Raw genomic sequence first — 56,450 nt, 5'->3', positions numbered from 1 at the left:
TGTTCCCGCCGGCGACCAACATCCTGGACTGGACCACGGTGGGCATCGGCCTGATCGCCACGGCCATGCTCGTGCTGAGCCAGCTCCGGGGCCGGGCCAACCGGGCGAAGCTCCACCTCGAGGACGAGCCGCGCGCCTGGTTCCTCACGCGGCTGGTCTTCGGCGTCGTCGTCATCCTCGCGCTCACCTTCCTGCTGGCCAGCTCGCGCGGCGGGACGCCGATCGTGCTCGTGGTCCTCGGCGTGCTGGTGGTCGCCTACAGCGCCGTCATGAACCGGACGGTGTTCGGCCGCCACGTGTACGCCCGCGGCGGCAACCTCCAGGCGGCCCAGCTGTCCGGTGTGAACACCAAGCGCGTCGACTTCCTGCTCTTCGTCAACATGGGCGTGCTGGCCGCGCTGGCCGGGCTGGTGTTCACCGGCCGGCTCAACTCCGCCGGGCCGGGCGCCGGAAACCTGTTCGAGCTGGACGCGATCGCCGCGGCCTTCATCGGCGGCGCCGCCGTGACCGGTGGCGTGGGCACCATCATCGGCGCCATCACCGGCGGTCTGATCATGGGCGTGCTCAACAACGGCATGTCCCTCATGGGCGTGGGCATCGACTACCAGCAGTTCATCAAGGGCCTGGTGCTCCTGCTGGCGGTCGGGTTCGACGTGTTCAACAAGCGCCGCGCCTCGAACGCGCTCAAATGACCGCGCCCGCCCCGCGGTCCTTCGGGACGCTGCCCGACGGTCGGGAGGTCACCGCGCACACCCTCGCTACCCCGGGCGGGCTGAGCCTGCGCGTGCTCGACCTCGGCGCCGCGGTCCAGGCCCTGCACCTGCCCGGCCCGGCCGGGGGCCCCGGCACCAACGTGGTGCTGGGGCACCCGGACGCCGCCGGCTGCGCGGCGCCCCCGGAGGCCTTCCTGGGGGCGGTGGTCGGCCGCTGCGCCAACCGGATCGCCGGGGCCCGCTTCGACCTCGACGGGACCACCGTGGAACTGGCGGCCAACGAGGGCGGCAACACCCTGCACGGCGGTCCCGACGGCTTCCACCGCCGCACCTGGCGGACGGTCTCCGCGAGCCGCGACGTCCTGGTGCTGGAGCTGGTCAGCCCGGACGGGGACCAGGGCTTTCCCGGCGAGGTGGTCCTCCGGGCCCGGTACGCCGTCACGGACGACGTCCTCGCCCTGGACCTGGAGGCCCGCACCGACGCCCCGACCGTGGTCGGGCCCGCGAGCCACGTCTACCTCAACCTCGCCGGGGAGGGGTCGGGGACGGTCGACGACCACACGCTCACCGTCGAGGCCGACCGGTACCTGCCGGTCGGCCGGGACGGGGTGCCGCTGGACGGCCTCGCCGCCGTGCGCGGGACGCCGCTGGACCTCACCGCCCCCGCCCGGCTCGGGGACCGGGTGCGGGCGGAGCACCCGCAGATCGCGGCCGTGGGCGGGATCGACCACTCCTTCCACCTGCGCGGCACCGGGCTGCGCGCCGCCGCCCGGCTGGAGCACCCGGCGAGCGGGCGGTCCGTGGAGCTGTGGACCGACCAGCCGGCCCTGCAGGTGTACACGGGCAACGCCCTGGACGGCACCATCACCGGCACCGGCGGGCGCGCCTATCCGCGGGGAGCGGGGATCGCCCTGGAGCCCCAGTACCACCCGGACTCGCCGAACCGGCCGGAGCTCTCCGACCCGGTGCTGCGCCCGGGGCAGACCTACCGCTCCCGCACCGAGTGGCGCTTCCGGTACTAGCGGCCGCCGGCCTTGTTCTCGCGCCGCTTCGCCATGATGCGGCCGAAGACCGCGGTGCCGACCATGAACAGGATCCTTCGCATGCTGGTGCTCCTTCTTCTCGATGGGGTGCTGCTCGAATGACGTGCCCGGCCCACGCTACGGGGTCTCCCCGCAAAAGGTAAGTGAGCTGAAGAGTTTTTGGCCGAGAGCGAGCGCGCCGGGGATCCCGCGTCAGCGGGTGCGGGGGCGGTACCCGGCGTCGTCGTTGACGTACGCGTAGTAGAAGCCGATCAGGACCCCGCCGCCCAGGAAGTTGCCCAGGAGGGCGATCCCCACGTTGGCGCCCGCGGCCCCCACGTCGAGTCCGTCCACCCGGTGGCGCCGCTGGTGACGAACTCGAGCTTGTGCGCCACGGCGGCCTCCATCTCCGCGTGCGCGGGCCCGTCCGTGATGGTGCTGAAGCGCAGCACCACGGCCACGAGCAGCCTGCCCAGGAAGTTGCCCAAATAGCACAGCCCGAGCAGCCGCACCGCCTTGAACCACGAGGTGCGGCGGTAGTAGGCGCCGATGGAGACGATCATCATGTTGGACGTCAGGAGCTCGGACTTCGAGTAGTAGATGAAGACCAGAGCCCAGCCGAAGGTCACGGCGCCCAGCAGGCGCCCCAGGGGGCGCAGCGTCGCGTCCCCGGCGGGCACGGCGTCGAACGCGGCGAAGTTCGCGGCGAACAGGACACCGATGATCATTCCGGCCATCCCGGCGCGCTGCAGGTAGCGCCGCGCCAGCTCGCCGGACATGGTCGTCTTGGTCTCCAGCGCCGCGAGGACGGTGCTGATGAACTGCTCGCCCGGGAACAGCTGCTGCGGGTCGGAGGTCATGCTCGGCGCCCGTCTCCAGAGGTGGCCGTGGACCCCGGCGGCGTCCAGGAGCCGCCCGGTGGGACCATCCTGGGCACGGGCCCGTACCTCCTGTTCGGCGGGACCAGCACCCTCGGTGCTCTCCGACAACGCCCGGGTGCTGTGCATGGGGCGGCGGGTCAGCGGTCTCGAGCATGCCGGGGCCGGCCCGGCACCGTGGACGCCGGTGTCCCGGGCCGGTGTACTCCCGGGGGAGGAGGCCGGAAGTCCATCCCGGGGTGGACTCGGTGGACGGGACCGACTGCCACGCTGGATGCATGCCGGGTGCTCGACGGGACGGTCGGACCGCCTCGGGGCGAAGCGGCAGAGGCCACATCCTCAGAAGGAGGGAACCGTCATGTCCCACAGCACGATGCGATTCCGGAACGCTCGGCACGTCACCGCCGTCTCCCTGATCGCTGCAATCATGGCCGCCCTGGCCATCGTTTTCGTCGGCACCACGGTGAGTGCGGCACCGGCCCAGGCCCTGTGCGTCGGCCCTGACACCATCTCGGGCACCTGGCGCAACACCGACCCGAACACCAGGTCCGTCACCCGGGTGGACGTGAACTGGGGCTGCGCGGACCAGGTGCTGTGCCCCGTCGGCGGCAGCTGCGTCACTCCCGGCGGCTCCGTCAGGGTGTACGGCAAGTGCCACCCGACCGACTGCGACTGGGGGACGCGGACGATCTACGTGGAGAAGGACGGCTGGCGGAAGGCCACCTACCACCACAGCTGGGCGACCAAGCACGTGTGGCTCAGGCCCTACACGTTCTCCGGGCGCGAGTACCTGAGGGTATGGGTGTACACCGACTTCACCCAAGCCGACGGGAGGACGGACTACGCGAGCGACCAGTGGATGCAGAAGTAGGTCCCCGGCGCGGTGACCGGGAGGCGCGGCCGTGGCCGCGCCTCCCGATCACCGCGTCACGGCCGCGACTACGTCCGCGCAGCACGCAGGTGCGCCAGGACGTCCGCCGCCACCTCCTCCGGCCGCTCCTCGGCGAGGAAGTGGCCCGCGTCCAGGGCCCGGCCCGTGGCCCGCGGGAACTGCCGCCGCCACAGCGCGAGCGGGTCCTCCCGCGCCCCGACCCGCCCCCGCGCACCCCACAGGACGAGGGCGGGCAGGTCCCGCTGCTCGTGCTCGTCCGCCTCGTCGATCTCCCGGTCCGGGCCGGCGGCCGCGCGGTAGTCGCGGCACCAGGCGTCGACCACGGCGGGATCCCGCGCCGCGTCCTCGTAGGCGGCGAGCGCCGCCGGGTCGAACGGGACCTGCGTGCCGCTGAGCCCCTGGAGCGTCCGGCGCACGAAGTACACGGGGTCGTGGCCGATCAGGGTCTGCGGCAGGCCCTCGCCCTGGGCGAGGAAGGCCCAGTGGTAGTACTGCAGGGCCATCCACGCGTCCATCGACCGCCACACCTCCAGGGTGGGCAGGATGTCCAGCAGGGCCGCGGACGCCACCGCGCCGGGGGCGTCGAGCGCCATCCGGTGGGCGGTCCGGGCGCCGCGGTCGTGCCCGACGACGGAGAACCGCTCGTGGCCCAGCGCCCGCATGAGCTGCACCTGGTCGGCGGCCATCGCCCGGAAGGTGTGGTCCTCGCTGCTCGTGCGCGAGCCGCCGTAGCCGCGCAGGTCGGCGGCGACCACGGTGAACTCCTCGGCCAGCACGGGGGCGAGGTGGTGCCACATGGCGTGGGTCTGCGGGAAGCCGTGCAGCAGGAGCACGGGCGGGCCGTCGCCGCGCGTGCGGGCGTGGATCGTGCCGTCGGCCACGGGGACGTCGTGGGCGGTGAAGTCGGGGAACACGGTTCCTCCTGCAGGTCGGGGACGGGCCGCGCGGCGCGGGGCCGGGACTGTAATGCGGGCCCGGCGGCGTTGTACGTGATGGGCTGGACCGCACACGCTCCAGACAACACCAGCGAGGAACCGGGAGAAACCCCATGAACCACGCCCCGACGCAGTTCGTCGACCCCGCGGCCGGCACCGCTCACGGCACGAGCACGCGGGAACTCGTGGAGACCGCCGAGCGGTACACCGCGCGCACGTACTCCCCGCTGGACGTGGTGGCGGCCCGGGCCCAGGGCACCACCGTCACGGACGTGGAGGGCCGGGAGTACCTCGACTTCCTCGCCGGCTACTCGGCGCTGAACTTCGGCCACGGCCACCCGGCGGTCCTCGAGGCGGCCCGGACCCAGCTGGAGCGCGTGACGCTGACCAGCCGGGCCGTCCACAACGACCAGCTCGGCCCCTTCGCCCGGGAGCTGTGCGAGCTGCTCGGCCAGGACATGATGCTGCCGATGAACACCGGCGCCGAGGCCGTGGAGTCGGCGATCAAGGTCGCCCGCAAGTGGGGCTACGAGCGCAAGGGGGTGGCCCCGGGCCGGGCGCAGATCGTGGTGGCGGCGGGGAACTTCCACGGCCGCACCACCACGGTCATCAGCTTCTCCGACGACGACGAGGCGCACCGCAACTACGGCCCCTACACGCCGGGCTTCGTGACCGTCCCGTTCGGGGACCTCGCCGCCCTCGAGGCGGCCGTCACCGAGGACACCGTCGCTGTGCTGCTGGAGCCCATCCAGGGCGAGGCCGGGGTGATCGTGCCGCCGCCGGGGTACCTGCAGGGCGTGCGGCGGTGCACGGCCGAGCGCGGCGTCCTGCTCGTCGCGGACGAGATCCAGTCCGGGCTGGGCCGCACCGGCCGGACGCTGGCGTGCGAGCACGAGGACGTGGAGGCGGACCTCTACCTGCTGGGCAAGGCCCTGGGCGGGGGAGTCCTGCCGGTGTCCGCGGTGGTGGGCCGGGCGGACGTGCTCTCGGTGCTGCGGCCCGGCCAGCACGGCAGCACGTTCGGCGGGAACCCGCTGGCCGGCGCCGTCGGCCGCGCCGTCGTCGCCCTCCTCGCCACCGGGGAGCCCCAGGAGCGGGCGCGGGTCATGGGGGAGAAGCTGCACGCCGGCCTGGCGGAGCTGGCGCCGCTGGGCCTGACCGAGGTGCGCGGGCGCGGGCTGTGGGCCGGGATCGACATCGATCCGCGGCTCGGCACCGGCCGGGAGTGCTGCGAGCGGCTGGTGGCCCACGGGATCCTCGCCAAGGACACCCACGGCTCCACCATCCGGCTGAGCCCGCCGCTGGTGATCACCGACCGGGAGCTGGAGCGGGGCCTGACCGCGCTCGCGGATGTGCTGCGGGAGATGGCCGGCCGCTGACCCGCCTCAACTCGTTCCGGCGGACTCTGTCCCGGCGGGCGCCTCCCCGTGGGCCAGCGCCGACTCGATGCTGCCGGCGAGCTGCGCCGGCGACGTCTTCGGGGCGAAGCGGCGGATCACCCGCCCGTCCCGGCCCACGAGGAACTTGGTGAAGTTCCACTTGATGGCGTCGCCCATGATCCCGCCCCGCTCCTCGCGCAGCCACGACCACAGGGGGTGGGCGCCGGGGCCGTTGACGTCGACCTTCTCGAACATCGGGAACGTCACGCCGTAGTTGCGGCTGCAGAAGTCGGCGATCTCCTCCTCGCTGCCCGGCTCCTGGTGCCCGAACTGGTTGCAGGGGAAGCCCAGGACCACGAGCCCGTCCTGCCGGAAGTCCCGCCACAGCTGCTCGAGGCCCTCGTACTGCGGTGTGAACCCGCACTCGCTCGCGGTGTTGACCACGAGCACCACCTTCCCGGCGTACTCGGACAGCGGCTGCTCGCGCCCGTCCAGGGTGGTGGCGGTGAAGTCGTGCAGCGTGGTCATGGGAGCCTCCGGAGCGGTCGGGGACGGCGGTCTGCTCCCATTCTGCCGCCGACGCGCCGCCCGCGCCCGCGAGAGCGCCCGCGACCTCGCGGGTCAGTGCTGCGGCCCCTTCATCCGGGCCAGGAAGCGGAACCTGTCCCCGCGGAACACCGAGCGGGTCCACTCCACGGGGGAGTCGTCAGCCGTGAACCCGAGCCGGTGGATCAGCAGCAGGGGAGCCCCCATCTCGATGCCCAGGAGCCGGACGTCGTCCGGGCCGGCGAGCCGGGTCTCCACGGTGTCCTCGGCCGCCACGATGTCGATGCCGTAGTCCTGGCGCAGCGCGGTGTACAGGGAGCCGGTCCGGTCCAGGTGCGCCGCCAGGCCGGGCAGCGCTCCGGCGAGCAGGGCGACCTCGTGGGCCAGCGGCTCGCCGTTGATGAGGCGGATCCGCTCCACCCGCGCGAGCTCGGCGCCGACGGGCACGCGCAGCCGGGCCGCTGCGTCGTCGTCGGCGGCCGTGCGGCTCACGTCGAGGACCGTGGAGGAGCTCACGAGGCCCTGGGCGTCGGCGTCGTCGCTGAACGAGGTGAGCTGGCGGACGTAGGTGAACCGCGGCGGGGCCACGAAGGTCCCCCGGCCCTGGGCCCGGCCCAGCACCCCTTCCGCCACGAGCTCGCCGATGGCCTGGCGGACCGTGGTCCGGGAGGTGGCGTACTGCTCGGCGAGCGCCCGCTCCGTGGGGATGAGCGCGCCGGGGGTCGCGTCCCGCACGAGCGCCCGGAGCTGCTCCTTGAGCAGGTAGTACTTCGGGACGGCCCGCGGCTCCGCGCTCATGGGGCCAGCATATCGACCGCGCCGCCCGGTCCTGCGGGCACCGTTTCCCGAGGTGTGAGCATTGACACACAAATTGGTCTAGTCCAAGCTGGGGGAACGACAGCTGTGACGATCGCGAACACTGCGGCCGAGAGAAGGGGAACTGCTCATGAGTGCACGAACGAGGCGCCGGTCCCGGGCCGTGGTGCTGGGGACCGGCCTGTCGATGGCCGTGGTGCTGGCCGCCTGCGGCGGCGGTGGGGAGAGCGCGAGCGGCAGCGGGGAGGGCGACGGCGTGATCGAGGTCTGGGCCCACAGCGGCCAGGCGGCCGAGGCCGAGGCGCTCGAGGCCCTCGTCGCCGAGTACAACGACTCGCAGGAGGACGTCAGCGTCGAGCTGACCCTCATCCCCGAGCCGGACTACACCAGCACCGTCCAGGCGACCGCCGCGGAGGACCTGCCCGACGTGATGGAGATGGACGCCCCGACGATGGCGTCCTTCGTCTACGACCGCAAGCTCGTGCCCCTCGACGACGTGGTGTCGCAGGAGACCCTCGAGAACCGGATCGAGGGCGTGCGGGAGAGCGGCACGTACCAGGACCAGACCTACGCTGTCGGCATGTTCGACGTCGGGCTCGGGCTGTGGGGCAACCAGCAGCTCCTCGACGCCGCGGGCGTGGAGGCCCCGGCCACCGCCGACGAGGCGTGGACGGCGGAGGAGTTCGAGCAGAACCTGCAGAAGCTGGCGGAGGTCAGCCCGTCGGGCAACGCGATCGACCTGGGCGAGGCCAACGGCTTCGCCGCCGAGTGGGGAACCTTCACCACCTCCCCGGTCCTGTGGTCCAACGGTGGCACGCTGATCCGGGACGGCGCGGCGGACGGTGTGCTCAACAGCGCCGAGAACGTGGAGGCCCTCGAGGAGTGGGCCTCGTGGAAGGAGCACACGGACCCGAACACCAGCGGCACCGCCTTCCCCGACGGGGACGTCGCCCTGACCTGGACGGGCAACTGGATGTACCCCACCTTCAGCGAAACCCTCGGCGAGGACCTGGTCCTGATGCCCCTGCCCGACCTCGGCAACGGCACCAAGGCGGGCCACGGCTCCTGGCAGTGGGGCGTGACGCCGGCGGCCGGCGGCGACCAGGCCGCGGCCGGTGCCTTCCTCGACTTCCTGCACTCCGACGAGAGCATCGCCACGATGGTCGAGGCCAACGCGGCGGTGCCCGGCACTACGAGCGCCCTCGAGGGCAGCGAGCTCTACGGCGAGGGCGGGCCGCTGGGGCTGTTCGCGTCCAACCTGGCCTCGGCCTGCAGCTCGGAGGAGGTCACCCCGGAGTGCATCGCGGTGGCGCGGCCCATCACCCCGGGCTACCCCACGGTCACGAGCTCCTACGGCAGCGCCCTCGCGGCGATCTGGGGCGGGGCGGACCCGCAGGAGGAGCTCGACAGCGCGGCGCGGGCCATCGACGCCGACTTCGAGGACAACAACGGCTACCAGGACGAGTGACCGCCGCGGCGGGGCCGCCCAGCGGCCCCGCCGCGCACCTGCGAGGAGTGCACCATGACCACCACACCGGGCCTCGCGGCCCCCGCGTCCGCCCCGGCGGACGTGCTAGAGGCTCCACCGCCCCGCAGGGGGCTCCGGCGGGACGGGCTCGCCGGGGTCCTCATGGCGGGTCCCGCCGTGCTGCTGCTCGTCCTGTTCGTCGCGGTCCCGTTCGTCGCGGCCATCGGCTTCTCCTTCCACAACGTCCGGCTCGGCGACCCGCGCGATCCCGCCTTCATGGGGCTGACCCAGTACGCCCGGATCTTCACCGACCCCGACGTGTCCAGCCGGTTCCTCAGCGCGCTGCTCCACAACCTGGTCTTCGCGGCCGTGGTGGTCCCGGTGCAGACCGCCCTCGCGCTCGCGCTGGCCCTGCTCGTGCAGAAGACCGTCCGGGGGGTCGGGATCTTCCGGTCCGTCTTCTTCCTCCCCGTCGTCTTCCCCATCGCCCTGGTGGCCCTCACCTGGCGGCTGATCCTCGCCCGCGGGGACGACGGCCTCCTCAACTCCCTGCTCGGGTTCTTCTCGGGCGGTGCCTTCGGGGCCCAGGACTGGCTGGGCTCCGAGCTCACGGCGCTGGCCTCGGTCATCGTCCTGTCGATCTGGCAGGGCGTCGGCTTCCAGATGGTGATCCTGCTGGCGGCCCTGCAGCAGGTGCCCGCCGACCTCTACGAGGCGGCCCGCCTGGACCGGGCCGGTGCGTGGCAGCGCTTCGTGCACGTCACCCTGCCCGGGATCAACACCACCCTCGTCTTCGTGGCGCTCTACACGATGATCCTGTCGCTGCGCGTGTTCGACCAGATCTACGTGCTGGCCCGCTCCGGCGGGGGGCTCAACGAGGACGCCACCCGCACCGTGATGTACGAGGCGGTGACGTCGGCGTTCGACGAGAACAACATCGGGCGCGCGAGCGCCATCTCCGTGGTGTTCTTCGTGATCGTGGTGGTCCTGTCCCTCGTCCAGCGCCGCGCCACCCGCGAACGGGAGGACTGACATGACGCAGACCGCCGCCCCCGCCGCCCGCCGCCGCAGGACGGACGTGCCCCGCTACCCGGTGCTCGTCGTCACGAGCCTCCTGTTCTTCGCCCCGGTCGCCTACATGGTGGCGGCCTCGCTGGCCCCCGCCTCCCGCACGCTCGCCGGCTTCGAGGTCTTCGACCCGCGCGAGTGGGGCCTGCACAACTACACCGGCGTGGCCTCGAGCCTGTCCTCGGACAGCACCGGCCACCTGTGGCGGTTCTTCTTCGTGTCCGTCACCGTCACGGTCTGCGTGGTGGGGCTCGGGCTGGTCGTGAACTCGATGGCGGCCTTCGCCCTGTCGCGGCTGACCTGGCGGGGCAGGAACCTGGTGCTCCTGGGCGTCCTGCTGCTGCTCATCGTCCCGTTCGAGGCCGTGGCCGTGCCCATGTTCTACCTCTACAACGACGCCCGGAACACCCTGTGGATCCAGATCGTCCCCTTCATCGGCAACGCCCTGTCGATCTTCCTCTTCTACTCGTTCTTCTCCGGCATCCCCCGCAGCATCGACGAGGCCGCGCGGATGGACGGCGCCGGGCCGCTGCGGGTGTTCTGGCAGATCATCGCGCCCATGAGCAAACCCGCGTACGCGTCGGTGGCGGTGCTGACCTTCCTGACCCAGTGGGGGGCGTTCCTGTGGCCGGTGCTGATGATCTCCGAGCCGAACCTGCGCCCCCTGCCCCTCCAGATCAGCGTCTTCGCGGGCCAGCTCCCCCCGGCGTGGGGCGAGGTCATGGCCTTCGGGGTGCTCCTGGTGGTGCCCGTGATCGTCGTGTTCCTCGTCTTCCAGCGCTGGTTCATCGAAGGCGTGGCGAGCTCCGCCGTCAAGGGCTGAGCCGGACCGCCCCGGCACCGCCCACCTCCACCCGTCGTCCGGAAGGACCCCCATGCAAGTGCTCGTCCTGCCCACGGCCGGCGACGTCGACGCGCGCGCGGCGGACCTCGTCGCCGAGCAGGTCTCGCGCCGGCCGGACACCGTGCTGGGCGTGGCCACGGGCTCGTCCCCCCTGGGGGCCTACCGGGAGCTCGCCCGCCGCCAGGCCCACGGTCTGCTGGACCTCACGCGGCTCCGCTGCTTCGCCCTCGACGAGTACGTCGGGCTGCCCTCCGGGCACCCGGCCGGCTACGCCGCCGTCCTGGAGCGCGAGCTCGCCCGGCCCTTCGGTCTGCCCCCTTCGCGGGTGCAGGTCCCGGACGGCTCCCGGGGCGACCTCGGAGCGGCCTGCCGCGACTACGAGGAGGCCGTCGCCCGCGCCGGCGGTATCGACCTCCAGATCCTGGGCATCGGCGCCAACGGCCACATCGGCTTCAACGAACCGGGGTCCTCGCTGTCCTCCCGCACCCGGGTCAAGGCGCTGTCCGCGCGGACCCGTGCCGACAACGCCCGGTTCTTCGAGGCCCCCGACCACGTCCCCACCCACTGCGTGACCCAGGGGCTGGGCACGATCCTCGACGCCCGCCGGGTGCTGCTCGTCGCCCAGGGCGAGCGCAAGGCCGCCGCGGTGGCCGCAGCCGTGGAGGGGCCCGTGTCCGCGATGTGCCCGGCGTCCGTCCTGCAGTTCCACCGGGCGGTCACGGTCGTGGTGGACGAGGCGGCGGCGAGCCGGCTCGTCCTGACCGACTACTACCGGTTCGTGGCCGAGGCCGAGCACCGGCTGCCCCGGGAGGAGGGATGACGTTCCGCCTCGCGGACCACTGGGTCTGGGACAGCTGGCTGGCCGACGACGGACAGGACTACCACCTGTTCTTCCTGCGGGCCAGCCGCGCCCTGCGGGACCCCGACCGGCGTCACCGCCGGGCCTCGATCGGGCACGCCGTCTCGTCCGACCTGGAGAACTGGACCCTCCTGCCGGACGCCCTCGTGGCCGGCGACGAACCGTCGTGGGACGACATGGCGACCTGGACGGGCAGCACCGTCCAGGGCCACGACGGCCGCTGGCACCTCTTCTACACCGGTGTCAGCCGCGCCGAGGACGGGCTGCGGCAGCGCATCGGATCGGCCGTCTCGGACGACCTGATCAGCTGGGAGCGCACCGGTGCGGGCCCGCTCGAGGCGGACCCCCGCTGGTACGAGAAGCTCGGGGAGGGCACGTGGCCGGACGAGGCGTGGCGGGACCCCTTCGTCTTCTACGACGACGACAGCCGGCAGTGGCAGATGCTCGTGACGGCACGGGCCGCCACGGGGGACCCGGACGCCCGCGGCGTGGTCGGCCACGCCGTGAGCGACGACCTGGAGCACTGGACGGTCCGCCCCCCGCTGACCGCGCCCGCCGGCTTCGGGGAGATGGAGGTCGTCCAGTCCCAGGTCGTGGACGGGACCGCAGTGCTCATCTTCTCCTGCCTCCCGCGGCTGGCGCCCGGTATCCCGTTCGCGGAGACGAGCACCGGGACCTGGATCGCCCCCGGCGCCGGCCGGCTCGGGCCGTGGGAGCTCGAACGGAGCTCCAGCTTCTTCGTGCCCGGCGTCTACGCCGCCCAGCTGGTCCGCAGACGCGACGGCCAGTGGGTCGTCTTCGGCTTCCAGAACGGGGTGGACGGCAGCTTCGTCGGCGAGATCGCGAGCCCGGTGCCCCTGGCGGACCTGCTGACGGAGGGCCGGCTCTTCCCCGACGACGACCGGGCACCCCGCCCCGTTCCCCGCACGAGCAGCAGGAGGTGAGCCCCGTGACCACCGAGGACTCCCCGCGCAGGACGGTCCTCTCGGGCCGCGTGCACACGGGGCGCACCGAGCACCCGGACGGTCTCGTGGTCGTCGAGGGGGATCGCGTCGTCCACGCCGGGCCGCGGTCCGGCCACCCCGGTGGCGACCCGGGGGAGCACCACGTCCTGGGCCCCGGGCAGACGGTGCTGCCGGGCCTCGTGGACGTGCACTGCCACGGTGGTTTCGGCGCGGACTTCTCCTCCTCGGCGGAGGAGGAGATCCGCGCCACCCTCGAGCACGTCCACCGCCAGGGCACCACGACGCTCGTGGCCAGCCTGGTCACGGCCTCACGGGAGGACCTGCTGGGCGCCGTGCCGCTGCTGGCGGCGCTCACCGGGGAGGGGCTGATCGCCGGGATCCACCTCGAGGGCCCGTTCCTGTCCACGGCCCGGTGCGGGGCGCAGGACCCCGCGTGGATGCTGGAACCGGACCTCGGGCTGGCCGCCGACCTCGTCGCCGCCGCGGCGGGGACGCTCCGGACGATGACCTTCGCCCCGGAGCTGCCCGGTTCCCGGGACCTGGCCGAGCTGCTCGTCGCCCACGGCGTGGTCCCCTCCCTCGGGCACACCGACGCGGACACCGCGACCGTCGACGACGCGCTGCGCCACCTGCAGGGCCTGCTCCGCGATGCCCCCGGGGACGGCCCGCCCCGCTCGCCCACGGTGACGCACCTGTTCAACGCCATGCCCGCCATCCACCACCGGTCGCCCGGGCCGGTGCCGGCCTGTCTGCGCGCCGCGGCGCAGGGCCGGGCCGTCGTCGAGCTCATCGCGGACGGCACCCACCTGGACCCCGGCATCGTGCGGTGGGCGTTCGAGCTGGCCGGCGCGGACAGCATCGCGCTGGTCACCGACGGGATGGCCGCGACCGGGCTGACGGACGGCACCTACACGCTCGGTGCGGCGGAGGTGCGGGTGCAGGACGGGGTGGCCTCCCTGGTCTCCAACGGCTCGATCGCCGGAGGCACGGCCACGATGCTGGAGGTCCTGCGCCGGACGGTCGCGGCGGGTGTCCCCCTCGGGGACGCGCTGCGCTCGGCCACCGTGGTCCCGGCCCGCGTCCTGGGCCTGGCCGGGGAGGCCGGGAGCCTGACGGCGGGCGCGCTCGCGGACCTCCTGGTCGTGGGGGAGGACCTCCGGCTGGAGGCCGTCATGCGCCGGGGCGAGTGGATCTCCGGGGACCCACCCCGCTGAGTCGGCCCCGGCGGCGCCGAGGTCGCAGCCGACGGCCACGCAGCCGGGCGCGGTGGCCGTCGGCTGCGACCTCGCGGGGCAGAGGCGGGGCGCGGGCGCAGGTGGGTAACGATCCCCCGGGCGGCTCCTGTGGGCCCCGGGGGCGCGGCGTACCCTGGCCGTGTCGGAAGGAGCCCGTCATGACACAGCGCAACGAAGCGTGGCCCGCCGGAACCCCCTGCTGGGCCGATCTGACCGCGTCCGATCCGGGCCGCACGCAGGACTTCTACCGTGCGGTGCTCGGCTGGGAGTACGACGAGCCGCGGCCGGAGCACGGCGGGTACCGCAACGCCCTGGTCGGCGGGAGACCCGTGGCCGGGCTCTCCCCGGCGGCCCCGGACCTGACGGGCGTCCCGCACGTGTGGCAGGTCTACCTCGCCTCGGACCGGATCGACCTCTGCGCCGAGCGGGTCCTCGCCGCGGGCGGCACCCAGCTGATGGAGCCGGTGGAGGTGGGCGGGGCCGGCCGGATGGGCGTCTGGCAGGATCCCACCGGGGCGTCCTTCGGGATGTGGCAGGCCGGGGAGCACATCGGCTTCGCCGTGCTCGACGTGCCCGGCAGCGTCGCCTGGTGCGACCTCATGACCCCCGACCACCACACCGCCCGCGACTTCTACGCGCACGTCTTCGGCTACCACTACGAGGACATCGGCGAGGACGGCGTCGCCTACGCCACGTTCACGGTGCCGCACGGGGACCGCCCGGCCGGCGGCATCGGCGGGACCGACCCCGCGGCGGAGAACGCTCCCGCGGTCTGGTCGGTCTGCTTCCAGGTCGACGACGTCGACGCGGCCGTCCAGCGGGTGCGCGACGCCGGCGGAGCGGTCATGGAGGACCCCTTCGACTTCGCCTACGGGCGGCTGGCGGTCGTGGCCGGCCCGGACCGGGAGTCCTTCGCGATCATGACCCCGGGGGAGCCGATGTAGGTCGTCGGCGCGCCCCGCTCCGCCCCCTGCGGGACCGTGGCGGAGCGTGCGCGGGCGGTCCGTGATCCCGGTCACCCGGCGGTAGCATGGTGATCCAGCGGACATCCACCCACCTCCCCAGAGATCGGAGCGACATGAACTCCATCGTCCTCGCCGTGGTCGGTGTGGCCATGATGATCCTCGGGTACATCCTGTACTCGAAGTTCGTGGCCCGCCGGATCTACCAGCTCCAGGACTCCTTCGTCACCCCCGCCCACGAGCTCAGCGACGGCGTGGACTACGTCCCCACCAACAAGTACGTGCTGTGGGGCCACCACTTCACCTCCGTGGCCGGTGCGGCCCCCATCGTGGGCCCCGCCATCGCCGTGATCTGGGGGTGGGTGCCCGCCTTCCTCTGGGTGACCCTCGGCACCGTCTTCTTCGCCGGCGTGCACGACCTCGGCGCCCTGTGGGCGTCCAACCGGCACCGTGGCAAGTCCATCGGCTCGCTGTCCGGGCAGTACATCGGCCACCGCGGCCGCAACCTGTTCCTGGTCGTGATCTTCCTCGTGCTGCTCATGGTCAACGCCGCGTTCGCCGTGGTGATCTCCAACCTGCTGGTCGGCACCCCCACCTCGGTCATCCCCACGTGGGGCGCCATCGTGGTCGCGCTGCTCATCGGCCAGGCGGTCTACCGCTACAAGTGGAACCTCGCCGTCGTGTCCGTGGTCGGCGTCGTGGCGCTCTACGCCCTCATCCTGCTCGGCGACCGCTTCCCGGTGGTCCTGCCGGAGACGGTCCTGGGCCTGCCGGCCAACGCGTTCTGGATCGTGGTGCTCTTCGTCTACGCGGGCATCGCGTCCGTGCTGCCCGTGTGGATGCTGCTGCAGCCGCGCGACTACATCAACGGCCTCCAGCTGTTCATCGCCCTGGGCATCCTCTACGGCGCCGTCCTGATCTCCGCCCCGACCGTGGTGGCGCCCGCGTTCAACACCTCCGTGCCCGAGGGCACGCCGAGCATCGTGCCGCTGCTGTTCGTGACCATCGCCTGCGGCGCGATCTCCGGGTTCCACGGGATCGTGGCCTCGGGCACGTCCTCCAAGCAGCTGGACAAGGAGACGGACGCCCGCTTCGTCGGCTACTTCGGCGCCGTGGGCGAGGGCCTGCTGGCACTCGGCGCGATCATCGCGACCACCGCCGGGTTCCGCACCCTCGCCGACTGGGAGGCCGTGTACAGCGCGTTCGGCCAGGGCGGCGTGGCCGCGTTCGTCCAGGGCGGCGCCTCGGTCGTCAACTCCGGGCTGGGCATCCCGCCGTCGCTGAGCGCGACCATCCTCGCCACGATGGCCGTGCTCTTCGCGGCCACCACGATGGACACCGGCATCCGCCTGCAGCGCTTCGTGGTGCAGGAGGCCGGGCACATCATGGGCGTCAGCATCGGCAAGGTGGTCTCCACCCTCATCGTCCTCGCGGTGGCCATGGGGCTGACCTTCAGCGCCGGCGCGGACGGCTCCGGCGGCATGCTGATCTGGCCGCTGTTCGGCACCTCCAACCAGCTGCTGGCCGGTCTGACGCTGTCGATGATCGCGGTGATCCTGCTGCGCAAGGGCCGCCCGGTCCTGCCCGTGCTGGTGCCGCTGGTGTTCCTGCTGGTGATGTCCGTCTACGCGCTGATCGTGCAGCTGGGGCAGTTCTGGGCCGCCGAGAACTGGTTCCTGCTCGTGCTCGACGTGATCATCCTGATCGCGGCCCTGTGGGTCATCGTGGAGTCCGTGGCCGCCATGAACGCGGCCCGGAAGAGCCCGCCCGAGCTGGACGAGGAGACCGTCAGCACCTCGGCCGGGGAGAACCGCTCCCTGTGAGCCGGTGAGGGCCCTCGACCGGCTGCGCTCCGTGCAGGCCCGCCTCGGTGCGGGCCTGCACGAGTTCTACGTGGCGCCGTACCGGCGCACCTTCGCCCGCGCCCAGCGCGACGAGGAGGACCTGTTCATGATGCTGGTCCTCTCCGAGGCCCTGGGCGTGCCCAACCCCGCCAGCTACTACACCGTGGAGCTGCTGCCCGTGGTCCACGACCGGTTCCACGACTGGCACCGGCGGATGGGCATGGAGCGCTCGCCCCTGGAGCACATCTCATGCTGCTAGAGCTCGCCGCCGCCCGCCGGGTCCTGTTCGTGGGCGGCAAGGGCGGTGTCGGCAAGACCGCCGTCGCCTCCGCCACCGCCCTCGCCCAGGCCCGCGCCGGCCGCCGGGTGCTCGTCGTCTCGACCGACCCGGCCCACAACCTCGGGCACCTGTGGGAGCGCCCGGTGGGTGACCGGATCACCCCGCTGGCCCGCGATCTCGGCGGCGGCGCCCTCGACGGCATCGAGGTGGACCCGGTCGCCACGACCGACGCCCACCTCGCCGCCGTGGGCGCCACCATCCGCCGGCTGATGCCCGAGCACCTCGCCGCCGAGGTCGACAAGCACATGGAGCTCGCCCGGGACTCGCCCGGCACCCACGAGTCGGCGGTGCTCGAGCGGATCGCGGAGCTCGTGGACACGGGCCTGGACGACTACGACCTCATCGTCTTCGACACCGCACCCTCCGGGCACACCGCCCGGCTCATGGCCCTGCCCGAGATCATGTCCGCCTGGACCGAGGGGCTGCTGCGGCGCCGCGGGAGGGCGGAGAAGTTCGGGGCTGCCCTGCGCGGCCTCGAGGACCGGGACGCCGCGAGCGAGAGCATCTTGGGCACCGGCCGGCCCCGGGACCCCCGCGAGGAGCGGGACCTCGAGATCCGGCGGATCCTGCTGCGCCGCCGCGAGCGCTTCGAGGCCCTGCGCGAGGTGCTGGTGGACGCCGAGCGCTGCAGCTTCGTCATCGTCCTCGCGGCCGAACGGCTGCCCGTCCTCGAGACCGCGGAGCTGCACGAGCAGCTGGTCCGCGCCGGCGTGCACGTGGGGGCCCTCGTGGTCAACAAGCGCTCCCCGGCGGACGCCGGGGACTTCCTCGCCGAGCGCCGCGCGCTGGAGGAGGTGCACGTCGCCACCCTGCGCGGCGCCCTCCCGGGCGTCCCGCTGCTGCAGGTCCCCCTGCTGCCGGGGGACGTCGTGGGCCAGGAGGCGCTCGAGCGGTTCGGGGACGCGCTCGCCCAGGCTGATCTCAGGGCCACGTGACACGCTGACGCGCATGACCTCCACCGCGGACCGTCCGGACACCGGGCGACGACGACGGGCCCCCGCCGACCTCGGCCCCTGGATCCTCGCGGGCGTCGCCGCGACCGCGCTCGCCGTGGGCCTGGCCGAGCTGCTCGCCTGGGTGACCGGGCCGGTCGGCGCGCCCCTCACGGCGGTGGGCGGGGTGATCGTGGACGCGGTCCCGGCGCCGGTCAAGGACGCGGCGATCGCCCTGTTCGGCACCGCGGACAAGCTCGTGCTGCTGCTCGTCATGGCCGCCGGACTCGTGGCGGTCGGCACGGGCATCGGGGCGGCCCAGCGCGCCAACCCGCCGATGGGCACGGTGCTGCTCGGCGTGCTGGGGCTCCTCGGGCTGCTGGCGGTGCTGACGCGGGCGGGGCCGACCGTGGCGGACACGGTCCCCGTCGTCGTCGGCACGGGGGCAGGGGCACTCTTCCTGACGGTGCTCACCCGCCGCACCGCTCCGTCCGCACAGCCCGGCGCCGCCCTCGACCGCCGCGGCTTCGTCCGGGTCTCCGCGTCCGCCGCCGTGCTGGGCGCCGCCGCCGGTGTCGCAGGACGCTGGGCGGCCGCGGCCGCGGCCCGGGCGCCCGCCGCCCGGGACCTGCTGCGGATCCCCGCCCCCGCCGTGCGGGACCCGGTCCCCGCCGGGGCCGACCTCGGCGTGGCGGACGTGGAGCCCTGGCTCACGCCCGCCGACGACTTCTACCGCATCGACACGGCCCTGTCCGTGCCGCGCATCGACGTGGACGCGTGGGAGCTGCGCCTCCACGGCATGGTGGAGCGCGAGCTGACGCTGCGCTTCGACGACCTCACGGCCCGGCCGCTCCTCGAGCGGATCGTGACGCTGGCGTGCGTGTCCAACCCCGTGGGCGGCGACCTCGTGGGCAACGCGGTGTGGACCGGCGTGCCGATCCGGGACCTGCTCGCCGAGGCCGGGCCCTCCGCCGAGGCGGACATGGTGCTCTCGACCTCCGAGGACGGGTTCACGGCGAGCACCCCGCTCGAGGCCCTGACCGACCCCGGCCGGGACTCCCTGCTCGCGGTGACCATGAACGGGGAGCCGCTGCCGTTCGAGCACGGGTACCCCGTGCGGATGGTCGTGCCGGGGCTCTACGGCTACGTCTCGGCGACCAAGTGGGTCGTGGACCTCGAGGTCACCCGCTTCGACCGGGCGGAGGCGTACTGGACCTCGCGCGGCTGGACGGCCCGGGGACCGATCAAGATGTCCTCCCGCATCGAGGTGCCGGCCGAGGGCGGGCGCACGGAGGCCGGGCCCGCGGTCCTCGCCGGCACGGCCTGGGCCCAGCACACCGGGATCGCCGCCGTGCAGGTCAGCGTGGACGGGGGGCCGTGGCAGGACGCCGAGCTGGGCTCCGTGGGCACGGACGACACCTGGCGGCAGTGGGTCCTGCGCGCCGACCTCCCGGGCGGCCGGCACACCGCGCGGGTGCGGGCCGTGGACCGGGACGGGACCGTCCAGACCGCCGAGCAGGCCCCGCCCGCCCCGGACGGCGCCTCCGGGTGGCACGAGCGGACCTTCACGGTGGCCTGACCGGCCCGTCCTGCGCTCCCTCCGCGCCGACCGCCGGGTCAGGGGCGGTCGGAGGCCGGGGCCGGGCCGGTGGAGGAGCGGGCGACGAAGTGGGCCGGGAAGAGCTCGTTCGACGGTTCGCGGCTCCCTCCGGCGAGGTGCTCGAGGAGCCGCTCCACAGCGCGGGTGCCCTGCTGCCGGGCGTGCTGGTCCAGGGTCGTCAGGCCGAAGGCCTCCCCGATCGGGTGGGCGTCGACGCCGATGACGGACAGGTCCCCGGGCACGGTGAGTCCGAGGTCCCGCGCCGCCAGGATCGTCCCGGCCGCCATCTCGTCGGACGAGGCGAAGATGGCGGTCGGGCGGTCGGCGGGGTCCGCCAGGAGGTTCTTGGCCTGCTGGTACGCGTCGGTGAACGTGTAGTCCGCGACGAGCGACCACGCGGGTTCCACGGCCAGCCCGGCGTCCGCCATCGCCTGCTCCCAGCCGTCCCGGCGGTCGCTGGACATGGGGAAGTAGCGCCTGCCCTCCTCGGCCCCGCCGAGGTGCGCGATCCGCCGGTGGCCCAGCCCGATGAGGTGCTGCGTCGCGCGGCGCCCGACGTCGAGGTCGTCGATGCTGATGGTCGGCGCCCCCACCAGGGGCCCCCCGACCCCGACGAGGGGGATGCCGGCGGCGAACAGCTGCTCGGTCTCCGCCGGGTCCAGGTGCAGGGACACCGCCACGGCCGCGTCCAGGCGCTTGCGCAGCAGGAAGTCGGTGAGGACGGTCTCCCGGTAGCGGTCCCCCTCGAAGTTGTAGAGGGTCAGGTCGTACCTGGCCTCCATGAGCGCGCCGGCCACTCCTTCGAGGACGGTGGAGAAGTACCACCGGTCGACGTGGGGGAGGACCACCCCGATGTTGCGGCTCCGGCCGCTCGCCAGGCTCGAGGCGTGGTAGGAAACGACGAAGCCCAGCTCCTGCGCCGCCTCGCGGACCCGGGCCCGGGCGCGGGGCGAGACGTGCCCCTTGCCGCTGAGCGCGCGGGAGACGGTCGCGGTGGACACGCCCGCCCGCGCGGCGACGTCCTGGAGCCGGGGTGGGTTCATCGTCCGGTCGTGCCGGGGTCCTCCGTCTGCAGCCATGCGCACTCCTCCGGGTCCAGGATATGCGGCGCGGAGGCCGGGGACCCGCTGCGGAGCAGGACCGGCAGGTCCGGCAGCTCGACCGGGGCGGAGCCCGTGTTCAGCAGCACCAGGACGCCGTTGTTGACGAGCCCGAGACAGTCCGGGCCCGTGAGGTCCTCCGCCCACGCGAGCGAGCCCGAGCCGAGCCCGTGCTCGCGCCGCAGCGCCAGCGCGGAGCGGTAGAGGGACAGCGTGGACGCCGGGTCGTGGCGCTGCGCCTCGCGCGAGAGCTCCGCCCAGCCCGGGGGCTGCGGGAGCCAGGCCTCGCCCGTGGCGCTGTAGCCCAGGGACGCCCCGGTGCTGGTCCAGGGCAGCGGCACCCGGCAGCCGTCACGGCCGAGCCGGCTCCCGCCGGTCCGATGGTAGGTCGGGTCCTGGCGGACGTCGTGGGGGAGGGTCGTGTGGTCCGGCAGGCCCAGCTCCTCCCCCTGGTACAGGTACACGCCGCCCGGCAGGCCGAGCATGAGCAGGGACGCGGCACGTGCCCGCCGCGTGCCCAGCACGTGGTCCGGCTGCTCGTCCTCGGGCCCGCGGCCGTCGCCCGGCCGCGGGGAGTCCGCGGTCAGCGCCAGGCGGGTCGGGTGCCGCACGACGTCGTGGTTGGACAGCACCCAGGTGGTGGGGGCCCCGACCGCGTCGAACGCCTCGAGGGAGGAGGTGATGATCCGGCGCAGCTCCGCGGCGTCCCACGGCGCCGCCAGGTAGGAGAAGTTGAACGTCTGGTGCATCTGGTCGGGGCGCACCCAGTCGGCCAGGCGGTCCAGCGGGTCCACGCTCGCCTCGGCGCAGAGGATCCGCTCGCCGTCGTACTCCGCGAGCACCTCGCGCCAGCGCCGGTAGATGTCGTGGATCTGCGGCTGCCCGAACATCGGGGCGTCGGTGAACGGGTAGCCCGGGATGCTCCCCCCGTCGGCCCGCCCGTCCCAGTCCGGGAGGCCCTCCGCCTTGATGAGCGCGTGCGCCACGTCCACCCGGAAGCCGGCGACGCCGCGGTCGAGCCAGAAGCGCAGCACCCGCTCGAACTCCTGGCGGACCAGCTCGTTGTCCCAGTTGAAGTCGGGCTGCGACGAGTCGAACAGGTGGAGGTACCACTGGCCGGGCTGCCCGTCGGACTCGGTCACCCGGGTCCAGGCCGGGCCCCCGAAGTGGGACTGCCAGTTGTTGGGGGGCAGCTGCCCGGACGCGCCGCGGCCGTCCCGGAAGACGAACAGGTCGCGCTCCGGGGCGCCGGGACCCGCCGCGAGGGCCTGCCGGAACAGGACGTGCTCCTGCGAGCAGTGGTTGGGCACGAGGTCGATGATCACCCGGATCGACAGGGCGTCCGCGGCCGAGACCAGCGCGTCGAAGTCCGCGAGGGTGCCGAAGGAGGGGTCGACGTCGCAGTAGTCGCTCACGTCGTAGCCGCCGTCCAGCTGCGGGGAGGGGTAGAAGGGGGAGAGCCAGATCGCGTCGATGTCCAGCTCCGCCAGCTGTCCCAGCTCGGCGGTGATGCCGGCGAGGTCGCCGACGCCGTCCCCGTCGAGGTCCCGGAACGAGCGGGGATACACCTGGTAGATCACCGAGGAACGCCACCACTTCGGCTCCTGGTCGCGGTCGTGGACGGGTGTGAGGCGCAGGGACTGCAGCGCACCGTAGGTCGTGGACATGCGGTCCATCGTAGAGCGGATCCCCACGGACTGGAAGCGCTATCACATCGAGTGCCTTGGCAAGGCGGGTGCTGTATCGGATGTGGACAGCCGTGGTGGTAGCGCTTACAGTAGTGAGCCAGCTCACCTCCCGGGTGAAGCCCCCGGCGGCAGCAGCCCCCCGACCCGCACCACCCCCGCAGACCGACGGCCGTCGCGACCGCGCGACCACGGAAGACATCGAGGAACCCCACCATGAAACACCTCCACCGGGCGGCCTGCGCCGTCGGTGCCGTGCTCCTGCTCGCGGGGTGCTCGTCGGCGCCCACGGCCGGGGTCGCCGGCCTGGCCGGCGGGCCGGGCAGCATCAAGATCCAGGCGGGGTCCGACGAGATCCCCGCCCTCCAGCAGATCGCCGAGGAATTCACCGCCGACACCGGGGTGGAGGTGGAGTTCGTCCAGCGGGAGATCAACGCGCAGGCGATCTCCAACTTCATCTCCCAGTCGCCCACGGGGCAGGCCCCCGACATCATCGTCTCGCCGCACGACAACCTCGGGCAGCTGGCGTCCAACGGCGTCGTCGTCCCCGTGGAGATGGGGGACCGGGCGGAGGACTTCACCGAGAACGCCCGGGAGGCCGTCGTCTACAACGGGGTGAGCTACGGGGTGCCGTACGCGATCGAGAACGTGGCGATGCTGCGCAACAACGAGCTCGCCGCCCAGGACCCCGCCACGTTCGACGAGCTGCGGGCGATCGGTCACCGGCTCATGGAGGAGCGGGGCATCGAGTACCCCTTCACGGTGAGCCAGTCGCCCGAGGCCGGCGACCCGTACCATCTCTACGCCCTGCAGACCTCGTTCGGGGCCGAGGTGTTCGAGCGCACCGCGGAGGGGGAGTACACCGGCAACCTCACCATGGGGGGCGAGGACGGCAACGAGTTCGCCCGCTACCTGCAGGAGCTCGGAGCCTCCGGGGACCTGCGCACCTCCATGACCCCGGACATCGCCAAGGAGTCCTTCCTCAACGGCGAGTCCGCCTTCCACCTGGGCGGCCCGTGGGAGCTGACCGACGTCGAGGCCGCCGGGATGGACGTGAGCGTCCTGCCCGTGCCCCCGGCCGGGGACGAGGAGGCCCGCCCGTTCGTGGGCGTCCAGGCGTTCTTCGTCAACGCCAACGCGCAGAACCCGATGGCGGCCCAGGACTTCGCCGCCAACTACCTCACGCGCCCCGAGGCGCAGACGGCCATGTACGAGAGCACGGGCCGGCCCCCCGCCAGCCAGGTGGCCGTCGACCGCATGCAGGGCGACCCGCTGCGCTCCGCCTACGCGGAGATCGCCGAGACGGGTCTGCCCATGCCGGCCATCCCCGAGATGGGCGCGGTGTGGAGCTTCTGGGGCACGACGGAGAACGCCGTCGTGGACGGCCGCGGGGACCCCGTGGAGCTGTGGAACCGCATGATCGACAACATCGAAGGACAGATCTGATGAGCACGCGCACCCCCATCCGGGGCGGGACCGCCGCCCCCGGAGCGACCGGCGGGGGCGCCGGCCTCGGCGCCCCCCTCGAGCTCCAGCACGCCCATTCCCGCGGATTCGGCGTGGGCTTCGTGGTCAAACTGGTCCTGATGGCGCTGATCAATGCGTTCGGCCTCTTCGGCATCCTGGCGGCCTGGGCCGCCGGCAGCTGGGGCATCCTGGCCTTCCTCGTCGTCGCCCTGATCGCAGCCGATCTCGTGTACTTCCTGCCGACCAGGAAGCTGCTGCCCGCGAAGTACCTGTTCCCCGGGCTGATCTTCCTGCTGGTGTTCCAGATCTTCGTGCTGATCTACACCGCCGCCACGGCGTTCACGAACTACGGCGACGGCCACAACGCCACGAAGGACGCGGCGATCACGCAGCTCACCACCACGTACGAGCAGCGGATCGAGGGCTCCGGGGCCTACCCGGTCACGGTGCTCGAGGGCGCCGACGGCCTGGCCCTGGCCACGGTGCGCGACGGCCAAGTGCTCGTGGGCACCACCGGCGAGCCGCTCGCGCCGCTCGAGGGGGCGACCGCCGCCGACGGGCGCGTCGCCGAGGCGCCCGGCTACGAGATCCTCGACTACGGGGGCGTCGTGGCGGCCGCCGGCGAGCTGGCGGACCTGCGGGTGCCCGTGGGCGAGCAGGAGGCCGAGGGCGTGCTGCGCACCGACGACGGCCGGACGGCCTACGCCTACGAGCCCACGCTCGTGCACGACGAGGCGGCCGACGCCATGGTCGCCGACGACGGCACCGTGTACGCGAACAACGGCGAGGGCGCGTTCGTCAGCGCCGACGGCGAGGCCCTGCGACCGGGCTGGCGGGTCTTCGTGGGCCTGGACAACTTCGGGGCGATCTTCGACCCGGAGGTCCTGGGCGGCCCGTTCGTCTCCGTGACCCTGTGGACCTTCGCCTTCGCGATCCTCTCGGTGGCGCTGACCTTCTTCCTGGGGCTGCTCCTGGCGATCCTGTTCAACGACGAGAAGCTGAGGTTCCGCAACGTCTACCGGGCCGTCATCTTCCTGCCGTACGCCTTCCCCGCCTTCCTGTCCATCCTGATCTGGGCCGGTCTGCTCAACGCGGACTTCGGCTTCGTCAACCAGGTCCTGCTGGGCGGCGCCGGGGTGCCCTGGCTCGAGAACCCCTGGCTGGCCAAGCTCTCGCTGCTGCTGGTCAACCTCTGGCTGGGCTTCCCGTACATGTTCCTCGTGACCACCGGCGCCCTGCAGGCCATCCCGGGAGAGCTCTACGAGTCGGCCGAGATGGACGGTGCGGGGCCGGTGCGCCAGTTCGGGGCGATCACCCTGCCCATGCTCATGGTGGCCGTGGGCCCGCTGCTCATCGCGTCCTTCGCCATGAACTTCAACAACTTCAACGTGATCTACCTGCTCACCGGCGGCGGTCCCCAGGACCTGGAGTCCACCACCGGGGTGGGCGCCACGGACATCCTCATCTCGTTCGTCTACAAGATCGCGTTCGCCGGCGGCACCAACGACTACGGTCTGGCCTCCGCCCTGTCCATCCTCATCTTCATCATGGTGGCCGTCATCTCCGCGCTGACGTTCCGCCGCAGCAAGGCTCTCGAGGAGATCAGCTGACATGTCCACTCCCACCGCACCCACCCCGGGCGACCGCCCCGGCCCCGACGGCACGGACCGCGCCCCCTGGGCCGCCGCCGCGGCCGCGCCGTCCGCCGGAACCCCGACCACCCTCCAGCCGACGGACACGCTGCGGCCTCCCGGCGCCGCACCCGGGGCTCCCCGGCCCCGCCGGCGCCGCCGCTCCGCCCGCGGCGGGTGGAAGCACCTCGCCGCGATCGCCGCGTGCGTCTTCGCCCTCTTCCCGCTGGTCTACGCCTTCTCGGCCTCGCTGTCCGCCTCGGGCTCCCTGCTCGGGTCCAACCAGCTGTTCTCGGACGTCACCGGCGCCAACTACACCAACCTGCTCAACGACCCGCAGAACCCCTACCTGACCTGGTTCGGGAACTCGCTGTTCGTCTCGGTCACCACGGCCGTGGGCACCGTGCTCATGGGTGCGGCCGCCGCCTACGCGTTCTCCCGGTTCCGCTTCCGCTCCCGCAAGGGCGGGCTGCTGGCACTGCTGGTCATCCAGATGTTCCCGCAGCTGCTGGCGTTCGTGGCGATCTTCCTGCTGCTGTTCGCGATCTCCGGGGTCTACCCGTTCATGGGCCTGAACTCCCGGCTGGGACTGGTGGCCGTCTATCTGGGCGGGGCGCTGGGCGCCAACACGTTCCTGATGTACGGCTTCTTCAACACCATCCCCAAGGACCTCGACGAGGCCGCGGAGATCGACGGCGCCTCGCACGCCCAGATCTACTGGACGATGATCCTGCCGCTGGTGACCCCCATCCTCGTGGTGGTCGGGATGCTGTCCTTCATCGCGTCCTTCTCGGACTTCCTGCTGGCCCAGATCGTGCTCCAGGACCCGGACAAGTACACGCTGGCCGTGGGGCTGTACCAGTTCGTCTCCGTGCAGTTCGGGGAGAACTGGGGCGTCTTCACCGCCGGGGCGATCCTGGCGGCGATCCCGGTGGTCGCGCTGTTCCTGTTCCTCCAGCGCTACATCGTCTCCGGGCTCACCGGCGGCGCCGTGAAGGGCTGACCACCCGCCCGCCACCTGCGCCGCACCCACCGGTCCGGCCCGGGGGACGGGCCCTGTCATGATGGGGCGGGACGGGCGACGGACAGAACGGGAGGTGGCACGCGGTGACGCTGGTGGACAACGTGGTGTACGTGGAGGGCCGGCGCACGTCGACCCCGGAGGACCTCGACGAGACCTACGCGGCGCTGCGCGGGCGCGGCGGGATGGCCTGGATCGGTCTCTACCGCCCGGAGCCGGCCGAGGTGCAGTCCGTGGCCGCGGAGTTCCGGCTGCACGACCTCGCGGTGGAGGACGCCCTGAAGGGCCACCAGCGCGCCAAGCTGGAGCGCTTCGGGGACACCCTCTTCGTGGTGCTGCGCCCGGCCCGCTACCTGGACGACGTGGAGAAGGTCGAGTTCGGGGAGCTGCACGTGTTCGTGGGCCGCGACTTCGTGGTCACGGTCCGCCACGCCGAGTCGCCCGACCTGGCCGCGGTCCGGCGCCGGCTGGAGGCCGCGCCGGAGCTGCTGGGCACGGGCCCGCAGGCGGTGCTGTACGGGATCCTGGACGAAGTGGTCGACGGCTACGCCCCCGTGGTCGCGGGACTCGAGAACGACATCGACGAGATCGAGGACGAGATCTTCGGCGCGGACCGGGACGTCTCCCGCCGCGTCTACGAGCTCTCCCGGGAGGTCATCGAGTTCCAGCGCGCCGTCCACCCGCTGGTGGCCATGCTGGAGGCCCTGCAGCACGGGGCGGAGAAGTACGGGCTCGACCTCGAGCTGCAGCAGCGGCTGCGGGACGTGCAGGACCACGCCATCCGGGTGGCCGAGCGCGCGGACGCGTTCCGGGTGCTCCTGCAGAACGCCCTCACGGTGCACGCGACCCTGGTGGGCCAGCGGCAGAACGACGAGATGCAGCGGCTCACCGAGTCGGCCCTGGCGCAGAGCGAGGAGGTCAAGCGGATCTCCTCCTGGGCCGCGATCCTCTTCGCCCCGACCCTCGTGGGCACGGTGTACGGGATGAACTTCGAGCACATGCCCGAGCTCGCGTGGACGCTGGGCTACCCGCTCGCGCTGCTGGCCATGCTGGGCATGGGGGTGGCCCTCTACGGGGTGTTCAAGTGGAAGCGGTGGCTCTGAGCGTCACCGGGCGACCTCCGCGGCGACCCTCCCGGCGACCTTCCCGGCGACCTTCCCGGTGGGCCCCTCAGATGCTGTTGCGCATCGCCCGGATCCCCACGGTCAGGCCCAGGGCGGCCAGTACGACCGCGGCGAGGGCTCCGGCGGCCACGGCCGGATCGCCGAACTGGCCGTTGAACAGGGCCCGCTCGGCGTCGACCATGTAGGTGAGCGGGTTGAACCGCGAGAGCACCTGCATCCACCCCGGACCGGCCTCGAGCGGCAGGAGCATCCCGGAGAGCAGCATGAGCGGGAACAGCAGACCCTGCTGCACGGTCCAGAACATCCAGTCCCGGTTCCGGGAGACGATGGCGAGGGCGTAGCTCAGCGCCCCGAGCCCCACCCCGAAGACCGCGAGGATCGCCAGGCCCACCACCATGCCGGGCAGGGACGGGCGGAAGCCGAAGAACGCGGCCACCCCGGAGAGCACCAAGGCCTGCAGGACCAGCGGCACCATCTCCTTGCACGCGCGCCCCACCATGAGCGCGGAGCGGGTCACCGGCGCCACGAGCATCCGCTCGTGCGCCCCGGACTGGATCTCGAACAGCAGGTTCGAGCCGGTCATCGCGGTGCCGAACAGCGCGATCATCACCACGATGCCCGGCACGAACCACTGGAACGCCTGGTCGAGGGGCCGCCCGGTCATCCCGCCCAGGAGCGGGCCGAAGAAGGCCAGGAACATCAGCGGCTGCATGAGCGAGAACACCAGGCTGAAGGGATCCCGGACCACGGGCCGGAGCTCGCGGACGAAGACGCTGACGGAGTCGTGGACGATCCCTGCCGGGCGGGCCCGGTCGGTGCCGCCGGGGGACTCGCGGGTGGTCGGAACGGCGGTCATCGGGGTGCTCCCACGCTCGTGGCCTCGGCGGCCGGGTCGGTCTCGGACGCGTCGGCCCGCTCCTCGCGCAGGCTCCGGCCGGTGAGCCGGAGGAAGACGTCGTCGAGGGTCGGGCGGGTCAGCTCGGCGGTCCGCACGGCGTGGCCGGCCCGGTCGAGCTCGCGCAGCAGGGCGGGCAGCACGCGCTCGCCGTGCTCGACCGCGACGACCACGCGGGTGCCCTCCCCGGCGGGGACCGCCTCCGGCTCGGCGCCGCCGGCCCCCGCCGCGGCGGCCGCGCGCCGGACGGCCGCCGCGGCGGCGGGCGGGTCGGCGTCCAGGGTGAGGGCGATTCGGTCGCCGGCCAGGTCCGTCTTGAGCCGGGACGCGGTGTCGTCGGCGATGATCCGTCCCCGGTCCACGACCATGACCCGCTCGGCGAACTGGTCGGCCTCGTCGAGGTAGTGGGTGGTGAGGAACAGCGTGGTCCCGTAGCGGCGGCGCAGCTCGAGGATGTGCTCCCACAGGTGCGCGCGGGACTGGGGGTCCAGCCCGGTCGTGGGCTCGTCGAGGAAGAGCAGCTGGGGGCCGGGGATCAGTCCCAGGGCGATGTCCACGCGGCGGCGCTGGCCGCCGGAGAGCTTCATCGTGGGCCGGCGGACGAGGTCGCCGAGGCCGAGGGCCTCCACGAGCTCGTCCACGCGGCGCCGCGTCTCCGCCCGGCTCAGCCCGTACAGGGCGCCCTGGCTGAGCAGCTCGTCGCGGACCCGCTGGTACTGCCCGGCCCCGTTCTTCTGCCCGATGTAGCCGATGCGGGCGCGCACCTCGGCCGGCTGCCGGGCGACGTCGAACCCGCACACGGTGGCGGTGCCGCCGGTGGGCCGCAGCAGCGTGGTGAGCATGCGCAGCGAGGTCGACTTGCCCGCGCCGTTGGGCCCGAGGAACGCGGTCAGCGTGCCGGGCGCCACGTCCATGGTCAGGTCGGCCACCGCTTCGACGGTCCGGCCGCCGGGCCCGCGGAAGCTCTTGCTCAGCCCGCGGGCGCTGATGATGGGTGGGGTGCTCATGGGTCCACGGTAGAGCGCATTCAGGCCACCAGCTGTCCGCAGGGGGGCATAGATTGCGGGTCATGTCCGATCCGACGTCGCGGGTGCTCCGGCTGCTGTCCCTGCTGCAGACCCACCGCTACTGGTCCGGGCCCGAGCTCGCCGAGCGGCTGACGGTCTCCGAGCGGACGCTGCGCCGGGACATCGACCGGCTGCGCGAGCTCGGCTACGAGGTCACGGCCCGCCCCGGCACGGCGGGCGGGTACCAGCTCGCCGGCGGCACCAGCATCCCGCCCCTGCTGCTCGACGACGACGAGGCCGTGGCCATCGCCGTGGGGCTGCGCACCGCCGCGGTGCACGGCGTCGGCGACGGCGAGCAGACGTCGCTGAGCGCCCTGGCCAAGGTCCAGCAGGTGCTGCCGCGGCACCTGCGCCGCCGGGTCGCCGCGCTGCAGGCGCACACCGTCCCGGTGGCCCGCACGGACGCGCACGTGGCCACCGAGGTCCTCGCCCAGCTCGCCCTGGCCTGCCGCGAGCACGAGCGGGTGCGCTTCCGCTACGTCGATCGGCAGGGCCGGGAGAGCGCCCGGCTGGTCGAGCCGCACTCCCTGGTCCCGCGGGACCGGTGGTGGTACCTCGTGGCCTGGGACGCCGACCGCGCCGACTGGCGCACGTTCCGCATCGACCGGCTGCGGAGGCTGGCGGGCACCGCCGTGCGCGTCGCGCCGCGGGAGCTGCCCGCCGCGGACGCCGCCGAGTTCGTCCTGGCCGCCCACGACGCGGCCGCCGCGCGGCACGAGCTGACGGTGCGGATGACCGTGGGCCTGGACCGGGTCCGGGAGTACTTCGGGCCGTGGGCGGCCACGGCGGTGCAGGGTCCCGGGGACACCGTCGACTGGACCGTCACCGGCGGCTCCGTCCCGGAGCTGCTGATGGCGCTGCCCTGGATCCCGGCGGACGTGCCGTGGCGGCTGCTGTGCTCGGACGAGGTGGCCGAGGCCGTGCGGGGGTTCCGGGACCGCCTCGGCGACGCCCTGGACGGCCCGTCGCCCCCTGACTCCAGCGGGCCGGGGGCGGAGGCGGGGGAACCCAGCCCTTAGAGTCGTGGACGTGACCGTCCAGACCACCGCCCTCGACCCCGCGCGGGTCCGGCGCGCCCGGATCGCGGTGTCCGCGTTCTTCCTCACCAACGGCGCCCTCTACGCCAACCTGCTGCCGCGTCTGCCGGAGGTCAAGGACGCGTTCGGGCTCTCCAACACCCTCTACGGCCTGCTGGTCGTGGCGTTCCCGCTCGGGGCGATCCTCGTGGGCGCCCTCCCCGCTCGGGCGATCCGCCGCTTCGGCTCCGGCCGGGTGGCGGCCCTGGGCACCGTCCTGCTCTCCGTGTGCCTCGCGGCCGCCGGGGCCGGGGCGGGCCTGGGCGCCGGCACGGGGCTGGGCGCGGGGGTGTTCCTCGCGGCGATGTTCCTGGGCGGCGCCCTGGACGCCCACGTGGACACCGCCCAGAACGCCCAGGGGATGGAGGTCCAGCGCGCCCGCGGCCGCTCGATCATCAACTCCCTGCACGCCCTGTGGAGCCTGGGCGCCGTGGTCGGCGGGCTCATGGGCACCGCGGCGCTCGCCCTCGGCGTGCCCCTGGGGTGGCACCTGCCGGCGAGCGGGCTCGTGTGGAGCGCGGTCGCCCTCGTGGCGCTGCGCGCCGCGCTGAGCCCGGCCGAGGGGCAGGAGCTGCGCACGGTCAGCTCGGACGACCCGCCGCCGGAGGATCCGCTTCCGGACGGCACGACGACGACGGGCCTGGGCACCACCGGCTCCCGGCCGGACCCCGGCTCCGGGCCCGCCGGGACGGGGCGGCGGTCGGCGGGGCGCATCGTCGTCGTCAGCCTCCTGCCCGTGGCCGTGATCGCGATGGCCGGGGTGATGGTCGAGGACGCCGGGCAGAACTGGTCGGCCGTGTACCTGAACGCCGAGCTGGGCGCCCCGCTGGCCACTGCGGGGCTCGGGCTCGTGGCGCTCATGGCGGCGCAGTTCGTGGGCCGGATGCTCGGCGACCCCATGACCGACCGCTGGGGCCGGGCCGCGGTGGTCCGCGCCGGGGCCGCGCTGAGCGCGGCCGGGATGCTGCTCGTGGTCCTCGCCCCGGCGCCGGGCCCGGCCGTCGCGGGCTTCGCGCTGGCCGGCTTCGGCTGCGCCACGCTCGTGCCCGCGGCCTTCCACGCCGCCGACGACATCCCCGGGCTGCGCACCGGGACGGGCCTGGCCCTGGTCAGCTGGCTGATGCGGATCAGCTTCCTCGGCCTGTCCCCGGCCGTCGGGGTGCTCTCCGACGCCGTGGGGCTGCGGGCGGCGCTGCTCGTGGTCCCGGTCTTCGCGCTCGTCGCGGCCCTGATGGCCGGCGTCCTCCGGGAGCGCCGGACCCCCTGACCTGGGGCCCGCTGCTCTCCCGGCCGCCCCGCCCGCCGAGTCCCCACCTCGCAGCCACCCACTCTGCCGAGCCCCCACGTTGTGCGCCGGGTCCCCAACAAAGTCCTGGGGATCCGGCGAGCGACGGGGGACTCGGCGCTCGGGGTGAGCGGAGGGTGGGGACTCAGCGGAGCGGACCGGGGCTCTCCCGAGCCGGCGGTCCCCGGCTATCCTGGAGCGACCATGTTCCACCACTTCTTCCTCTGACGGGTTCCGGATCCCGCCGCGCGTCCGCCGCGGCGTTCCGTCGTCCTGCCCACCCGTCCCCTCGTCAGGAGCCCCGGCCGTCCGGCCGCGCGCGGCTCCGCACCCCGGAGGAAGCATGTCCGCCGTTCCCGTCCACCGTCCCGCCGTGCCCGCGGGCGAGCACGCCCAGCTGACCGCCACCGGGATCCGCGTGGTCCGCGGGTCCCGCACCGTCCTGGACGGGCTCGACCTCACGATCACCCCCGCCACCCGCCTCGGCGTGGTGGGGGAGAACGGCCGCGGCAAGACCTCGCTGCTGGAGGTGCTCTCGGGCGCCCTCCTCCCGGACGCCGGCACCGTCCGCCGCACCGGCACGCTCGCCGTGGTCGACCAGGAGCTGCCCGTGCCGCCCGAGGGCACCGTGGGGGACCTCCTGGACCTCGAGCTCACCGCCGAGCACACCGCGGTGGCGCAGGTCGAGGCCGCAGCCCGCGCCCTCGCCGCGGACCGGCCGGGCGCCCCGGAGCAGTACGCACAGGCGCTGGCGGTCGCCCAGGCCCTCGACGCCTGGGACGCCGACCGGCGGGTGGACCTCGCCCTGCAGGCCCTGCACGCCGTGACCGACCGCTCCCGGGTGCTCGGCACCCTCTCGGTGGGCCAGCGCTACCGGGTGCGCCTGGCCTGCCTGCTCGGCACCGTCCACGACCTCCTGCTGCTGGACGAGCCCACCAACCACCTCGACGCCGCGGGGCTGGCCCACCTGGGGGCGGCGCTGCGCGAGTTCCGCGGCGGCGTGGTCCTGGTCAGCCACGACCGGCGGCTGCTGGGCCAGGTCGTGGACACCGTCCTGGACCTGGACCCCAGCCGGGACGGCCGCCCGCGGTGGTACGGGGGCGGGGTGGCGGGCTGGCGCGCCGGCCGGACCGCCGAGCGCTCGCGGTGGATCCACGACCACCGGGAGCAGCAGGCCGAGCACGCCCGGCTGGCCGGGAACCTCCAGCGCGCCCGCTCCCGCCTGGTCGACGGATGGCGCCCGGACAAGGGCACCGGCAAGCACACCCGCGCCACCCGCGCCCCGGGGCTCGTCCGCTCGGTGCACCGCCGGCAGGAGGACCTCGAGCGGCACCGCGTGGACGTCCCCGAGCCCCCGCTGGAGCTGTCGGTGCCGGAGCTGCCGGCGCTGCCCGGTGTCGAGCTGGTGCGCGCCGAGGGCGTCGCGGTCACGGGCCGGCTGCTCCGGCCCGTCGACGTGCTGCTGGAGTCCGGGGACCGGCTGGTCGTCGCAGGCCCCAACGGGGCGGGCAAGTCCACCCTGCTGCAGGTGCTCGCCGGTGCGCTGGCTCCCGACGCGGGGCGGCGCACCGCAGCCCCCGGGGCGCGGATCGGCCACCTGCTGCAGGACGGGGTCCGGCACGGGGCGCGCTCGGCCCAGGAGGTCTACGAGCAGGAGCTCGTCCGGCTCGTGCTCGCGGACCGGCTGGCCGAGCACGAGGTGGCCCCCCTGGAGTCCCTGGGACTGCTGGCGGCGCGGGACCGCGGACGCCCCGTGGCGGAGCTGTCGGCCGGGCAGCGGCGGCGCCTCGAGCTGGCCGTGGTGCTGGCGTCCCGGCCGCACGTGCTGCTGCTGGACGAACCGACCAACCACCTCTCGATCGCCCTCGTGGACGAGCTCACCGAGGCCCTCGCCGCCACGGCCGCGGCCGTGGTGCTGACCACCCACGACCGGCAGCTCCTGCGGGACACGAAGGGCTGGCCGCGGCTGACGCTCTGACGGCCCCGCCGTGGGCGGGGGCAGGACGGGCCGGCCCCGGACCGCGGAGCAGAGGGTCGGTCGGACGTCGTCACAGAGAGGCGCGGAGGCGTCACACCTCTTGCTCCCGCATACCCCCTGGGGTATGTTGTGATCGGCGTCACCGCAGACGTCGAGGAGCGACCCCGCCGGGCCGCTCCTCCCAGGATGGAGAACGGATCATGCACCAGAGACTGATCGTCCCGGCCGCCGCGGTGCTCCTCGTGACGGCCGTCAGCGCCTGCGGTCCGCAGGCTTCCCCGCCGACCGGGGACGGCACCGTCCCGACGTCGAGCCCGTCGAGCCCGTCGAGCTCGGCGACGACGAGCCCCGCGTCGCCGGGCCCGACCACGACGGGCCTGACGACGCAGCCCGGAACGGCGCCCGCCCCGGGCGCTGCCGGGGCGGTCCCCTCGGTGTCGATTCCTCCGGCCGCGGCCGACCCCATGGCCGCGGCCGCGTGGGAGGCCCTGATGTCCCCCGAGGGCGAGTACGCCGCCTCGGCGCAGTACCGGGCGGTCGTGGACGAGTTCGGACCCGTCGAGCCGTACGCGAGCATCCAGGCCGCCGAGGAGCAGCACGTCGACGCCCTGACCCGCCAGCTGGAGCGGCTCGGTGTCACGGTCCCGCCGAACCCCTACACCGGGCGGATTTCCGCGCCCACCGACCTCGAGGCCGCCGCCACCGCCTGGGCGGCCTGGGAGACCGACAACATCGCGCTCTACGACCGGCTGCTGGAGGAGGTCCGCGGGGACGAACCCCTGACCCGCGTCTTCACCAACCTGCGCAGCGCCTCCCAGGAGATCCACCTGCCGACGTTCGAGGCCGCGGCGGCCAACGGGGGCCGGCTCACCCCGGAGCAGATGCGGGACCTGGGCCACGGCTGACCCGTCGCTCCTCCTGCGGGAGGAGTGCGCCGCGGCCGCCCGCGGGCCGTCCGCCGCCTCCCGCGCGGATCGGCTCCGGGCGGACTCGTCATGTCCGGTCGGGACTGACCTCCCCCGGAGACCGTGCCCGCCCCTAGACTGCCGAGCAGGGGGCGCGTGAGCCGCGTCACCGCACCGGGAGTGCCGAGGAGGACACCATGAGGATCCGCGCCGCCGTCGTCGAGGGGATCGGGGCCCCGTTCGAGCTGGAGGACGTCGAGCTCGCCGAGCCCGGCCGCGGGGAGGTGCTGGTCCGGATCGTCGCGACCGGGGTCTGCCACACCGACGCCATCACCCGTGCGGGTGACATGCCGCTGCCGCTGCCGGGGATCCTGGGCCACGAGGGCGCGGGGATCGTGGAACGGGTCGGCGAGGGCGTCGGCGCCGTCGTGCCCGGCGACCGGGTCGTCATCGGGTGGCCCTCGTGCGGAGCGTGCCGCAACTGCCTGGACGGGCAGCCCCGCTACTGCGCCCGGACCGGGGAGGCTCTCGTCTCGGGCCGCCGCTTCCGGGGCGAGGACGCAGGGACCTCGGCCTACACGCGGGCGGACGGCTCGGAGGTCTCCGGGCACTTCTTCGGCCAGTCGTCCTTCGCCACCCACTCGATCGTCCTCGCCGACGCCCTCGTGAAGGCGCCCGACGACGTGCCGCTCGAGCTGCTCGGACCCCTGGCCTGCGGGCTGGGCACGGGCGCCGGCGCGGTGCTCAACGAGGCCCGCCCGGAGCCGGGCTCGTCCCTGGTGGTCTTCGGCGTCGGGGCCGTGGGGCTGGCCGCGATCATGGCCGCCCGCTGCACCGCCGCCACCACGGTCGTCGCCGTGGACCTGCACGACTCCCGGCTCGAGCTGGCCACCCGCTACGGGGCCACCCACGTCATCAACTCCCGGGACACGGACGTGGTCGCGGAGGTCGCCCGGATCACGGGCGGCTCCGCCGACTACGCGTTCGAGTGCACCGGGGTGGTCCCCGTCGTGGAGCAGGCCGCGGACTGCGTGGGCATGCTGGGCACGCTCGTGCTCATCGGCGGCGCGCCCGCCCAGGCGCGCTTCAGCCTCGACCACATGCACGCGCTGTGGGGCAAGCGGATCGTCGGGGTCCTGGGCGGCGGCAGCCGCAGCGGAAAGTTCATCCCCGCCCTGATCGACCTCCACCGGCAGGGGCGGTTCCCCTTCGACGAGCTGGTGCGCTTCTACGAGCTCGACGAGATCGAACAGGCCCTCGCCGACAGCGGGTCCGGCGACGTGGTCAAGCCCGTCATCCGCATGCCCCGGTGAGACGGCGCCCCCACCGCCGCGGCGGCTCCGGCGGGCACGGGCACCCGGTTCAGTCGATCCGCAGCTCGTGGACGCCGCGCTCGAGGCCGCGCTCCACCGCGGCGATGACGTCGTCCACGTTGTGCCCCGGCGGCAGCCGGGGCGGCAGGCCGGTGAGCGCCCGGTCCACGAGCCCGGTGTCCATGTGCGGCAGCCGGGCGTCCATCACCGCGATCCGACGACGGCGCAGCTCCCGCCGCAGCGCCCCCAGCCACGAGGCCATGGCCGCCTTGCTGGCGGCGTAGCCGGCCATCCCGGCCAGCGGCAGCTCCGCGACCACCCCGGTGAGGACCGCGACCGCGCCGCCGTCCGCGACGTGGGGCAGGGCCGCCCGGATGACGGCCATGGGGCCGAGGGCGTTGACCTCGAACAGCTCCTCCACGACGGCCTCGTCCTCGTCGGCCGCCGGGCCGAACGCGGCGACCCCGGTGGCGATCACCACGGCGTCGAGCCCGCCGAGCTCCTCGGCCGCACGGCGCACCACCTCCGCCGCCTCGTCGTGGTCCACGAGGTCGAGGGCGTGGGCCGCGCGCAGGCCGAGACCGCGCCGCAGCTCCTCCGCCGCAGAGGCGGAGCGGCCCGTCACCACGATGTCGGTGGTGCGCTCGCTCAGCCGTTCGCACAGCCGCCGCCCGAGGACGCCGGTCGCCCCCACCACCAGGATCCTCGCGCCGTTCAGGTCCATGGCCCCACTCCTGTCCCCGGTGCGACCCCGGAGCGGGCCGTGCCCCGAGCGTACCCACGCTCTCCGACAGCGCCCAGGAATTTGCGATCCCACAACGATCGCCGGGCGCCCGCCGCCCGCCGTTGCCGACCGCGAACCGGGCGGCGTAGCCTGCAGTCCTCGGAGCCGGGCCGGGCGCACGCCCGGGGCGCTGGTGCTCCGCGATCGGGGGGCCGTCCACATGTCACCGACCACGTCACGATCGACCCGGGCGCTGGGCGCGGCCGCCGCGGCTCTGCTCCTCCTGGCCTCCTGCGGCACCCCGTCCGGAGGGGACCCCTCCGCCGAGGGCACGAGCCCGGCCGCGTCGCCGGCCGCCACGGCGGCGGAGTCCCCGACGGCCACGGAACCAGCCACAGAACCAGCCACGGAGAGCCCGTCGCCGACCGCCGAGAACCCGACGGCCGGTCCGACGGAGGCCCCGACCAGCACGCCCACCGCGAGCCCGACGGCGAGTCCGACTGGGGCTCCCGCGGAGCTCGTGACCTACTCCGGCACGGCCGCGGACGCCGCCTTCGCCTTCGAGCTGCCCGCGACGTGGAGCGTGGACGGGGACTTCTCGGACGTCGGCGGCACGGTGACGGTGCTCGGGCCGGACGGTGCTCCCGTCGGCCACCTGTCGGTCCTCATCGCCTGGGGCGCCGAGTGCGGCCCCGACTGCTCGATGCCGCCGGTGGCCCACCTCGGGGACGTCCCGGGGAGCGTGCCGCTGTCCAGCAGCGGGGAGTTCGTGGTGCGCTCCGTGGCCATGGACCTGACGTCCTCGCCGGAGCTGCGCAACGCGTACGGCTGGCCGGACGCCGTGCGGCTCGTGACCTCGCTGACCGATGCGGACGCCCCTCCGCCCACCACGATGCTGCCGCACGTCCTGTACGGCCTGGGGCTGGTCGAGACCGGGGTGGTCGCGCCCAACGGCATCACCTACCGGACGGTGATCTTCAGCTCGGTCCACGACTTCCCCACGCTCGAGGCCGCCCGGGAGTACGCCGGATCGGAGCAGCACCGGCAGGTCGAGGCGATGATCGCCTCCTTCCGCGCCTGAGTGCTCGAGAGGCCGTCCCGGGCGCCGTGGACCACGTCGTGCCAGGGGCGAGGCGGCGCGGATGCTGCTACGCGGAGTCGTCGAGGGGGGCGTACCCCATGCGCCGGCTGACCCGCAGGCCGGCCTCCTTGAGGTCCTCGACCAGGTCGGCCATGTGCTGCTCCGTGAACCGGAACGCCGGTCCCGAGACGCTGATCGAGGCGATGACCGTGCCGAGATGGTCCCGCACGGGCACGGCGACGGAGTTCAGCCCGATCTCGAACTCCTCGCACACGGTGGCGTAGCCCCGGGCGACCACGTCGATCAGCTGTCGCTCCAGCTGCTCCCTCGACGTGATCGTGCGCGCGGTGAGGGCCGGCATGCCCTGGTCGCGGAGGACGTGGGCCCTCTCGTCGGACGGCAGCCCCGACAGCAGCACCTTCCCGCTGGCGGTGGCGTGCAGGGGGGTCAGGCTCCCGATCCAGTCGTGGGTCGCGACCGAGGAGGGGCCCATCTCCTGGTCCACGTTGACGGCGTGGCCCTCCCGCAGGACCGCCAGGTTGACCGTCTCGGAGTGGGTCCGGGCCAGGCCGCGGACCTCGTCGCGCGCCTCGGCCACCACGCTCAGCCGGCCGGGGATCGCGTGCGCCAGCCGAAGGATGCCGAACCCGAGCTGATACGGGCTGCCGTCGCTCGGGTGGTGCACCAGGCCCCGGGACTCCAGGGCGCCGAGCAGCCTCGACGCGGTGGACTTGTGCACGCCCAGCTCCGCGGCCACCTCGGTCACCGTGGAACCGCCGGTCCGGGCGAGGACCTCGAGCACGGTGATGGCCCGGTCCACCGACTGCACACCCCCCGGGGTGACCCCGTCCGTGCCGGGCTGCTCCTTGGCGGCGTCGGGGGCGGTCGGGGGTCTGGGGCCGGGGGAGGACATGACTCCATGGTAGTCAATCGTCATTGTCGCGCTCCGTCCGGTCCGTCCGCTCCACCCCGGCTCGCCGGGGTGGAGCGGGCGGGGCGCGCGGTAACGTGCCGTGCGGGCCGGGCGCGTCCCGGACCGTCCCGCGGTGTCATGGGCGGGCCGCCTTCTTCTTCCGGACCTGGCCGTTCTCCTGGCCCTTCACCCGGGCGTAGATCGGCTGACCGGCGGCCGTGGCGTCCACGGCCTGGATCTGGCCCGTGGGCGGATCCGTGCTCTCCTGGGTGACCAGGGTGAACTTCTGGTGCCCGTACTCGTCCACGGCGGTGCGGATGGCGCGGCGCACCACGGAGTCGGACAGCCGCTGGCGCAGCCACATCGGGTCTGCGCGCAGGTCGCGGGTCAGGGCGATGCACAGGACGCACATCACGAGGACGAACGGCAGCGCGGCGACGATGGTGAGCCGCTGCAGACCCCCCAGCGCCTCCGCGGGGGTGTCCCCGCCGGCCAGGAGCATGACGGCCGCGACCGCCCCCATCAGCACGCCCCAGAAGATCACGACGGGCTTCGACGGCTCGAGACTGCCCCGGGAGCTGAGGGAGCCCATCACGATGGACGCCGAGTCGGCACCGGTGACGAAGAAGATGGCGGTGAGCACCATGGCCAGCACCGCCAGGCCGATGGTCAGCGCCTGCGGCGTGCCGAGGCTGTTGAACATGTCGTAGATCGCGCCGTCGAAGGAGATGGTGGGGACGCCGTCGACGACCGTGGCGATCCCGTCGCCGGGGTCGGGGGTCGCGTTCGCCGTCCGCTGGATGTGGATGGCGCTGCCGCCGAAGACGGCGAACCACAGCAGGGACACCAGGGAGGGCACCAGCAGCACGCCGGTGACGAACTGGCGGATGGTGCGACCGCGGCTGATGCGAGCGATGAACATGCCCACGAACGGCGTCCAGGAGATCCACCAGGCCCAGTAGAAGATCGTCCAGCTGGACAGCCACGCGCGCATGTCCTCGCCGCCGGAGGCCTCGGTGCGGGCGGCCATCTCCGGCAGCTGCTGGAGGTAGGAGCCGATCGCGTTGGGGATGAGGTTGAGGATGAACAGGGTGGGCCCCACGACGAAGACGATGAGGGCCATGACCACCGCGAGCACCATGTTGGTGTTGGCCAGGAACTGGATGCCGCGCTCGATGCCCGACACCGCCGAGGCCACGAAGCAGAAGGTGAGCACCGCGATGATCAGCACGAGCATCGGGGTGGCCACCTCGCCCACCACGCCGTTGAACTGCAGGCCGCTGCCGATCTGGAGCGCGCCCAGCCCGAGCGAGGCCGCGGAGCCGAAGAGCGTGGCGAAGATGGCCAGGATGTTGATGATCTTGCCGCCGGCGCCGTCGACCGCCCGCCGCCCGAACAGGGACACGAACGCCTCGGAGAGCAGGTTCTTGCGGCCCAGCCGGAAGGTGCCGTAGGCGATGGCGATGCCGAGCACCGCGTACATGGCCCAGGGGTGCAGCGTCCAGTGGAACAGCGACGTGGCCATGGCCGTCTCGACGGCTTCGGCCGTGCCGGCGTCGACCGTGGCCGGCGGCGGGGAGATGTAGTAGTAGAGGGGCTCGGCGACGCCGTAGAACATCAGGCCGATGCCCATGCCGCAGGCGAACATCATGGAGATCCACGAGACGGTCCTGAACTCGGGCCGTTCGCCGTCCTTGCCCAGCGGGATGTTGCCGAACCGGCCCAGGGCCAGCCACAGGACGTAGGCGACGAACAGGGAGGACAGCAGCACGAAGATCCACCCGGTGTTCTCCAGGACCCACCCGAGCGCCGCGGTCGAGACGGTGGACAGGTTCTCCGTGCCGACGAAGCCCCAGACCACGAAGGCGACGACCAGGGCGCCGGTCACACCGAAGATCACCTTGTCCAGGCCCCGGGGCTCTCCCTGGAGCGCGCTGCGCCGTTCCTGGACCCCCTCCCTGAGCTCGCCGAGGATCTGGGTCTCCTCGGCCTCCGCCTCGTGGAGGTGTGTCGTGTCGTCGACGGGACAGGCCGGCGGGGCCTCCGCGTCCGAGGACGGAACCAGTGGTGGATTCTCAGTGCTCATCGTGATCCCCTCCCGGGAACAGGTGCTGCGGCCCGGTCCCGGAGGACCGGGGTGGCGCCGTCCCGACGACGTCGCCGACCTTGTCGGTGATCCAGTCGTGGAAGGCGCCGATGTGGTGCTCGGAGGGGACGAGGACCCCGCCCTTGGCGTAGATCTTGGAGTTCATGGCGGGCTGGCAGCGTTCGCAGGCGTCGAAGTCCTGCTGGTTGACGCGGTGGAAGAGCTCCACGGAGGTGGAGACGTCCTTGCCGGAGTCCACGACCGAGGGGAGGTAGAGCCAGTCGCACTCCACGACGGTGTGGTCCGGAGCCAGCGGGAACATGCGGTGGATGATGACGTGGTCGGGGACGAGGTTGACGAACACGGTGGGCTTGACGGTGATGGCGTAGTAGCGGCGGTCGTGGTCGTCGTCGACGCCGGGGAGCTTGTCGAGGCCCTCGGAGCCGTCGATGGTGAAGCCGCGCACGTCGTCGCCGAACTCGGCGCCGTGGCCGACGAAGTACTGGGCGGCGAGGCCGTCGGCGAACTCGGGCAGCACCTCCGTGAGCTCGGGGTGGATGGTGGCGCAGTGGTAGCACTCCATGAAGTTCTCGATGATGAGCTTCCAGTTGGCCTTCACGTCGTAGGTGATCCGCCGGCCCAGGGAGAGGTTGGCGATGTCGTAGCCCTCGATGGCCTGGGTGTCCCCGAGGCGCTCCTGGATGTCGCCCATGACGTCCTCCTCGAAGGACGGAGGGTTCTCGGCCAGGCAGACCCAGACGTAGCCGAGGTACTCGCGGACCGGGATGGTGACCAGGCCGTACTCCTGGCGGTCGATGTCGGGCATCTTGGTGAGGTTGGGGGCGGCGATGAGCTTGCCGTCGAAGTCGTAGGTCCAGGCGTGGTACGGGCACTGGAAGGAGCGCGCGGCTTCGCCGGCGTCCTCCATGCACAGCTTCACGCCGCGGTGGCGGCAGATGTTGTAGAACGCCCGGATGCCGTGCTTCCGGTTGCGGGTGATGATGATGGACTCCCGCCCGACCTGGACGGTGCGGAAGGCTCCGGGCTTGTCCAGGTCGGCGGCGCGCACGGCGCAGAACCACATCTGCTCGAAGATGCGCTCCTGCTCGGCGCGGAAGACTGCCTCGTCCACGTAGGTGGAGCCGGGCAGGGTGGAGATCAGGGACTCCGAGACAACGTTGATCGACAACACGAACTCCTGGGTTCGGACAGTGCGCAGAGCGCGGGGTGGGAGAGGGAGGAGGAGGGGCAGGGCTGCGTGGGCGGTCAGGCCGCGAGCGACTGGACCGCGGCGACGGCGAGCTTCTCGAGGGTCTTGCGCCAGCGGCAGAAGAGCCTCGTCTGGTTCCAGGCGAGCACGGCGACCGGCTCGTCCCCGGCGTAGTAGACGGCGAGCAGGGAGTCCTGGTCCGGGCCGCCGTGCTCGTAGGCCACGCGGTCGGCGCGGGCGGCGTCGCCGGCGAACTGCAGGCGGGTGCCGTACTGGTCGGACCAGAAGTAGGGGGGCTTGACGGCGGGCAGCCCGGCCGGGTCGGCGCCCAGCAGGGCGCCCACGGCCACCGCCGGGCGCTCGGCGGCCCCGGTCCAGTGCTCCACCCGGTGGTGGCGGCCGGTGCCCGGCTCCCACCACGCGGCGCAGTCGCCCACGGCGACGACCCCGGGGATGCTGGTGGCCCCGACGGCGTCGCACAGCACGCCGTTGCCCAGCTCGATCCCGGAGCCCTCCAGCCAGGCGGTGTTCGGCGCCGCGCCGATGCCCACGACCACCACGTCGGCGGGCAGCACCCGGCCGCCGGCCAGGCGCACCGCGCTGACCGACCCGCCGGTGAACTCGAACTCCTCGATGTCGACGCCGCAGTTCAGCTCCACGCCGGCGCGTTCGTGCAGCCCGGCGACCACCCCGCCCAGCTCGGTGCCCAGCGGGCCGCACAGGGGGGTGGGGGACTTCTCCAGCACCGTGACGTCCAGACCGAGGGCGTGGGCGGTGGAGGCGACCTCCGCGCCGATGAAGCCGGCGCCCACGACCACGAGCCGCCGCCCGGCAGCCAGCAGCCCGCGGAGCCTCTGCGCGTCGGCGACGGTGCGCAGGCTCACCACGTTCGCGCTCCCGGCGAGCTGCGGCAGCGACCGGGGCGAGGCCCCGGTGGCGATCACCAGGCCGTCGGCGCGCACCGACCGCCCGTCCTCCAGGTGCACCAGGCGGGTGGTCGCGTCGAAGGACACCGCCCGGGTCCCGAGGATCCACTCGGCCTCCAGGGCCTCGTCGTCGGTCTCCAGGGCCAGGTCCTCGAGCTCGATCCGGCCGGCGAGGAAGTCCTTGGACAGCGGTGGGCGGTCGTAGGGGCGCTGGGGATCATCACCGATGATCACCAGTCGTCCGGCGAACCCGAGGTTCCGGGCGGCCCGGGCGGCGGACAGGCCCGCCAGCGACGCTCCGACAATGACGAGGGACTCCATGAGGGACCCCTTTCAGATCTTCGTCCTGAATGACCCGGAGCAAGGGCGGGGAGGTCCGAGGTCCGGACGTCCTGTGCGCTTCGTGCAACACGGCTCACAATGTGAGAATCAGCGTGAACCTCGTCACCGGCCCCGTCAAGGGGTCCGGCGAATTCGACCCGGGGAATTTACATTGCGTCCCCGTGCGGCCCCGCGCGGGTTCCGGGTGGGCCCCGGCTCTTGACAGGGTTCGGTGGAAGTCCTCACGATGTTGCACATTGCAACACTTGTTGCTCATCGTGAGGCAGTGCGGTCGAGGTGGCAACGCTCGGCACAGCAGGCCCGAGCCACCTCAGGAAAGGATCCGCTCCGATGCACCAGGCCTGCCCCCTCAAGGACCTCGCCCCCGGTGACGCCCTGCGCCTCGACACCGTCCCGCCCATCGCCGTCTTCCACACGGAGGAGGGCGAGCTGTTCGCCATCGACGACACCTGCACCCACCAGGACGCCTCGCTCGCCGACGGCTGGGTGGAGGGGTGCGAGGTGGAGTGCCCGCTGCACGCGTCCAAGTTCGACCTGCGCACCGGCGCGGTGGACGCCCCTCCGGCCAAGCTGCCGGTGCGGGCCCACGAGGTGAGCGTCGTGGACGGCATCATCATGGTCGAGGAGTCGTCCGAGGCACCGAACCTGCCGCCCGGTCTCACCGTCAACGGCCACGAGTCCCGGCCGAGCTGAACCCGGCCGAGCCCCCGCACGACATCCGCAGGTCAGGAGAACCGCCCCATGAGCACCACCCCTCGCGTCGTCATCATCGGAGCCGGCATCGTCGGCACGAACCTCGCCGACGAGCTCGTCCAGCGCGGCTGGACGGACGTCACCGTCCTCGAGCAGGGTCCGCTGCCCCTTCCCGGGGGCTCGACGTCGCACGCGCCCGGACTCGTCTACCAGACGAACCCGTCACGGACGATGACCCACTTCGCGCGGTACACCGTGGAGAAGCTCGTGTCCCTGGGCTGCTTCAACCAGGTCGGCGGTCTCGAGGTGGCCACCACGCCGGCGCGGCTGGAGGAGCTCAAGCGCAAGGTGGGCTACGCGGCCTCCTGGGGGATCGAGGGCCGGCTGCTCACCCCCGAGGAGGTGCTCGCGCAGCATCCCCTGGTCAACCCCGAGATGGTGCTGGGCGGCTACCACGTGCCGACGGACGGGCTCGCCCTGGCGGCCAAGGCGGTGCAGGTGCTCATCGAGCGCACCACGCGCGCCGGCGTGACCTACTGCGCCGAGACGATCGTCACCGGCATCGAGCGCTCGAACGGCCGCGTGACCGGCGTGACCACGTCCGACGGAACCGTGCCGGCGGACATCGTCGTCTCCTGCGCCGGATTCTGGGGACCCGCGATCGGCGAGATGGCCGGCATGCCGTGCCCCCTCCAGCCGCTGGCCCACCAGTACGTCTTCACCTCCGGGGTCCCGGAGCTGGTCGGCAAGCACGACGCCCCGAACGGCGCGACCCTGCCGATCCTCCGGCACCAGGACGCGGACCTCTACTACCGGGAGTGGGGGGACCGGATCGGCATCGGCTCCTACGCCCACCGCCCGATCCCGGTGGACCTCGCCGACCTGCCGCACTACGCGCCCCGCGACATCGCCCACGACCGGATGCCCTCCCGCCTGGACTTCACGCCCGAGGACTTCACCGAGCAGTGGGCCGAGAGCCGGCGCTTCCTGCCGAGCCTGCGCGGCAGCGAGGTGGCCGAGGGCTTCAACGGCATCTTCTCCTTCACCCCGGACGGGGGCCCGCTCATCGGTGAGTCCCCGGACCTCGCCGGGTTCTGGGTGGCGGAGGCCGTGTGGGTCACGCACTCCTCGGGTGTGGCCAAGGCCATGGCCGAACTGCTGGTGGACGGCGCCCCGGAGACGGACCTGCACGGCTGCGAGGCCACCCGGTTCGACGACGTGCAGCTCTCCCCGGAGTACGTCGAGGAGACGGGCAAGCAGAACTTCGTGGAGATCTACGACGTCCTCCACCCCCTCCAGCCCCGGGAGTCGCCGCGCAACCTGCGGGTCAGCCCCTTCTATCCCCGGGAGCTGGAGCTCGGCGCGTTCTTCCTGGAGAGCCACGGGTGGGAGCGCCCGCACTGGTACGAGTCCAACGCCGCGCTCCTGGAGCAGCTGCCCGAGGAGTGGCGCGAGCCGGAGCGCGAGCCGTGGGCGGCCCGGTTCCACTCGCCGATCGCGGCGGTCGAGGCATGGAAGACCCGCACCGCCGTGGCGATGTACGACATGACCCCGCTCAAGCGCGTGACGGTCGAAGGTCCCGGGGCCGCCGCTCTGCTGCAGCGGCTCACCACCGGCAACGTCCTGCGCAAGCCGGGCGCCGTGACGTACTGCCTCCTGCTGGACGAGAAGGCCGGGATCCGCAGCGACATCACCGTGGCCCGGCTCGGCGAGAACCTGTTCCAGGCCGGCATCAACAGCAGCGTGGACGTGGCGTACCTGTCCGCCGAGGCCACCCGGCAGAGCGCCGCGGACCCCACGGCCTGGGCCCTGGTCCGGGACACCACCGCCGAGACCTGCTGCATCGGGCTGTGGGGGCCGAAGGCCCGGAAGGTCATGGCGAAGGTCTCCCGCGACGACCTGTCCAACGACGGCCTGAAGTACTTCCGCACCAAGCAGATCCGGGTGGGCGGCCTGCGGGTCACCGCGATGCGCCTCTCCTACGTGGGCGAGCTCGGTTGGGAGCTGTACACCACCGCGGACCAGGGACTGCGGCTGTGGGACCTGCTGCACGAGGCGGGCCAGGAGTTCGGCATCGTCCCCGCGGGGCGCGCCGCCTTCAACAGCCTGCGCGTGGAGAAGGGCTACCGGTCCTGGGGCACCGACATGACCACGGAGCACACCGCCCTGGAGGCGGGACTGGACTTCGCCGTCAAGAAGGACAAGGGCGAGTTCGTGGGGTCGGCGGCCGTGGCCTCCGACGGCCAGGTGCGGCGCCGGCTGCGCTGCCTGACGGTCGACGACGGCCGCTCCGTGGTGATGGGCAAGGAGCCCGTGTACGTGGACGGCGCCGCCGCCGGCTACGTCACCAGCGCCGTCTTCGGCCACACCGTGGGCCGCCCGGTCGCCTATGCCTGGCTCCCGCCGGAGCTCTCCGAGGGGGACGGCGTCGAGATCGAGTACCTCGGCGAGCGCGTCCCCGCCACGGTCAGCGCCGAGCCGCTCGTGGACCCCGGCATGGAGCGCATCCGCGGCTGAGGCCCCTGCCGTCGCGGCCGGGGCGTGCGCCGCTCCGGCCGCGGCTCTTCGTCCCGACCTCGGGACTTCCCAGTACGACTTCTGCGATCGAGCACCGTTACCGGTGCCGACGACGACGAAAGGCAGTTCCAGCATGCACAAGGTCAAGGGCGTGGTGTCCAAGGGCAAGAACCAGCCGGTCAGTGTGGAGACCATCCTGGTGCCGGACCCCGGACCGGGAGAGGTACTGGTGGACGTGCTCACCTGCGGGGTGTGCCAGACCGACCACCACTACGTCCAGGGCGGGGTGGGCGACGACTACCCGTTCCTGCTGGGCCACGAGTCCTCGGGCGTGGTGTCGGCGATCGGGGAGGGGGTGACGGAGGTCGCCGTGGGCGACCACGTGATCCTGAACTGGCGAGCGGTGTGCGGCGAGTGCCGGGCCTGCCGCAGGGGCGAGCCCTGGTACTGCTTCGCCACCCACAACGCCACCCAGAGGATGACGCTCGAGGACGGCACCCCGCTGACCCCGGCCCTGGGCATCGGGTCGTTCGCCGAGAAGACCCTCGTCGCCGCCGGGCAGTGCACGAGGATCGAGGCCGACCTCGAACCGCACCAGTACGCGGCCGTCGGGCTGCTCGGGTGCGGCGTGATGGCCGGCATCGGCGCGGTGCTCAACACCGGCGCCGTGAAGCGCGGGGAGTCCGTGGCCGTGATCGGCTGCGGTGGGGTCGGGGCGGCCGCGGTCGCCGGTGCCGCACTGGCCGGGGCCACCACGATCGTGGCCGTGGACCGCGACGACGAGAAGCTGGCCACCGCGGAGCATTTCGGCGCCACCCACGTGGTCAACTCGAAGGAGCAGGACCCCGTGGCGGCGATCCGGGCGCTCACGGGCGGCAACGGCGCCGACCTGGTGATCGACGCCGTGGGCATCGCCCCCACCTTCAAGCAGGCGTTCGAGGCCCGTGACCTGGCCGGCCGGATGGTGCTGGTCGGGGTGCCCGCCCCCGGCACCACGTGGGAGATCCCGCTGGACGAGGTCTTCGGCCGCGGCGGGTCCATCAAGTCCGCCTGGTACGGCGACACCCTCCCCTCCAGGGACTTCCCGATGCTGGTGGACCAGTACCGGCTCGGCCGGCTGGACCTCGACGGGTTCGTCACCGAGCGCATCGGCCTGGACGACGTCGAGGAGGCCTTCGCGAAGATGAAGGCCGGCACCGTCCTGCGCTCCGTCGTGGAGCTGGACCGCTCGGCGACCGGCGCGGAGGAGCGTGGCCTGGAGACCGGCGTGACCGCCCCGGCCGGAGCGGCCCGATGACCGCGCGGCAGGATGTGGGGCAGCGCACGGACGCCACGGGCCGGGTCCGGGTGGAGCACCTGGTGACCTCGGGGACGTTCTCCCTGGACGGGGGCACCTGGGAGGTCGAGAACAACGTGTGGATCGTGGGCGACGACGAGCAGTGCGTGGTCATCGACCCGGCCCACGCCCCGCAGCAGGTCGTGAACGCCGTCGGCGGCCGGGCAGTGGTGGCCATCCTGCTCACCCACGGCCACGACGACCACATCCGCGCCGTCGTCGAGGTCGCCGAGCAGCTGCGGGCACCGGTGCACCTGCACCCGGACGACACGATGCTCTGGGAGCAGGTCCACCCCGCCCGCCGCTTCGACCGCATCATCCGCGACGGTGACGTCTACTCGGTGGGCGGGGTGCACCTCACCGCGCTGCACACCCCGGGCCACTCGCCGGGCTCGGTGTGCTTCTGGGCGCCGGACCTGGGCGAGGGCGGAGTGCTGTTCTCCGGGGACACCCTCTTCCAGGGCGGTCCCGGCGCCACCGGCCGGTCCTGGTCGGACTTCCCCACGATCGTCGACTCCATCCGCGAGCGGCTGCTCACCCTGCCGGGGACCACGGAGGTGCTCACCGGCCACGGGGACACCACCACGATCGGCGCGGAGGCCCCCCACCTGCAGGAGTGGATCGACCGCGGCCACTGAGCCGGCAGGAGGCCGGCCCGGGTGACGTCCCGGAGCACGCACGACGTCCCGGAGCACCCACGACGGAGCGCCGCCCCCGGGATCCCCGGGGGCGGCGCTCCGTCGTGCGTGCTCAGCGCAGGACGACCGTGCGGTTGCCGTGCAGGATGACCCGGCCCTCGCAGTGCCACTTCACGGCGTTGGACAGGGCCTTGCACTCGGTGTCCCGCCCCGCGGCCACGAGGTCCTCCGGGCCGTAGGTGTGGTCCACGTCCACGAGCTGCTGCGCGATGATCGGGCCCTCGTCCAGCTCGGCGTTGACGTAGTGCGCCGTGGCGCCCACGGTCTTCACCCCGCGCTCGTAGGCCTGGTGGTACGGCTTGGCGCCCTTGAAGGACGGCAGGAACGAGTGGTGGATGTTGATCACCCGTCCCTCCATCCGGGTGGCCAGCGAGTCGCTGAGCACCTGCATGTAGCGGGCCAGGACCACGAGGTCCACCTCGAAGCGGTCCACGAGCTCCAGCAGCCGGGCCTCGGCCTCGGGCTTGGTGTCCCGGGTGACGGGCACGTGGAAGAACGGGATGCCGTGCCACTCGACGAGGCGCTGGTGGTCGCGGTGGTTGGAGACCACCGCGACGATGTCCACGGGCAGGTCCCCGGTCCGGGCGCGGAAGAGCAGGTCGTTGAGGCAGTGGCCGAACTTGGAGACCATCACCAGCACCCGCCGCTTCGCCCCGTGCTCGCTGAGCTCCCAGCGCATGTCGAACCGCTCCGCCACCGGGGCCAGGTCCGCCCGGAGGGCCTCGGGGTCGAGGCCGTCCTCCGTGGCGGAGGCGACGTGCACGCGCATGAAGAAGTGGCCCAGCCGCCGGTCGTCGAACTGGGTGAGCTCCACGATGTTGCACCCGTGCTCCAGGAGCACCCCGCTGACGGCGTGCACGATCCCCGGTCTCTCCGGGCAGTCGAGGGTCAGCACCAGCTCCGTCGTGGGTGGAGCGGTGGTGACGGCCTGCGGCTGCAGGCGCTGCTCAGCATTCGATGACGTTGACGGCCAGTCCACCACGGGAGGTCTCCTTGTACTTGATCTTCATGTCGTTGCCGGTCTCGCGCATGGTCTTGATGACCTGGTCGAGCGAGACCGTGTGCTCGCCGTCGCCCTGGAGGGCCAGGCGTGCGGCGTTGATGGCCTTGACGGAGGCGATCGCGTTGCGCTCGATGCACGGGATCTGCACGAGCCCGCCCACGGGGTCGCAGGTCAGCCCGAGGTTGTGCTCCATGCCGACCTCGGCGGCGTTCTCGACCTGCTCCGGCGTGCCGCCCAGCACCGCGCACAGGCCCGCGGCGGCCATGGAGCAGGCCGAGCCCACCTCGCCCTGGCAGCCCATCTCCGCGCCGGAGATGGAGGCGTTCTCCTTGATCAGGATGCCGACGGCCGCCGCCGTCAGCAGGAACTCCACCACGCCGTCCTCGTCCGCCCCGGCGACGAACCGGTCGTAGTAGTGCAGCACGGCGGGGATGATGCCCGCCGCCCCGTTGGTCGGGGCGGTGACGATCCGCCCGCCGGAGGCGTTCTCCTCGTTGACCGCCAGGGCGTAGAGGTTGATCCACTCCATGGCCTGCAGCGGATCGGACGCCGGCCGGACGGCACACGCGTCGGCGGCCGCCTCGGCCTCGCGCAGCCGCGCCCGCAGGCCCGGCGCCCGGCGGCGGACCTTCAGCCCGCCGGGCAGCCGGGCCTCCGTGCGCGTGCACCCGTTCTCCACGCACTCCTGCATGACGGCCCAGAGGCGCAGCAGGCTCGAGCGGAGCTGCTCCTCGCTGCGCCAGGACAGCTCGTTGGCGAGCATGATCCCGGCGATCGAGGTCCCCTCCCGCCGGCAGTGCTCCAGGAGCTGCCGGCCGGTGGTGAACGGGTACGGCACCTCCGTGGTGTCCTGGACGATGCGGTCCGCCCCGGACACGTCCCCGTCCACCACGAACCCGCCGCCCACCGAGTAGTAGGTCCGCTCCCGCACCGGCTCGCCGTCCGCCCCGAAGGCTGCGAACGTCATGCCGTTGGGGTGCGCGGGCAGCGACCTGCGCCGGTGCATGACGACGTCCTCGGCGCGGTCGAAGGGGATCGGCCGGACCCCCGCCAGGCACAGCTGCCCGCGCTCCGTGCTCGTCCGCACCTGGTCGTCCGCCGTGTCGGTGTCCACGGTCTCCGGATCCTCGCCCTGCAGCCCCAGGATCACGGCCTTGTCCGAGCCGTGCCCGTGACCGGTGGCGCCGAGCGAGCCGAACAGCTCGGCCCGGACCCTGGCGACTCCCTCGAGGAGACCGGCCCCGGCCAGCCCGTCCGCGAACAGCCGGGCGGCCCGCATGGGGCCCACCGTGTGGGACGAGGAGGGGCCGATGCCGACGGAGAACAGGTCCAGGGCGGACAGCGCCATCAGGGCACCTCGGGAGAGGCGAACTCCGTCATGCCGTCCAGCAGCCACCGGGCGGTGTACTCGGCGAAGGAGGCCCGCGGCATGATCCGCCACGTCAGCTCCTCCGTGCGCCACAGCAGCACCTGCACCGGGCCCAGGGTCGTGGCCACGGCGGTGCCGACCGCGAAGGCCCGCGGGTGCAGGTCCAGGTGGCAGCTCTTCTCGAGCACCGCGCGGGCCGAGGGCCCGGACAGCTCGAGGGTGGTGCGGTTGGCGGACAGGTCCACGGCCTGCCCGGGCTCGGTGCCCAGGGCCCCGGCCAGCCCGGCTGCGGTGCCGGCGTCGTCGGTGCCCGCCGCTCGGAGGTCGCTCCCCGCAGGGCCGATCTCCGCGGGCCCCACGCCCTCGGGGCCGACGAGCAGGAACTCGTCGGGCCCGATCCACAGGATCGCCGTGGCCCCGGCGGTGCCGGTGACCCGGCCGTGGCCGGTCGGCAGGGGCATCCCGGCCGCGGCGGCGACCGCCTCGGCGGCCGGAGTGCCGGGCGCCACCCGGATCCCGACCATGGTCAGGAACGGGATCTCGCGCAGGGCCACGCCCCGCTCGCCCGGCACGGTCTGCTCGTGCATCTGCTGCGCGAGGTGGGCGAGGGGACTGCGGCGCAGGGCGGTGGTGTCGGTCAGGAGCTGCTCAGCCATCACGGCGGTTCCCTTCGGGGTCGTAGAGCACGGGTTCTGCGATGACGACGTCCACGAGCCGCCCGTCGAGCGGGGCCTGGAGCGTCTCACCGATGCGGTTGCGGCCGTTCTCCACCAGGGCGAGCCCGAAGGTCCGGTCCAGGGCGGCGCTGCGGTAGCTGGAGGTGACGTGGCCGACCATGGGCACGGGGGCGACCTCCGGGGTGATGGGCGTGCCGTGGTCCACCAGCTGGGCGCCCTCCGGCAGCCGGAACGTCCGGTCCACCGGCAGGACCGCGACCAGCTGCTTGCGGTCCGGGCTGGTGGCGGACGGGCGGTCGTAGGAGCGCCTGCCGATGAAGTCCTTGGTCTTGGACACCACCCACTCCATCCCCAGGTCCTGCGGGGTGACCGTGCCGTCGGTGTCCTGGCCCACGATGGGGAAGGCCTTCTCCGCGCGCAGCACGTGCATGGTCTCGGTGCCGTAGGGGGTGATGCCGTACTCGGCGCCGGCCTCCGCGACGGACTCCCAGACCGACAGGCCGTACCAGGAGGAGACGTTGATCTCGAAGGCCAGCTCCCCGGAGAAGGAGATCCGGCAGATCCGTGCGGGCACCCCGGAGGCCAGGACGGTCTCGCGGAATGCCATGAACGGGAACGCCTCGTTGGACAGGTCCAGCTCGGGGGCGAGCTTCTCGACGACGGCCCGGGACTTCGGGCCCACGACGGCGACGGTGGTGTACTGCTCCGTGACCGAGGTGAAGGTGACGTCGAGCTCCGGCCACTCGGTCTGGGACCACTCCTCGAGCCAGTCCAGGACCTTGGCCGCGCCACCGGTGGTGGTGGTCATGAAGTACCGGTCCTCGTCCAGGCGCAGGGTCACGCCGTCGTCGAAGACCATCCCGTCGGGGGTGCACATGACCCCGTACCGGCCCATGCCGGGCTTGAGCTTCTTGAAGGCGTTGGTGTAGACGCGGTTGAGGAACTCCCCGGCGTCCTTGCCCCGGATCTCGATCTTGCCCAGGGTGGTGGCGTCCATGAACCCCACGGACCCGCGCACGGCCGCGCACTCGCGCAGCACCGCCGTGTCCATGTCCTCCCCGGCCTGCGGGTAGTACCAGGGCCGCTTCCACTGCCCGACGTCCTCGAACAGGGCCCCGTGGGCCACGTGCCAGGGGTGGACCGAGGTCAGCCGCGCCGGGTCGAACAGGTGGCCGAGCCGTCGTCCGGCCAGGGCCGTGAAGGCCACCGGGGTGTAGGGGGCGCGGTAGGTGGTGGTGCCGATCCCGCCGACGTCGGTGCTGTTCAGCGCCGCGGCGATGACGCCGATGGCGTTGACCCCGGAGGTCTTGCCCTGGTCGTTGGCGGTCGAGATGGAGGTGTAGCGCTTGACGTGCTCCACGGACCGCATGCCGGCGCCGGTGGAGCGCAGCACGTCCGCGACCGTCTGGTCGCGCTGGAAGTCGACGAAGTGGCGGCTCCAGCCGGCGGACGCGCCCTCGGGCCCGGGCACCAGCCACAGCGGGCGGACGGGCGAGGACTCGACGCTCTCCGCGTGCGGGGTCTCGGGCTGGGTCTCGAAGCCGGCCCGGCCGGCGGCCTCGGCCCCGGCGAGGGCCCCCTCGGTGAGGCACCACGCCAGGTCGGTGGTGCCGTTGACCGAGCCCGCGGTGTGCTGGTCCCGCACGGGGGCGCCCGGCACGAACGCCGCGAGGCGCTCGTCCCAGGTCAGCTTGCCCTGCCGCTGGCTGTGCAGGTGGACCACCGGGGTCCACCCGCCCGAGACGGCGAGCAGATCCGTGTCCACGGTGGTGGTGGGGCCGGTCAGCGCGCCGGAGCCGTCGATCCCGCCGATCGTCACGGCGCTGATCCGCCCGTGCTCGCCGTCGCCGGCGGTGTCCACCACGGCGCTGCCGGTGATCAGGCGAACCCCGGTGGCGGCGGCGATGTCGGCGGCCCGGCCGTGGAGATCCGGGCGGGAGTCGACCACGGCCGCGACACGGACCCCGGCGGCGGCGAGGTCGGCCACGAGGTCGTAGGCGGAGTCGTTCGTGGTGGCCACGACCACCGACGTGCCGGCGGCGACGGCGTAGCGGTTGAGGTAGGTGCGCACCGATCCGGCGAGCATGATGCCGGGGCGGTCGTTGTTGGCGAAGACGACCGGCCGCTCGTGCGCGCCGGTGGCGAGCACGATCTGCTGCGCCCGCACGTGCCAGATCCGCTCCCGCGACACGCCGGGACCCGGGGCCTCGGCGAGGTGGCCGGTGCGCCGCTGGACGGCGACGACGTAGTTGGCGTCGTAGTTGCCGAACGCCGTGGTGCGGTGCAGGACAGTGACCTCGGGCTCGGCCTCCAGGGCGGTGAGGGTGCGGGCGACCCAGTCGCGGGCGGGCAGGCCGTCGACGACGTCGTCGCGGCCCGACAGCAGGGAGCCTCCGGCCTCCGGCTGCTCGTCCATGAGGATGACCCGGGCCCCTGACTTCGCGGCCTCCCGGGCCGCGGCCAGCCCGGCGGGGCCGGCGCCGACGACGAGGACGTCGGTGTGCACGTGCTTGTGGTCGTAGACGGCCTCGTCCTTGCGGGGGTCGAGCTGTCCGAGACCGCGCAGGTAGGACGCCTGCAGACCGTCGGTCAGCTCGACCGTGGTGGCCGGGAGCATGGACTCGTCGACGTCGGCCTCCGTGCGCGCGGCGACCTTGACCAGCGCGTTGGGCTCCTCCACCCCGGCGGACACGATCCCGCGCGGACGGCCCAGGTACATCGAGTCGCCGCAGTGGATGCGCCCGGCGGCGAGCAGGGCCGAGGCCAGGGTGTCGCCGGCGTACCCGGTGTGCTCCTGCCCGTCGACGGTGAAGCGCACCGGCGTGGTGCGGTCGATGCTGCCGGGCGCACTCTGCTGCGCCGGCAGGCGGTGGGTCTGCGCGCTCACTTGACGCCTCCGATCTCGGGCTTGGGCTCGTCGATCCTGTAGACGGCCTTGATGTCGTAGGTCACGGTGTCGCGGACGACGTTGAACCAGCGGCGGCAGCCGACGGCGTGGGCCCACCGTTCCGCGATCAGACCCTTGGGGTTGTTGCGGTAGAAGAGGTACTCCGCCCACTCCTTGTCGGAGAGCCGGCTGGGGTCCTCGGGGTAGGGCACGTGCGCCTCCCCGCCGTACTGGTATTCGGTCTCGTCGCGCGGCCCGCAGTTGGGGCACTCGATCAGCAGCATGGTGTTCCGGCCTCCTAGTGGGCCACGGCGGCGGCGCCGTGCTCGTCGATGAGGACCCCGGTCTCGAACCGCTCCAGGGCGAAGGGCTCGTTGAGGGGGTGGGGCTCGTCGTGGGCGATGGTGTGGGCGAAGGAGTAGCCGGCGCCGGGGGTTCCCTTGAACCCGCCGGTCCCCCAGCCGCAGTTGACGTACATCTGGTCCACGGGCGTCTTGGAGACGATCGGGGAGGCGTCCAGGGTGACGTCGACGATGCCGCCCCACGTGCGCAGGACGTGGGCGCGGGCGAAGATCGGGAAGAGCTCCACCGCTGCCGCCATCTGCTCCTCGATGACGTGGAAGGCGCCGCGCTGGCCGTAGCCGTTGTAGGCGTCCACGCCGGCGCCCATGACCAGCTCGCCCTTGTGGGCCTGGGAGACGTAGACGTGCACGTGGTTGGACATCACCACGGTCGGGTGCACGGGCTCGTGCAGCTCCGAGACCAGGGCCTGCAGCGGGTGGGACTGGATCGGCAGCCGGAACCCGGCGAGCTCCGCCAGGACCGAGGAGTGCCCGGCCCCGCAGAGCCCGACCTTGCCGGCGTTGATCCGCCCGCGGGACGTCTCCACGGCCACCACCCGGTCGCCGTCCTTGACGAAGCCGGTGACCTCGCAGTTCTGGATGATGTCCACGCCCATCTCGTCGCACTTGCGGGCGAAGGCCCAGGCCACGTGGTCGTGCTTGGCGATGCCCGCGCGCGGCTGGTAGGTCGCCCCCATCACCGGGTAGCGGATGTCGTCCCCGATGTTGATGATCGGGCACAGCTCCTTGACCTGCTCCGGGCTGATCCACTCCGCGTCGATGCCGTTGAGCTTGTTCGCGTTGACCCGGCGCATCGACTCGCGGACGTCCCCCAGGGTGTGCGCCAGGTTCATCACGCCGCGCTGGGAGAACAGGAAGTCGTACTCCAGCTCCTCGGGCAGGATCTCCCAGAGCTTCAGGGAGTGCTCGTACATCGCCGCGGACTCGTCCCACAGGTAGTTGGAGCGGATGATCGTGGTGTTGCGGGCCATGTTCCCGCCGGCCAGCCAGCCCCGCTCCAGCACGGCGATGTTGGTCATGCCGTGGTTCTTGGCCAGGTAGTAGGCGGTCGCCAGCCCGTGTCCGCCGCCGCCGACGATCACGGCGTCGTAGGAGGACTTCGGGTCCGGGTTGCGCCACAGGAAGTCCGGGTGCTCCGGCAGCAGGTCGGCCATCAGAAGGCTCCGTTCAGGGCGGGGGCGGACAGGTTCGGGTAGAGCGGGAACCGCTCGGCCAGGGCGGTCACGCGATCGCGCAGCTGCTCGACGAGCTCGTCGGTCAGCTCCTGGATCAGCGCCTGAGCGATGATGTCGGCCACCTCCGTGAACTCCTCGGCCCCGAAGCCGCGGGTGGCCAGGGCCGGGGTGCCGATCCGCAGACCGGAGGAGACCATCGGCGGGCGGGGGTCGAAGGGCACGGCGTTGCGGTTGACCGTGATCCCGATGCGGTGCAGCCGGTCCTCGCCCTGCTGTCCGTCGAGCTCGGAGTTCCGCAGGTCCACCAGCACCAGGTGCACGTCGGTGCCGCCGCTGACCAGGTTGATCCCGGTGGCCATGACGTCCGGGGACAGCAGCCGGGTGGCCAGGATCTTCGCGCCCTCCAGGGTGCGCACCTGGCGGTCGGTGAACTCCTCGGCCGCGGCGTGCTTGAAGGCCACGGCCTTGGCGGCGATCACGTGCTCCAGGGGGCCGCCCTGCTGACCGGGGAAGACCGCGGAGTTGATCTTCTTCGCGTGCTCCTGCTTGCACAGGATCACCCCGCCGCGCGGGCCGCCGAGCGTCTTGTGCGTCGTGGAGGTCACC

The 56,450-nt window shown here is 73.0% G+C and carries 49 protein-coding genes (2 of these 49 only partly in view); 29 read left to right on the top strand and 20 right to left on the bottom strand.

The window, feature by feature from the left end:
- Positions 1 to 692: the 3' portion of a multiple monosaccharide ABC transporter permease gene (mmsB, locus tag E7Z53_RS01510; RefSeq protein WP_095650319.1), read on the top strand. The gene continues 472 nt to the left of window position 1, outside the view; only the last 692 of its 1,164 coding nucleotides appear in the window; its start codon lies off the left edge, out of view; its stop codon occupies positions 690 to 692.
- Positions 689 to 1,735 carry an aldose epimerase family protein gene (locus E7Z53_RS01505; protein ID WP_176337000.1) on the top strand — a complete coding sequence of 349 codons (1,047 nt, stop codon included), beginning with the start codon at positions 689 to 691 and terminating at the stop codon, positions 1,733 to 1,735. Before mmsB ends, E7Z53_RS01505 begins: the two co-directional genes overlap by 4 nt.
- A gap of 272 nt (positions 1,736 to 2,007) precedes the next feature.
- On the opposite strand, the gene E7Z53_RS01500 is transcribed toward E7Z53_RS01505, so the two are convergent.
- Positions 2,008 to 2,595 carry a formate/nitrite transporter family protein gene (locus E7Z53_RS01500; RefSeq protein WP_052132675.1) on the bottom strand — a complete coding sequence of 196 codons (588 nt, stop codon included), beginning with the start codon at positions 2,593 to 2,595 and terminating at the stop codon, positions 2,008 to 2,010.
- Between the two features lie 376 nt (positions 2,596 to 2,971).
- Here E7Z53_RS01500 and E7Z53_RS01495 point away from each other — a divergent pair, with 376 nt between their 5' ends.
- Positions 2,972 to 3,484: a hypothetical protein gene (locus E7Z53_RS01495; RefSeq protein ID WP_035923536.1), complete on the top strand. Its 513-nt coding sequence runs from the start codon at positions 2,972 to 2,974 to the stop codon at positions 3,482 to 3,484.
- Between the two features lie 68 nt (positions 3,485 to 3,552).
- Here E7Z53_RS01495 and E7Z53_RS01490 read toward each other — a convergent pair whose 3' ends face one another.
- On the bottom strand, positions 3,553 to 4,419 hold the full coding sequence (locus E7Z53_RS01490) for an alpha/beta fold hydrolase (RefSeq protein WP_176336999.1): 867 nt from the start codon (positions 4,417 to 4,419) through the stop codon (positions 3,553 to 3,555).
- A gap of 134 nt (positions 4,420 to 4,553) precedes the next feature.
- Between E7Z53_RS01490 and rocD the strand changes: the two genes are divergently transcribed.
- Positions 4,554 to 5,819, top strand: a complete 1,266-nt coding sequence (gene rocD, locus E7Z53_RS01485; protein WP_172604314.1) for an ornithine--oxo-acid transaminase — start codon at positions 4,554 to 4,556, stop codon at positions 5,817 to 5,819.
- Between the two features lie 6 nt (positions 5,820 to 5,825).
- Here the strand turns inward: rocD and E7Z53_RS01480 are convergent, their stop codons facing one another.
- Together E7Z53_RS01480 and E7Z53_RS01475 are read right to left on the bottom strand one after the other, a co-directional pair.
- A complete protein-coding gene (locus E7Z53_RS01480; protein WP_176336998.1) occupies positions 5,826 to 6,347 on the bottom strand; it encodes a glutathione peroxidase in 522 nt (173 codons plus the stop codon).
- Between the two features lie 93 nt (positions 6,348 to 6,440).
- Positions 6,441 to 7,163 (bottom strand): GntR family transcriptional regulator, encoded by a 723-nt coding sequence (locus tag E7Z53_RS01475; RefSeq protein ID WP_035923531.1) that lies wholly within the window; start codon positions 7,161 to 7,163, stop codon positions 6,441 to 6,443.
- Positions 7,164 to 7,311: 148 nt separating this feature from the next.
- Between E7Z53_RS01475 and E7Z53_RS01470 the strand changes: the two genes are divergently transcribed.
- From E7Z53_RS01470 to E7Z53_RS01420, 11 genes are all read left to right on the top strand, one after another.
- Positions 7,312 to 8,649, top strand: coding sequence for an ABC transporter substrate-binding protein (locus E7Z53_RS01470; protein WP_176336997.1), 1,338 nt, complete (start codon positions 7,312 to 7,314; stop codon positions 8,647 to 8,649).
- Positions 8,650 to 8,703: 54 nt separating this feature from the next.
- Complete coding sequence (locus E7Z53_RS01465) at positions 8,704 to 9,681, top strand: carbohydrate ABC transporter permease (RefSeq protein ID WP_176336996.1); 978 nt, start codon at positions 8,704 to 8,706, stop codon at positions 9,679 to 9,681.
- Position 9,682: 1 nt separating this feature from the next.
- Positions 9,683 to 10,540, top strand: a complete 858-nt coding sequence (locus tag E7Z53_RS01460; RefSeq protein ID WP_176336995.1) for a carbohydrate ABC transporter permease — start codon at positions 9,683 to 9,685, stop codon at positions 10,538 to 10,540.
- Positions 10,541 to 10,592: 52 nt separating this feature from the next.
- Complete coding sequence (nagB, locus tag E7Z53_RS01455) at positions 10,593 to 11,381, top strand: glucosamine-6-phosphate deaminase (protein ID WP_031283062.1); 789 nt, start codon at positions 10,593 to 10,595, stop codon at positions 11,379 to 11,381.
- Positions 11,378 to 12,364: a family 43 glycosylhydrolase gene (locus E7Z53_RS01450; RefSeq protein ID WP_176336994.1), complete on the top strand. Its 987-nt coding sequence runs from the start codon at positions 11,378 to 11,380 to the stop codon at positions 12,362 to 12,364. Before nagB ends, E7Z53_RS01450 begins: the two co-directional genes overlap by 4 nt.
- Before the next feature lie 5 nt (positions 12,365 to 12,369).
- Positions 12,370 to 13,599 (top strand): N-acetylglucosamine-6-phosphate deacetylase, encoded by a 1,230-nt coding sequence (nagA, locus tag E7Z53_RS01445; RefSeq protein WP_176336993.1) that lies wholly within the window; start codon positions 12,370 to 12,372, stop codon positions 13,597 to 13,599.
- A 179-nt stretch (positions 13,600 to 13,778) separates the two neighbouring features.
- Positions 13,779 to 14,564 carry a VOC family protein gene (locus E7Z53_RS01440; protein ID WP_095650207.1) on the top strand — a complete coding sequence of 262 codons (786 nt, stop codon included), beginning with the start codon at positions 13,779 to 13,781 and terminating at the stop codon, positions 14,562 to 14,564.
- 134 nt (positions 14,565 to 14,698) lie between these two features.
- The gene (locus tag E7Z53_RS01435) at positions 14,699 to 16,405 is read left to right on the top strand and encodes a carbon starvation CstA family protein (RefSeq protein WP_017833570.1); all 1,707 of its coding nucleotides are present in this window, start codon (positions 14,699 to 14,701) and stop codon (positions 16,403 to 16,405) included.
- Between the two features lie 4 nt (positions 16,406 to 16,409).
- Positions 16,410 to 16,685 (top strand): cory-CC-star protein, encoded by a 276-nt coding sequence (locus tag E7Z53_RS01430; protein WP_176336992.1) that lies wholly within the window; start codon positions 16,410 to 16,412, stop codon positions 16,683 to 16,685.
- Positions 16,676 to 17,701 carry an ArsA family ATPase gene (locus E7Z53_RS01425; RefSeq protein WP_017833568.1) on the top strand — a complete coding sequence of 342 codons (1,026 nt, stop codon included), beginning with the start codon at positions 16,676 to 16,678 and terminating at the stop codon, positions 17,699 to 17,701. Before E7Z53_RS01430 ends, E7Z53_RS01425 begins: the two co-directional genes overlap by 10 nt.
- Before the next feature lie 13 nt (positions 17,702 to 17,714).
- Complete coding sequence (locus E7Z53_RS01420) at positions 17,715 to 19,277, top strand: molybdopterin-dependent oxidoreductase (protein WP_095650210.1); 1,563 nt, start codon at positions 17,715 to 17,717, stop codon at positions 19,275 to 19,277.
- A 38-nt stretch (positions 19,278 to 19,315) separates the two neighbouring features.
- On the opposite strand, the gene E7Z53_RS01415 is transcribed toward E7Z53_RS01420, so the two are convergent.
- Positions 19,316 to 20,377, bottom strand: coding sequence for a LacI family DNA-binding transcriptional regulator (locus E7Z53_RS01415; RefSeq protein WP_255219359.1), 1,062 nt, complete (start codon positions 20,375 to 20,377; stop codon positions 19,316 to 19,318).
- Positions 20,338 to 22,065, bottom strand: coding sequence for a glycoside hydrolase family 13 protein (locus E7Z53_RS01410; protein ID WP_109221440.1), 1,728 nt, complete (start codon positions 22,063 to 22,065; stop codon positions 20,338 to 20,340). The genes E7Z53_RS01415 and E7Z53_RS01410 overlap by 40 nt, the downstream gene beginning before the upstream one ends.
- Before the next feature lie 234 nt (positions 22,066 to 22,299).
- On the opposite strand from E7Z53_RS01410, the gene E7Z53_RS01405 reads away from it, so the two are divergent.
- The 4 genes from E7Z53_RS01405 (at position 22,300) to E7Z53_RS01390 (ending at position 27,305) form a co-directional block, all read left to right on the top strand.
- Complete coding sequence (locus tag E7Z53_RS01405) at positions 22,300 to 23,529, top strand: sugar ABC transporter substrate-binding protein (RefSeq protein ID WP_109221439.1); 1,230 nt, start codon at positions 22,300 to 22,302, stop codon at positions 23,527 to 23,529.
- On the top strand, positions 23,529 to 25,160 hold the full coding sequence (locus E7Z53_RS01400; protein WP_017833563.1) for an ABC transporter permease subunit: 1,632 nt from the start codon (positions 23,529 to 23,531) through the stop codon (positions 25,158 to 25,160). The genes E7Z53_RS01405 and E7Z53_RS01400 overlap by 1 nt, the downstream gene beginning before the upstream one ends.
- A 1-nt stretch (position 25,161) precedes the next feature.
- Positions 25,162 to 26,184: a sugar ABC transporter permease gene (locus tag E7Z53_RS01395; RefSeq protein WP_017833562.1), complete on the top strand. Its 1,023-nt coding sequence runs from the start codon at positions 25,162 to 25,164 to the stop codon at positions 26,182 to 26,184.
- Between the two features lie 104 nt (positions 26,185 to 26,288).
- A complete protein-coding gene (locus E7Z53_RS01390; protein WP_017833561.1) occupies positions 26,289 to 27,305 on the top strand; it encodes a magnesium and cobalt transport protein CorA in 1,017 nt (338 codons plus the stop codon).
- 67 nt (positions 27,306 to 27,372) lie between these two features.
- Here E7Z53_RS01390 and E7Z53_RS01385 read toward each other — a convergent pair whose 3' ends face one another.
- Both E7Z53_RS01385 and E7Z53_RS01380 read right to left on the bottom strand, forming a co-directional pair.
- A complete protein-coding gene (locus tag E7Z53_RS01385; RefSeq protein WP_017833560.1) occupies positions 27,373 to 28,182 on the bottom strand; it encodes an ABC transporter permease in 810 nt (269 codons plus the stop codon).
- Complete coding sequence (locus E7Z53_RS01380) at positions 28,179 to 29,228, bottom strand: ABC transporter ATP-binding protein (RefSeq protein WP_197722653.1); 1,050 nt, start codon at positions 29,226 to 29,228, stop codon at positions 28,179 to 28,181. The genes E7Z53_RS01385 and E7Z53_RS01380 overlap by 4 nt, the downstream gene beginning before the upstream one ends.
- 62 nt (positions 29,229 to 29,290) lie before the next feature.
- Between E7Z53_RS01380 and E7Z53_RS01375 the strand changes: the two genes are divergently transcribed.
- The 5 genes from E7Z53_RS01375 (at position 29,291) to E7Z53_RS01355 (ending at position 35,845) form a co-directional block, all read left to right on the top strand.
- Positions 29,291 to 30,307: a helix-turn-helix transcriptional regulator gene (locus E7Z53_RS01375; protein WP_176336991.1), complete on the top strand. Its 1,017-nt coding sequence runs from the start codon at positions 29,291 to 29,293 to the stop codon at positions 30,305 to 30,307.
- 10 nt (positions 30,308 to 30,317) lie between these two features.
- Positions 30,318 to 31,631: an MFS transporter gene (locus E7Z53_RS01370; RefSeq protein WP_306460805.1), complete on the top strand. Its 1,314-nt coding sequence runs from the start codon at positions 30,318 to 30,320 to the stop codon at positions 31,629 to 31,631.
- Positions 31,632 to 31,992: 361 nt separating this feature from the next.
- Positions 31,993 to 33,627 (top strand): ATP-binding cassette domain-containing protein, encoded by a 1,635-nt coding sequence (locus tag E7Z53_RS01365; protein WP_176336990.1) that lies wholly within the window; start codon positions 31,993 to 31,995, stop codon positions 33,625 to 33,627.
- A 200-nt stretch (positions 33,628 to 33,827) separates the two neighbouring features.
- The gene (locus E7Z53_RS01360) at positions 33,828 to 34,532 is read left to right on the top strand and encodes a hypothetical protein (protein WP_176336989.1); all 705 of its coding nucleotides are present in this window, start codon (positions 33,828 to 33,830) and stop codon (positions 34,530 to 34,532) included.
- Positions 34,533 to 34,729: 197 nt separating this feature from the next.
- Positions 34,730 to 35,845 (top strand): NAD(P)-dependent alcohol dehydrogenase, encoded by a 1,116-nt coding sequence (locus tag E7Z53_RS01355; RefSeq protein WP_017833554.1) that lies wholly within the window; start codon positions 34,730 to 34,732, stop codon positions 35,843 to 35,845.
- 49 nt (positions 35,846 to 35,894) lie between these two features.
- Here the strand turns inward: E7Z53_RS01355 and E7Z53_RS01350 are convergent, their stop codons facing one another.
- Entirely contained in the window at positions 35,895 to 36,569 is a 675-nt protein-coding gene (locus tag E7Z53_RS01350; protein WP_176336988.1) for an SDR family NAD(P)-dependent oxidoreductase, read from the bottom strand.
- A 220-nt stretch (positions 36,570 to 36,789) separates the two neighbouring features.
- On the opposite strand from E7Z53_RS01350, the gene E7Z53_RS01345 reads away from it, so the two are divergent.
- Positions 36,790 to 37,650: a hypothetical protein gene (locus E7Z53_RS01345; RefSeq protein WP_144835741.1), complete on the top strand. Its 861-nt coding sequence runs from the start codon at positions 36,790 to 36,792 to the stop codon at positions 37,648 to 37,650.
- 67 nt (positions 37,651 to 37,717) lie between these two features.
- Here E7Z53_RS01345 and E7Z53_RS01340 read toward each other — a convergent pair whose 3' ends face one another.
- The 4 genes from E7Z53_RS01340 to E7Z53_RS01325 form a co-directional block, all read right to left on the bottom strand.
- Complete coding sequence (locus E7Z53_RS01340) at positions 37,718 to 38,563, bottom strand: IclR family transcriptional regulator (protein WP_017833551.1); 846 nt, start codon at positions 38,561 to 38,563, stop codon at positions 37,718 to 37,720.
- A gap of 136 nt (positions 38,564 to 38,699) precedes the next feature.
- Positions 38,700 to 40,649: a BCCT family transporter gene (locus E7Z53_RS01335; protein ID WP_109268385.1), complete on the bottom strand. Its 1,950-nt coding sequence runs from the start codon at positions 40,647 to 40,649 to the stop codon at positions 38,700 to 38,702.
- The gene (locus E7Z53_RS01330) at positions 40,639 to 41,838 is read right to left on the bottom strand and encodes an aromatic ring-hydroxylating oxygenase subunit alpha (RefSeq protein ID WP_017833549.1); all 1,200 of its coding nucleotides are present in this window, start codon (positions 41,836 to 41,838) and stop codon (positions 40,639 to 40,641) included. Before E7Z53_RS01330 ends, E7Z53_RS01335 begins: the two co-directional genes overlap by 11 nt.
- Before the next feature lie 77 nt (positions 41,839 to 41,915).
- Positions 41,916 to 43,106, bottom strand: a complete 1,191-nt coding sequence (locus tag E7Z53_RS01325) for an NAD(P)/FAD-dependent oxidoreductase (protein ID WP_176336987.1) — start codon at positions 43,104 to 43,106, stop codon at positions 41,916 to 41,918.
- 351 nt (positions 43,107 to 43,457) lie between these two features.
- Here E7Z53_RS01325 and E7Z53_RS01320 point away from each other — a divergent pair, with 351 nt between their 5' ends.
- The 4 genes from E7Z53_RS01320 (at position 43,458) to E7Z53_RS01305 (ending at position 48,311) form a co-directional block, all read left to right on the top strand.
- A complete protein-coding gene (locus E7Z53_RS01320; protein ID WP_035923488.1) occupies positions 43,458 to 43,820 on the top strand; it encodes a bifunctional 3-phenylpropionate/cinnamic acid dioxygenase ferredoxin subunit in 363 nt (120 codons plus the stop codon).
- A gap of 48 nt (positions 43,821 to 43,868) precedes the next feature.
- Positions 43,869 to 46,337: a GcvT family protein gene (locus E7Z53_RS01315; RefSeq protein ID WP_176336986.1), complete on the top strand. Its 2,469-nt coding sequence runs from the start codon at positions 43,869 to 43,871 to the stop codon at positions 46,335 to 46,337.
- A gap of 133 nt (positions 46,338 to 46,470) precedes the next feature.
- Positions 46,471 to 47,634 carry an S-(hydroxymethyl)mycothiol dehydrogenase gene (locus E7Z53_RS01310; RefSeq protein WP_176336985.1) on the top strand — a complete coding sequence of 388 codons (1,164 nt, stop codon included), beginning with the start codon at positions 46,471 to 46,473 and terminating at the stop codon, positions 47,632 to 47,634.
- Positions 47,631 to 48,311: an MBL fold metallo-hydrolase gene (locus E7Z53_RS01305; protein ID WP_176336984.1), complete on the top strand. Its 681-nt coding sequence runs from the start codon at positions 47,631 to 47,633 to the stop codon at positions 48,309 to 48,311. Before E7Z53_RS01310 ends, E7Z53_RS01305 begins: the two co-directional genes overlap by 4 nt.
- A 112-nt stretch (positions 48,312 to 48,423) precedes the next feature.
- Here E7Z53_RS01305 and purU read toward each other — a convergent pair whose 3' ends face one another.
- The 7 genes in view from purU to glyA are tightly spaced (at most 14 nt apart) and all read right to left on the bottom strand, a layout consistent with a single transcriptional unit that may run on beyond the window.
- Positions 48,424 to 49,311 (bottom strand): formyltetrahydrofolate deformylase, encoded by an 888-nt coding sequence (gene purU, locus E7Z53_RS01300; RefSeq protein WP_031283052.1) that lies wholly within the window; start codon positions 49,309 to 49,311, stop codon positions 48,424 to 48,426.
- A 7-nt stretch (positions 49,312 to 49,318) separates the two neighbouring features.
- Positions 49,319 to 50,722 carry an L-serine ammonia-lyase gene (locus E7Z53_RS01295; RefSeq protein ID WP_109268381.1) on the bottom strand — a complete coding sequence of 468 codons (1,404 nt, stop codon included), beginning with the start codon at positions 50,720 to 50,722 and terminating at the stop codon, positions 49,319 to 49,321.
- Positions 50,722 to 51,399 (bottom strand): sarcosine oxidase subunit gamma, encoded by a 678-nt coding sequence (locus E7Z53_RS01290; protein ID WP_035923481.1) that lies wholly within the window; start codon positions 51,397 to 51,399, stop codon positions 50,722 to 50,724. The genes E7Z53_RS01295 and E7Z53_RS01290 overlap by 1 nt, the downstream gene beginning before the upstream one ends.
- The gene (locus tag E7Z53_RS01285; protein ID WP_176336983.1) at positions 51,392 to 54,307 is read right to left on the bottom strand and encodes a sarcosine oxidase subunit alpha family protein; all 2,916 of its coding nucleotides are present in this window, start codon (positions 54,305 to 54,307) and stop codon (positions 51,392 to 51,394) included. The genes E7Z53_RS01290 and E7Z53_RS01285 overlap by 8 nt, the downstream gene beginning before the upstream one ends.
- Entirely contained in the window at positions 54,304 to 54,591 is a 288-nt protein-coding gene (locus tag E7Z53_RS01280) for a sarcosine oxidase subunit delta (protein ID WP_017833539.1), read from the bottom strand. The genes E7Z53_RS01285 and E7Z53_RS01280 overlap by 4 nt, the downstream gene beginning before the upstream one ends.
- Positions 54,592 to 54,605: 14 nt before the next feature.
- Entirely contained in the window at positions 54,606 to 55,823 is a 1,218-nt protein-coding gene (locus tag E7Z53_RS01275; protein WP_109221426.1) for a sarcosine oxidase subunit beta family protein, read from the bottom strand.
- Positions 55,823 to 56,450: the 3' portion of a serine hydroxymethyltransferase gene (gene glyA / locus E7Z53_RS01270; protein WP_017833537.1), read on the bottom strand. The gene runs 683 nt beyond the window's last position; only the last 628 of its 1,311 coding nucleotides appear in the window; its start codon lies off the right edge, out of view — the gene reads right to left on this strand; the stop codon is at positions 55,823 to 55,825. The genes E7Z53_RS01275 and glyA overlap by 1 nt, the downstream gene beginning before the upstream one ends.

It is taken from the genome of Kocuria salina, from assembly GCF_013368965.1.
GTDB classification, from domain to species: domain Bacteria; phylum Actinomycetota; class Actinomycetes; order Actinomycetales; family Micrococcaceae; genus Kocuria; species Kocuria rosea.
Note: the sequence above shows the minus strand (reverse complement) of the source record. Positions and strands in the feature narration are given on the sequence as shown.

Bases quoted from the DNA above. Each gene is read 5' to 3' on its own strand.
- E7Z53_RS01290 (WP_035923481.1), bottom strand. From the start codon at position 51,399: ATGGCTGAGCAGCTCCTGACCGACACCACCGCCCTGCGCCGCAGTCCC.
- E7Z53_RS01350 (WP_176336988.1), bottom strand. From the start codon at position 36,569: ATGGACCTGAACGGCGCGAGGATCCTGGTGGTGGGGGCGACCGGCGTC.
- E7Z53_RS01395 (WP_017833562.1), top strand. From the start codon at position 25,162: ATGTCCACTCCCACCGCACCCACCCCGGGCGACCGCCCCGGCCCCGAC.
- E7Z53_RS01435 (WP_017833570.1), top strand. From the start codon at position 14,699: ATGAACTCCATCGTCCTCGCCGTGGTCGGTGTGGCCATGATGATCCTC.
- E7Z53_RS01310 (WP_176336985.1), top strand. From the start codon at position 46,471: ATGCACAAGGTCAAGGGCGTGGTGTCCAAGGGCAAGAACCAGCCGGTC.
- E7Z53_RS01305 (WP_176336984.1), top strand. From the start codon at position 47,631: ATGACCGCGCGGCAGGATGTGGGGCAGCGCACGGACGCCACGGGCCGG.
- E7Z53_RS01425 (WP_017833568.1), top strand. From the start codon at position 16,676: ATGCTGCTAGAGCTCGCCGCCGCCCGCCGGGTCCTGTTCGTGGGCGGC.
- E7Z53_RS01365 (WP_176336990.1), top strand. From the start codon at position 31,993: ATGTCCGCCGTTCCCGTCCACCGTCCCGCCGTGCCCGCGGGCGAGCAC.
- E7Z53_RS01275 (WP_109221426.1), bottom strand. From the start codon at position 55,823: ATGGCCGACCTGCTGCCGGAGCACCCGGACTTCCTGTGGCGCAACCCG.
- E7Z53_RS01480 (WP_176336998.1), bottom strand. From the start codon at position 6,347: ATGACCACGCTGCACGACTTCACCGCCACCACCCTGGACGGGCGCGAG.
- E7Z53_RS01325 (WP_176336987.1), bottom strand. From the start codon at position 43,106: ATGGAGTCCCTCGTCATTGTCGGAGCGTCGCTGGCGGGCCTGTCCGCC.
- E7Z53_RS01345 (WP_144835741.1), top strand. From the start codon at position 36,790: ATGTCACCGACCACGTCACGATCGACCCGGGCGCTGGGCGCGGCCGCC.
- E7Z53_RS01410 (WP_109221440.1), bottom strand. From the start codon at position 22,065: ATGTCCACGACCTACGGTGCGCTGCAGTCCCTGCGCCTCACACCCGTC.
- E7Z53_RS01440 (WP_095650207.1), top strand. From the start codon at position 13,779: ATGACACAGCGCAACGAAGCGTGGCCCGCCGGAACCCCCTGCTGGGCC.
- E7Z53_RS01340 (WP_017833551.1), bottom strand. From the start codon at position 38,563: ATGTCCTCCCCCGGCCCCAGACCCCCGACCGCCCCCGACGCCGCCAAG.
- E7Z53_RS01355 (WP_017833554.1), top strand. From the start codon at position 34,730: ATGAGGATCCGCGCCGCCGTCGTCGAGGGGATCGGGGCCCCGTTCGAG.
- E7Z53_RS01280 (WP_017833539.1), bottom strand. From the start codon at position 54,591: ATGCTGCTGATCGAGTGCCCCAACTGCGGGCCGCGCGACGAGACCGAA.
- E7Z53_RS01295 (WP_109268381.1), bottom strand. From the start codon at position 50,722: ATGGCGCTGTCCGCCCTGGACCTGTTCTCCGTCGGCATCGGCCCCTCC.
- E7Z53_RS01315 (WP_176336986.1), top strand. From the start codon at position 43,869: ATGAGCACCACCCCTCGCGTCGTCATCATCGGAGCCGGCATCGTCGGC.
- E7Z53_RS01505 (WP_176337000.1), top strand. From the start codon at position 689: ATGACCGCGCCCGCCCCGCGGTCCTTCGGGACGCTGCCCGACGGTCGG.
- E7Z53_RS01420 (WP_095650210.1), top strand. From the start codon at position 17,715: ATGACCTCCACCGCGGACCGTCCGGACACCGGGCGACGACGACGGGCC.
- E7Z53_RS01320 (WP_035923488.1), top strand. From the start codon at position 43,458: ATGCACCAGGCCTGCCCCCTCAAGGACCTCGCCCCCGGTGACGCCCTG.
- E7Z53_RS01500 (WP_052132675.1), bottom strand. From the start codon at position 2,595: ATGACCTCCGACCCGCAGCAGCTGTTCCCGGGCGAGCAGTTCATCAGC.
- E7Z53_RS01450 (WP_176336994.1), top strand. From the start codon at position 11,378: ATGACGTTCCGCCTCGCGGACCACTGGGTCTGGGACAGCTGGCTGGCC.
- E7Z53_RS01405 (WP_109221439.1), top strand. From the start codon at position 22,300: ATGAAACACCTCCACCGGGCGGCCTGCGCCGTCGGTGCCGTGCTCCTG.
- E7Z53_RS01335 (WP_109268385.1), bottom strand. From the start codon at position 40,649: ATGAGCACTGAGAATCCACCACTGGTTCCGTCCTCGGACGCGGAGGCC.
- E7Z53_RS01385 (WP_017833560.1), bottom strand. From the start codon at position 28,182: ATGACCGCCGTTCCGACCACCCGCGAGTCCCCCGGCGGCACCGACCGG.
- E7Z53_RS01360 (WP_176336989.1), top strand. From the start codon at position 33,828: ATGCACCAGAGACTGATCGTCCCGGCCGCCGCGGTGCTCCTCGTGACG.
- E7Z53_RS01475 (WP_035923531.1), bottom strand. From the start codon at position 7,163: ATGAGCGCGGAGCCGCGGGCCGTCCCGAAGTACTACCTGCTCAAGGAG.
- E7Z53_RS01465 (WP_176336996.1), top strand. From the start codon at position 8,704: ATGACCACCACACCGGGCCTCGCGGCCCCCGCGTCCGCCCCGGCGGAC.
- E7Z53_RS01495 (WP_035923536.1), top strand. From the start codon at position 2,972: ATGTCCCACAGCACGATGCGATTCCGGAACGCTCGGCACGTCACCGCC.
- rocD (WP_172604314.1), top strand. From the start codon at position 4,554: ATGAACCACGCCCCGACGCAGTTCGTCGACCCCGCGGCCGGCACCGCT.
- E7Z53_RS01415 (WP_255219359.1), bottom strand. From the start codon at position 20,377: ATGGCTGCAGACGGAGGACCCCGGCACGACCGGACGATGAACCCACCC.
- E7Z53_RS01400 (WP_017833563.1), top strand. From the start codon at position 23,529: ATGAGCACGCGCACCCCCATCCGGGGCGGGACCGCCGCCCCCGGAGCG.
- E7Z53_RS01375 (WP_176336991.1), top strand. From the start codon at position 29,291: ATGTCCGATCCGACGTCGCGGGTGCTCCGGCTGCTGTCCCTGCTGCAG.
- E7Z53_RS01380 (WP_197722653.1), bottom strand. From the start codon at position 29,228: ATGAGCACCCCACCCATCATCAGCGCCCGCGGGCTGAGCAAGAGCTTC.
- E7Z53_RS01460 (WP_176336995.1), top strand. From the start codon at position 9,683: ATGACGCAGACCGCCGCCCCCGCCGCCCGCCGCCGCAGGACGGACGTG.
- nagB (WP_031283062.1), top strand. From the start codon at position 10,593: ATGCAAGTGCTCGTCCTGCCCACGGCCGGCGACGTCGACGCGCGCGCG.
- E7Z53_RS01470 (WP_176336997.1), top strand. From the start codon at position 7,312: ATGAGTGCACGAACGAGGCGCCGGTCCCGGGCCGTGGTGCTGGGGACC.